Origin of the sequence: Aureimonas sp. AU22 (assembly GCF_001463745.1) — a bacterium.
In the GTDB taxonomy this organism is placed as follows: domain Bacteria; phylum Pseudomonadota; class Alphaproteobacteria; order Rhizobiales; family Rhizobiaceae; genus Aureimonas.
Genome location: NZ_BBWJ01000030.1, coordinates 1 through 55,708 on the forward strand (window position 1 = coordinate 1; position 55,708 = coordinate 55,708).

Genomic DNA, 55,708 nt, shown 5'->3' on the forward strand with positions numbered 1-55,708 from the left:
GGAGCGCTGCGCGATGTCGAGGGCGTTGATGTCGACCAGCGCGCCGACCACGAAGCGGTCCATCTGGTAGTCGTAGCCGATGTGTGCGCCGCCGATGAAGCTCGACTCGAACTCCGACGAGAAGCTGTTGCCGAAGGCGTTGCTGAGGAAGGTCGCGCCAGCGCCGCCGAAGTTCGGGACGATCGAGAGGTCGTCGCCGTTGTCCGGGTTGAACGCGCCGCCAGCCTGGACGCCAAGGTAGAGACCGGTCCAGTTGGACACAGGCGCCATCACCGCCATCGGCGCCGCGGGCTCTTCGTAGACGACATCGGCGGCGAGGGCCGGAGCGACGAAGGCAGCAGTCGCGGCAAGGGTGAGAAGGAGACGCTTCATGACGGGCGAGATCCTGGATGGGTCCACCCTCACTGGGCGAACTAGTTTTGGTTCCGACATCAAATCGGAACTACACCTGCTTCCGCAAGGGATCGCAACACGCCTATGCAACAGGTGTGGCTTCCATGACACGCAAGCTTTGCTCGTGATCCGCAGGCTTGTTGCAGCGTTGGCCTGCCAACAGCCAGCCGGAAGGCCTGACGGCTACTGCGCTTTGATGACAGTCATGACGAGCTTGTCGTCGACGCGTACCGGGCCGTCTTCCTTGGCTCCGAGCGTGTACTCGAACTCGCCACGCTTCGTGCCGCCGTCTTCGGAGTGCACCATGAGCATCAGCATGTCGCCCGACGAGATGTCCTCTGTGAGGATCGCAGCCACGTCGTTCGTGGTGCCTTCACGAATGGGAGCATGGCCGACGACGGGACCGGGCTTCATGGCGGCGTCGGTACGATGGATGACAAGCCAGCCATTCTTGGCGGCCATGACGGCCTCGGCGCTGACGATGCCGTTCGAGACATCCTGGTCGGCTGCTCGCACGCCCTGCGTCATGGACTGAGCTGAGGCCACAGAGGCTGTCAGGCAAAGCGCTCCGGCGGCAAGCATCGTGATCTTGTGCATGTCATCTCCCGTTATCATGCGTTGAGATAACTAAAGATACGACCGGGAAGCGGATGGGCTTCCTCTGTCACCACGTTGTGAACAGGACGCTCCAACTGGCGGCGGCTTACCGCGCCGGCTCCGACGGGGGGCAACGAAGCTGCACGAGGCGGACACATCGAAGCCGCCGACAATGTGCCGGCGGCTCCAAGCCGTTCGACTGATCGGCGTGTGCCTTACTTCGGCATTAGTACCGTGTCGATGACGTGGACCACGCCGTTCGACTGCATGACGTCTGCCTGGGTGACGGTCGCGCCGTTGCCCATCTCGTCGATGACGACCAGCTTGTCGCCCTGCATCTGAAGCGTCAGCGTGTCACCCGAGACGGTGGTGACGTTGTGCTTGCCACCGTCGTCCTTGATCATCTTCATCGCAGCTTCCGACGTCGCCTTGGCCGGGACCACGTGATAGGTCAGGATCTTGGTCAGCTTGTCCTTGTTCTCCGGCTTCAGAAGGGTCTCAACTGTGCCTGCCGGAAGCTTCTCGAAGGCAGCGTTCGTTGGGGCGAAGACGGTGAAGGGGCCGGGGCCCGACAGCGTCTCGGCGAGGCCCGCGGCCTTCACCGCGGCGACCAGCGTCGTCAGGTTCGAGGCTTTCGAAGCGTTCTCCGGGATCGTCATCGCCGGATCCATCGGCGCACCGCCGACCATCGGCATGTTCTGAGCCATCGCTCCGGACGCGGCGCCGAGCGATCCGATCGCAAGGGCGGTGGCAAGGGCGCCGTTGCGGATCATGGTCTTGAGCATGTCGTCTCTCCCTGAGGGTTCGATCGAGCCGCCGTCTCAGCGACTGATGCACAAAATACGAGCGCAGATCGCGTTCAGCTTCAAAGCGGATCGGAATTCGTAGCGCCTCCACCGCTAGGCACTCGCCAAACGAAGCCGAATGGAACGAGAAGAACCCTGATCGCTTGGATCGTTAGTTGATCTCGAGGAGGCAGACCGATGCGATCGAAAACCGCTGCAATGGGTATGATGCGCTATCTGCTCTTGGGCCTTGGCGTGGGCATCTTTGTTCTGCTCGGCTTCTTCTTCCTGAACTTCCTCCAGCCGGACCAGACGGAGGAGGCGCACCGCATTCGAGACGGGCAGGCGCGCGTCCAGGAGGTAACGTCAGCTCCAGCGCCTGGATCGACAGCTCAATGAGCTGAGGAAAAGAAGGGGTACCTTTCATGACCGCGCATGAGACCGTCTACCGCTCCTCCAACGGTGACGATTGGCTTCTGGAACGGGACCCGTCCGGCACTGTGATCGCCGTCGTCCATCAGGCGAACGCGTCGTCAGGTGGTGCTCGTACGCGCACACTCGTAGGCGAGTTCCTTCAGCGGGGTGGCGGCGGCCCCGAGGTTGTAGCGGTGCGGGCAGCAGTCGAAGGGTGACGAAACAGTCCGCCTGCCCAAGCCCGACGTCACTGGTCACGCTAGCCGTGGCCCCAATCACCCCTTCGCACTGCCGCGCCGCACGAGGCCTTCTGGACTGGTCGCTGAAACGCCTCGCTTTGCGCTTTGGGCTCAGCAGCGCGTCCCTGCGCGACTTCGAACGAAACCGCCCCGGCCTCTCGCTTGCCGACCTCGCTGTACTGCGGGCGACGTTCGAGGCGGCCAACGTGCTGATCGGCCACGCTGCCTGGTCGGACGATCGGTCCGGGATCGGCGTCTGGCTGATGCCCGGTTAGGAAGTCGCTGGCCGGGCGACGAGCCCCGTCAACCACGCGCCGGATTGATCGGTGCTGAGCTGATGCGGAGGCAGACCCTCCGTTTCGCACAAGCGTGCCGCACGGTCCTCCGCTTCGCTCGCCTGCGCATACACCTCCACGGTTGGCGCCGAGCCCTTGATCGGTGGGATGTAGACCAGCGCGTGCTTGTCGCCGACCGCCTGTACGACAACGACGTCGCCGCACGGGGGCACAGCGGGATCGGCGTCGTATTCTGTTCGTTGCAGCATGGTCATCGTGCCGATCCGTCAGTCCAGAACTCGGCGGTGCCCTACCGTCATGCAGTGGATCGGGGCAAGGCGTGGAGCGATAGAGTGCCGTTTTGTCTCATGCCGGACCGTCTCATGCCGATGCCCGCCCGCAGGCTCGTCATCTGTCGCATCATCCAGATCGCGATACTCGTTTTGGTTATCGGTGCGATCGCCGTCTACGCCTATCGCTGGTTCACGCCGGACACCGCGGCTGATCTCGCGCGAACCGGGCAGTGTGAGCAGTACCGACAGGCGGACCAGCGCCTTGAAGCAGGGCTGGACAGCGAGGTTAATGCCGACCCGACTGAGATCGACATGGTTATGACCGAGTGTGAGCGCCAGGGGCACTGACGGTCACTGTGTTCGGACTAGAACTGAATGGGCTCGTCTCTTCCGATGAAAGCACACGCCCGCCGATTGCCAGGGATGCCGACGAGGAGGCTGCTGAGTTCAGGCTCTAGGACTAGGTCTGCAGCGTCTAACACGGGAGCCCAGATGAGCTTCCGTTGGCTCTGCTCCTTCCAGCGCTTCTTCTGACGCTTCACACGCAACGCATAGACCTCGACAATGGTAAGACGAAAGTCGACGCGGGTGCGGCGCCAGTAGGTGTAGGCTCCAAGCGACGCTTTGAGCATCGCTCCGACCAACCCCGCTTCCTCTTCCGCTTCGACCTTGGCTGCTTCGTCGTCCCGTAGGCCCTTCATCGGCCAGCCTTTGGGGATGATCCAGCGACCCGTCGTGCGCGACGTCACCAGACAGACTTCGACCCGGCGCTCTTCATTGAGGCGGATGGGAAGGGCCGCGACCTGATGCGAATAGCGCTCCTTCCTCATGCGCTGGCGCTGATCCTCGGCTTCCTGTGACGTCATCTCAAGGACATACATCACACAGTGCCGGTGATCGTCATCCATTCGATCTGTCAGGTAGCCTCACGGGCTCGGGACTAGGCCATGTGGTGTAGGCGTTCTTTCGAGCCTCAGCGCCGCGCCCGGCTCAGGGCACGTAGGGCTGCGATCTGAGCATTCTGATTGCTGGGCTCGATGCGGTCGGTCGCCCTCTCGAGCACACTTGCCATTTCCAAGAGCCTCGCCGGCGTCAGTCGCAGGTTAGCGCAATCGGGATCCCGCGCTGCCAGACGCAGTTCCAAGGCAATCGTCAACAAATCAACCGAGGTGTGGCTGTCCATGAACCCCCGCTTCCAGATGGGAACAGGGAACGGGCCAGATCGCTAATCGCTCCGCAAAAAACCACCCCGTCCAAACACCGGCACCAGCCGCAGTGGCTAAGACTGGACCGACCGCTAGATAGATGCCGCAGGGCTCAAGGGCGTACATGGCGTCGACTGATGACCCTGATCGCAAGGATCCCCAAAATGACGACCGCGACGATCGGGACTGCATCTCCCGGCACCAGACCCGTGCGACAGGATCGGCCGACATGGTTCGTCGTGGCAGCCATCGTGCTGGCGCTCACCGCGGTCGCCCTGGCGTGGACGGTCTGGGCCAGCCAGTCCCGCACGATGTCGAGCCAGGCGCAGGGACGGCTGAACGGAGCGCTCGCCGAACTTCTTTACACTGTGACGACCGCCCAGAGCAGCATGCGGGGCTTCGTCCTCACCGGCACTGACGCGTTTCTCGACCCCTACCGTCAGGCGTCCGAGGCCCTGCCGTCTGCGCTTGATGCCGTAACTCAGACCCTCGCCTTGGCCCGGGTTGATGGTGAGGAGGTCGAGGTCGTCTCGGACCTCGCCCAACAGCAGATGACCTTCGTCGAGTCCGTGGTCGAGGCGCGCACGCAGGAAGGGTTCGAGGCCGCGTCCGCCCTCGTCGCGAACGGTGTCGGCCGGGAGATCATGGCCGAGCTGCGGTCCGCGACGCGTGAGTTGACCGCCGGGTCCAACGCGGTGATCGAGAACAACATGCGGGTGGGCCGTCTGCTGGGATGGAGCCAGCTTGCCCTCCTGCTTCCGGCCCTCGGCGCGGCGGGCTACCTCGCGTTGCTAGCATGGCGTCGGCAGGAGCAGGTGCAGGCCGGTGCCGACCTCCTGACCGACGTGATGGAGGTTGCTCCCGTCGGCGTCGCCTTCTTCGATGCCGACCGCCACCTGCGCCGGGCCAACGCCGAGTTCGCCACCGTCGTGTCCGCCACGGGCACGACGACCGCGAAGGACTGGCTGCTGCCGGTCCTTGACCGCGTGCTGGCGACGGGAAGCAGCTTGAACGAGAGGGCGTTCACCTTCGGCGAAGCGGGCGAGCGTCGGGCGGTTGTATCAGCGTTCCCGACTAGGGGAAGCGGCAAGGCGAAGGGCGGAGTCGGCGTCTTCGTGCTGGAGACCACGGAGCAGCAGCGCACGATGACCGCGCTTGGTGAGGTGAGCGCGCAATTGGCGGCGATCGGCGACAACATCCCCCAGCTTGCCTGGATGGCCGAGCCGACGGGCCGCATCGTCTGGCACAATCGCCGTTGGTTCGACTACACCGGGACCGACGCCGACAGCATGGCACGTGACGGCTGGTCCAACGTCATCGAACCCGAGCACGCTGAGCGCGTCGATGAAGGCTACCGGACTGCGGTGGCTGCCGGCGAGCCCTGGGAGGACACGTTCCCGCTGCGCGCCGCCGACGGCACGTTCCGCTGGTTCCTGACCCAGGCCGTGCCGATCCAGGACGCTGACGGAAACGTTGTCCGGTGGTTCGGCACCAACACCGACGTCACCAAGCAACGTGCGCTCGAAGAGGAGTTCTTGGCGGCGAAAGAGGTTGCCGAGAACGCCAACCGAGCGAAGTCGCAGTTCATCGCCAACATGAGCCACGAGCTGCGCACGCCGCTATCTGCGGTGATCGGCTATGCCGAGATGCTGGAGGAGGAAGTCGAGGACTTGGGCCAGACACATCTCCTGCCCGACCTGAAGAAGATCGAGGGCAACGCTCGCCACCTTCTCAGCTTGATCAACGACGTCCTCGACCTGTCGAAGATCGAGGCGGAGCGGATGGATCTGTTCGCCGAGACCTTCGACCTGGCAACCGTCCTAGATGAGGTCGGATCCACCGTCGGCTCACTCATTGCCAAGAAGAACAACACCCTCGCGATCGAGCACGACGGCCGGCTTGGCGAGATGCACAGCGATCAGGTCAAAATCCGCCAGTGCTTGCTGAACCTCTTGTCGAACGCATCGAAGTTCACGCAAGACGGCACGATCACGCTGGCGGCCGAACGCACGAGCGTCGCGTCGCGGGACTGGATCACGCTGTCGGTCACCGATAGCGGCATCGGCATGACGCCCGAGCAGGTCGAGCGACTGTTCGAGCGCTTTGCTCAGGCGGACGAGACGACGACCCGCAAGTTCGGCGGCACGGGTCTTGGACTCGCCATCACCCGCGCCTTCTGCCGCCTGCTCAGCGGCGACATCGGCGTTACGAGCGAGGAGGGCGTCGGGACCACCTTCACCATCCGCATTCCGGCTGTCGTCGAGGAGACGATCGAGGAAGGAGAGATCCCGACGGGCGGCGACGTCTCGGTTGCCGGTCCGGCCGGAACGGTTTTGGCAATCGACGACGACCCGCATGCGCGCGACCTCGTCACACGCTTCCTGACCAAGGAAGGGTTCACGGTCCGCACGGCATCCGACGGGATCGCCGGCCTAGAGATGGCGCGGGCACTGGTTCCGGACGTGATCCTTCTCGACGTCACCATGCCCAAGAAGGACGGCTGGTCGGTGCTGGCCGAGCTGAAAGCCGATCCGGTCCTGTCCTCGGTTCCCGTCGTCATGGTGTCGAGCCTAGACGAGAAGCGCATCGGCTACGCGCTCGGCGCCTCGGACTACCTCGTGAAGCCGGTCGAATGGGAGCGCCTGAAGGAGGTCATGGACCGCTACCGCGACGCGCCGGGTGGCCTTGTCCTCGCGATCGACGACGACGAGGATACGCTAGCCCGCTACGCGGTAATGCTGCAGAGGCAGGGATTCGAGTTCGCCTCCGCGACGAACGGTCGTCTCGGTCTCCAGCGCGTCGACGAGCGCCGCCCCGACCTGATCCTGCTCGACCTCAACATGCCCGTGATGGACGGGTTCGACTTCCTCGCCGAACTCCGCGCAGACCCAGACCGCACCGACATTCCGGTCGTCGTCCTGTCGTCGAAGGACCTGAGTTCTGACGAGCGCCATGCGCTGAACACTGCAGCTGACCAAGTCTTGTCCAAGACCGAAGTCTCGCTACGCCAATTGGCCAATCGCATTCGGGACATCCTGCCACCGAACTCCTTGCCATCTGCAACGGGCATTCCACCGAAGGATATCTCGGCCTCACGCTGTATCGGTTAGGGACGGGTCATGATTAAGGGTGATCTGAGCCGCGCTAGAGCGATCCAACGGGTTATGTCTCGGCCCGAAGAGCACTTGCCAATTAACCAAGATCTACCGCCAACTGAAAGTAGCTATTCGTACTCGGGCTCAGGCGTCGATCCGCTCTCCGAAACGCGTCAGGGTGCGCAGGATCGCGTTCGGGTCATAGGGCTTAGAGAAGAACACGCTGTGTTCGGGCATCTCCTCGCGCGTTACCTTCACCCGTCCCGACACGACGATGAACTGCACAGGCGGCCAGCGCTCGCGCACGGCCGCCGCGAGCTTCAGCCCGTCCAAAGAGCCAGGCATTTCGACATCGGTGAAGACGATGCGGATCTCGGAATACCGCTCCAGCATGCGGATCGCGGTGTCGGCGTTGCGCGCCTCGTAGACCTTGTAACCCGCCTCGATCGCGAGGTCGACCGCTTCGGCAAGGATGAAAGGGTCGTCCTCGACGACGAGGACGGCGTATCGCGACGGATCGAAGGATTGGGCCATACGAGAAACAGCAAACCTACGAAGAGCGGGAGGGCGCAGCCCCGGTGAGTTCGAACCGAACGCCGTCAGGCGCGTAGTCGAGCCAGCCGGTCCCATCGAAGTAGGAACCGACAATCCGCTCGATCAGCTTGGAGCCAAACCCCTGGCGCGTCGGCTGCGTAACGGCCGGACCGCCGCTTTCGATCCATCGGAACGTGAACGCGCCGTCGATCAGCGACCAACGGATGCGGATCCGTCCGGAATCGGTGGACAGGGCCCCGTACTTCACGGCGTTGGTTGCCAGCTCGTGGATGGCGAGGCTGAGGCCGAGGGCCTGCTGCGAGGTCAGGCGGTAGGAGGGGCCGTCGATGGTGATCCGGTTGCCGCCGACGCGGTGGGGCTCGATCGCCGCGGCGACGACATCGCGAACGTCGGCCTCTTCCCACGAAGTCAGCGTCAGGATGTCCTGGGCGCGGGCGAGCGCGCCGAGACGCGAGGCGATGGCAAGGCGGCCGGCCTCCATGGTCTCGGCTTGGCGCAGCGTCTGCGTTGTGATCGCCTGCACCATGGCGAGCGAGTTCTTCATGCGGTGGGCCATCTCCTGCGTCAGAACGCGCTGGGCGTCCTCCATGCGCTGGCGCGCCAACGCCACACGCACCCGGTCGCCGACCTGCTGGACGAACTGCAACTCGCCGTCCGTCCAGCGATGAAGCTCGCGCGTGTTGGCGAACACGATCGCGTAAAGGTGGCCGTCGAAGCTGACGGGAAGGTTCAGGAGGGACCGGGTCTGGATCGCGTTGAACCCCGCCTCCCGGCCGCTCGTTCGCGGATCCGCATGAACGTCGTCGATTGCAACGATCTCGTCGCGCCGTAGATTCGCGATATAGGAGCCGAAGGACGTGAGACTGTGTTGGCCGATGAGGCTCCGTATGCCGGGCTCGCACCAGTCGGATCGGACGTCGATCCTGTCGTCACGAGAATCAACGAGGCCGGACCCGACCCGATCGACCTCCAGCCCGTCAGCTAGGCAACGCGCTGCCGCGGTGACGATCGTGTCGAGATCGGAGCGATCACGCAGCTCGTCACCCAATGTCAGCAGTGTCGCTTGTCGTCGGTCCCGTTTGATGCGGTCCGTGACCTCGACGAAAATCAGAGTGAAACGGTCACCGCCGATCGGCTGGGCCATGCCCTCGTACCAGCGATCGAGCGTGCCGACCCGGCGGGTGAAGCGAGCGGGTTCGCCGGTCTCGACGACGCGGGCGAACTCGTCGATCCATTCGTCCTCGACGCCTGGAACGACGTCCCGGAGGGTGCGCCCCGTCGCGGTCCCGCGGGGCATGCCGACGAGGTCGTGCCAGGCATCGTTGACCGCCTCGTAGCGCCAGTCGATCGCTCGGCCTGCGGCGTCGCGGATCAGTTCGCCGATGACGAAGCCCTCACGCAGCGTCTCGAAGACCGTACGCCACTTGGCTTCGCTCCGGTCAAATGCGTCCTGTTGCAGCGTTAGGCTGCGGGCGTCGGCGTGGGCCTTCGTCTTCTCGGTGCAGGCACATAAAAAACCCTCGACGCGGTCCTCCTCGGAGCGGATCGGCGTGACGGAGAAGTTGAAGTGCGTCTCCTTGAGAACGCCCTTCCGGTCGACCATCAGCAGGATGTCGTCCATGTAGGTCGGAGTGCCGGTATAGGCCGCCTCAACGATCGGCAGCATGTCATCGGCGACCTCGCGCCACACCTCTCGGAAAGGACGCCCGAGCGCGTCAGGATGCATATTGCCAAGGATCGGCCGCAGCTCATCGTTGTAGAGCAGGGTCTGCGCCTGACCCCAGACTGTGAGCATCGGCTGACGGGCGTCCAGCATCAGTCGGACGATCGTTCGGAGTGGCGCAGGCCACAGCTCCGGTGCACCGAGCGGCGATCCCCTCCAATCATGCTCGCGGATCCGCCGAGCCTGTTCACTATCTCCGGCCGGGAAACGGTGCATGCCTATCTCATCGGGTTCACGGTCTCGCGATGATCGACAAGCCCTTGCTTCAGCTAGACGAGGAGGAGGCAGAGGGCAATCACAAGGCCTCACGAGATGGAGTTTCGAAGCGTTGCTGATGTCCTGCGCCGCGTCGCGGACCGGCTGCGTCAACTTTTCCTCGGCGGATGCTCCTTAGGGTCCCTTGGCCGAGATGAGTCCATGGTCATTTTCCTAGGTGGAGTGCGCCAACAGGCGCTCGATCCCATGGTCCAGACCTTTTCGCTTGATCGTCAGGTCTTCATGGGTAGCCAGGTCAGATTGAGTGCGTCTCGGGAACATTCGGCATCACTTGGTCGAGCGACGCGAAAGGCGACCGCGATGCGCTCTAAGCGGAGCCGATCGGACGCTCCGAGCACCGAAGTGATCTGCCGACGGGACGGCGCAAGCGTTCTACGTCGAGATGACGAGGTGACTCGTGAACTGAGTTGCCTGGGTGTCCGCTTTCGGCAACCACGATCCAATGTTGGAAGGTTGTAATGGGTCGAAAGCGGGCTGTCCGCTCCCGGGCGTCCGCTTCCTTGGCGCCGAACGGCTCGGCTGGATGGAAACCGGTCAGATAGCTTTCGGTCGCGCCGTTCGATAAGCGGACACTTCCTATAGCTTGCGGAAGACCGCGGCGTAGACGGCAATCATCATGCCGATGTCCCCGGCCGTGCCGAACGCGCGAGCCCAAGAACTACGAGCGAGGCGACCGCGAGTCCCGCGCCGACGAGGAAGGTCGCGGCGGATCCGAACGCCTCCCACAGTCCCCCGGCCGCCACGCTAGCGAGGAGCAGGGCGACGCCGGTCACGAGGTTGAGGACCCCGAAGGCCGTACCGCGCAGCTCCTTCGGCGAGGCGTCGGCGACGAGCGCCGCGATCACCCCTTGCGTGAAGCCCATGTGGAGTCCCCACAGCACCACCCCGACCGCCGCGACGGCAAGGTTCGAGGCAAGGGCCAGCGCGATGTCGGCGAGCGCCAGAAGGACCATGCCCGCCCCAAGCAGCCGCGTCCGGTCCATGCGATCGGATAGGACGCCCGCGGGGTAGGACGACACCGAGTAGGCCAGTCCCATCAGCACCAGGACGAGCGGGATTGAGAAGGCGGGTACGCCAAGCTCCTGCGCTCGCAGGAGCAGGAAGGCCTCGCTGAAGCGCGCGAGCGTGAACACAGCAGCGACCGCGACCACCATCCAGTACGGGTGCCCAAGCTGCGCCAGCTCGCGTCGGCGCAGTGGGATCCGGGCGGGGCGGCGTCCTGCCGGATGCGCTGGCTCCTGAACGCCTGCCATTAAGATGGCGACCGACAGGAAGGCCGGGATGACCGCAACCCAGAACACGGCCTGGAAGTCGTTGGCGAACAGCCACATCAGGGCGACGGCGAGAAGCGGGCCGGAGAAGGCCCCGATCGTGTCGAGCGACTGGCGCAGGCCGTAGCTTGCACCGCGTACCTCGGGCGGGGCGAGGTCGGCCACGAGGGCGTCGCGCGGCGCACCGCGGATGCCCTTGCCGACGCGGTCGACGAAGCGGGCGCCGACCAGCGCTTCGAGGCCGCCCGCCATCGGGAACACAGGCTTGGTAAAGGCGCCCAGACCGTAGCCGACAACGGCGAGCAGCTTGCGCTTGCCAAGTCGGTCGCTGAGTGCCCCGGAGAACACTTTGACGATGGACGCTGTAGCCTCGGCGATACCCTCGATGATGCCGACGGCGAGCGTCGAGGTGCCGAGCACAGTCACCATGTAGATTGGCAGAAGGGAGTGGATCATCTCCGATGAGACGTCCATGAACATGCTGACGAAACCGAGCGCCCAGATGCCGCGCGGGATCGATGGGCGGGCGGCGGGCGTAACTGGCGTCGACGTTGTCATAGCGCTCGGAAGGGTCGTGGATCCGTCCGTCTGCTAGCTGCCTCCAGTCCGGACGTCGACCCCAATCCGCACGCGTATCATCGCTTTCGCGAGGTCCGCTTTTGGTCAAACGTCCGATGCCGATCGGCGGCAGGCATGGGTCGTTAGCGGATGGACCGCTTCCGAGCGTCCGCTAACCTCGCGCTGAGTTGCATGACGGGGTGGAAAGACGACAGTCCGCTTGCGAGATCGATCGCGCGGGAAGCAGACAGTGGCGACCTGCCGGCATCCCGCGCGTCGTCATAGGTGCAGTGGCCTTCCACGCTGAGCGACCCAGCAAGGGGCGTCTCGCCCGCTGCCAGCCAGTCAGGTCGAGAAGCGGCCAGGGCCCAGCTCGGTCCTGCGCGGGGTATGGAACTCCGCGTCCGACTTCAGAAGCCCTCCAGCACGACCTTGCCTCGCGCCCTGCCGCTCTCAAGCAGGGCATGGGCCTGACGTAGGTTCGCAGCATTGATGGGCGTCAGCGTGCTCGTTGCGGTGGTGCGGATGCGGCCCCCATCCACAAGCTGCGCGACCCGGCCGAGGATCCGACCCTGTTCGCCCATGTCGGCGGTCTGGAAGATCGAACGGGTGAACATCAGCTCCCAATGGATCGAGACGGCCTTGCGCTTGAACGGTGTGACGTCGAGGGCGTCGGGATCGTCGATGAGACCGAAGCGTCCCTGCGGAGCGATGAGTTCAACGATCTCGGAGAGGTGTCGGGTCGTCTCGGTGGTCGAGAAGACGAAGGCGGGGGCGCCGATCCCGAGGGCCGCGACCTGCTCGGCCAAAGGTTGGGAATGGTTGATCACGTGATGGGCGCCGAGCTCGCGCACCCAAGCTTCGGTCTCAGGCCGCGATGCGGTCGCGATGACGGTGAGATCAGTGAGGGCGCGGGCAAGCTGGATGGCGATCGAGCCGACGCCACCGGCGCCGCCGACGATCAGGATGGCGTTCGCGGCACCCAGGACCGGCCGGGCAACGTCGATCCGATCGAACAGCATCTCCCAGGCGGTCAGGGCCGTCAGCGGCAGCGCGGCGGCCTCTGCATCCGAGAGCGATGCCGGCTTCGACCCGACGATGCGCTCGTCGACGAGATGGAACTCGCTGTTGCTCCCTGGGCGGGCGATCGAGCCGGCGTAGAACACGTCGTCGCCGGGCTTGAAGCCAACAGCCTCGTCACCGACTTCGACGACCTGCCCGACCGCGTCCCAGCCCAGCACCTTCCAGCAGTCGTCGGCCGGCCGCGCGCTGTTGCGGACCTTGGTATCGACCGGGTTCACCGAGACGGCTCTGACCGCGACGAGGAGATCTCGGCCGGTCGGAACGGGCCGAGGGAGCTCGATGTCCTCCAGCGCGTCCGCTCGATCGATCGTTCCGGGCGTCTTGTAGCCGATGGCCTTCATAGCGAGTGCTCCTGCATCCGGTTTGTTCGTTGCTGCAGGCGGAACTTGGCGGTAGCTTATCGTAAGCTCAATACGCACAAATGCAGCCCATAGTGTCGAAAAGGATACCGTGATGGCGAAGGCGCGGTTCTCGCGGTTCGATTGCAGTCCCGGCTGTTCGGTGGAAGCGGCGGTTGGTCTGATCGACGGCAAGTGGAAGTCGGTCGTCCTCTTCCACCTCTTGTCGGGAACGCTCCGGTTCGGAGAGCTCCGGCGGCAGATTCCAACCGTGACGCCGCGCATGCTCACCAACCAGCTCCGGGAACTGGAGGAGGACGGATTGGTGGAGCGAAAGGTCTATGCACAGGTGCCGCCGAAGGTGGAGTACAGCCTCTCGCCGCTCGGGCGGACGATGGAGCCGATCCTCCTCGCCCTGAAAGGATGGGGCGACGCCAATCTCGGCCTCTATGGCAAGCCGAAGCACGGCTCGCCCGCGGAAGGGGGGCGAAGGAAAATGACGAGGCGGGACGCCACGCCGCCTGAGCGGAAGGACCGCTTGCGGGTACTCGCTGACAGGCTGCAAATGTCCGCGGAGGATCGATAGCTGCCAGTCAGCTTCCAGTCCTGATGCGCTTAATTGAAATACTCGCGGTTGGATTTGGTGCGTAAGCGTACGGACATCATGCGACCCTTGCACACGTCGACATCTGATCGATGGTAGATGCTGATCTTCGCCCGGCAGGCGAGGGAAGGGATCGGTAGGAGGGGCGAAGAATGCGGCCCATCTCCCATGCCAGACTGATCTCTTCTGATGGACGAGCTCGGTCACGGCTTATCAGGCGTCTGCCTTGGTAGATGCCTTTGTCGACCGTTTGCCCTTCGGCTTCGCCGTGGGCGCAGGTGCTGGCGAAGGTTCGGACGCCGCAGCTTCGTCCGCCGCAGCCTCTGCAGGAACCGCACGCTTCCGTCCCAAGCCCAACTGCTTGGCCACTTCCGCGCGGCGCTTCGAATAGTTCGGTGCGACCATCGGATAGTCCGCCTTCAGCCCATACCGCTCACGATAGGTCTCAGGCGTCAGGCCATGAGTCGCGAGGTGACGTCGAAGCGCTTTGTAGGGCTTCCCGTCGATCATGCTGATGATGACCTCGGGATCCGCCAAGCTCTTTCGCGCACTGACGGCACCCTGGTACTCCTCCGGCGCCTCTGACTGAGTAGTCGACGCTTTGACCGGCGGATCGATCATGCCGACGAGAGCCGCGTGACTGTTCTTCAGGAAGGTGTGAACGTCCTCCGGGGCCACCCGCGTGTTCGGGTTTGAGAGCCAGGCAGTCGTGATCTCGACGGCCAATCCGACCGCATTGGATTTTTCATCCACAATACGTCTCCACAATCAGAAGGCGAATGGCTGCAGGGGGTAAGCGAATCAAAATGCTGCAGCGATACATCAAGTGATAGTCGATAAATCAGCGCTTTCGCCAGTGCAGATATTTGGACCCACCACGTACTGTCCTCATGCGGTCGCAACAGACAGTGTGGCCCCACCGTTCGACAGATCGACTTCGATCCGGTCGCGGCCCTTCCGCTTGGCCTCATAAACGAGGCGATCTACGCGACGAAGACCATCCTCAAGTGCTTCCGAGTGCGATCGCATCGACACGCCGAGAGAGGCCGTGTGTTTGCCTGTGATGCCCGTCGACGACCCGTCGAACCAACGCGCGGTCGTTTGGAGGATCTTCGCGGTCGACCGTACCTGCTGGGCAGGCACACTTGAGAGTTGAGCACGAACCCTTCGCCGTCGGTCCCCGCTGCAAATCCGGCCGAACTGACGATCTCGCGCTCTAGCTCAGCAAACGCCTGCAGGACGTTATCCCTCGCTCCATGGCTTTAAATAACACTCGCATGCTCGAGGCGGTCGAGATCGCAGACGACCATGCCATCGCCCTGAAGCGTCCGTGGTTGCGAAGCGGCCTGCTTGAAGCCACGACGGGTGAGAAAGCTGGTCACGGGACAACGAGTGCGTCGTTTCGGTGGCCGGTAACGACTTCGGTCATCGCCGTCGATAAGGCAGGCGAGGCTTTTGTCCATCATGAAACGCCTCTCACAGTGGCACGCACCTCGTTCCAGTCGAATCGTAGCAGTCGCGCAGTTGCGGATGGTTGCGGTGGCTCGTGTAAGACGTCCGGTCTAGATCGTCGGCGGACGGGGGAATGCTGAAGTACCTATGTTACTGCGGTGTTGAGACTTGCTGTATGAGGAGCTTATTCGGCGCTTTTCGTGCGTCACAATGAGACAGTTTGTGACACTTTGCGGCAGAACGCGGCAGAACGCGGCAGAACGCGGCAGAACGTGGCAGAACGCGGCAAGGTGCGACAGGCGCGGGAACGGATACTGGATCTCCGGTGCAGCCGTTCCCCTCGGGGATACAGTGCTGACTGCGAGGAACCGACTTGGGATCCTTCGTCTAACGTCAGTACGTCCTCGACACGGACACGGACACGGACACGGACACGGACACCAACACCAACACCAACACCGACGTCGCTATCGGAACGGTCGCCAACAGGGCTCGTAAGCGGCCGTCCCGCATTGGGATGCTACGTTGCTGTGGGATCCTAAACCTCGGTTCCCTCGGCAAGGGTCAGCGCATCCTCGACATCGACGCCGAGATAGCGCACCGTGCTTTCGATCTTGGTATGACCGAGCAGGATTTGAACAGCACGCAGATTGCCGGTCGCACGGTAGATGATCGAAGCCTTCGTCCGCCGCAGCGAATGCGTGCCATAGTCCTCCTTCCGCAGACCGATTGCCGTCACCCACTCATCGACGAGGCGAGCATACTGTCGTGTGCTGAGGTGGGTGGAGTGATCGATGCGGCTCGGGAATGCGTAATCCTCGACCGTTCCGCCACGTCGCTCAAGCCATGCCAGAAGGCTTGTGCGTGCTGCTTCCATGAGTTCGAACTGCACTGGCCGTTTCGTCTTACGCTGCACCACGATGGCGCGGGCTCGAATGCGTCCGCCCGACACGAGGTCGCCGATCTTCACCTTCACGACGTCACAGCCACGTAGCTTGCTGTCGATGGCGAGATCAAACAGCGCCCTGTCGCGCAACCGTCCCTGATGATCGAGCCAGAAGCGGATCGCCCAGACCTGTGGCGGCTTCAACGCTCGCTTGACGCCGACCATCCGGCCTGCGTTCCAGGCCCTCTTTACGCTCGTTGCCGGATCAAATGTCGAATGTCCCATTGTCGTTCTCCCATGGCCCGTTTGGCCGAAGGGAGTGTGAGACTGCGCGAACGGCTTGTGGGATGAAACCGAGAGATGGGGCCGAGAGCAGACCGGCAGCTTTACGGCACGAACGGCGGGAAAGCTGCCGTGCGATCTCCAGCGCGAAGGAGACGCGACCCAAGCGCGAGAAGGTGATTGCTCAAGATCTAGGGCACTTGGCCCGCGTTACCGTCGCATGGATGGAAGATCCGACCTGCCGGGCGTTCCATGACCAGACGCCCGCCTCTCCACGATGCGATCGGCGTAGCGATTTCTCGAACGGCCGCGGCTGGGGTTGCAACGTCGAGCAGGACGAAGTCCGCCGGGGCGCCGATCCGCAGACCATAGTCGCGCGCCATTAGCCGGGCAGCATCAGCGGAGACCATCGCAAAAACGGCTTCCATTTCCTCGTCGCGGGCGAGTTGCGCGACGTTGGCGTAAAGATTCGCCATGCGGATCAGAGAGGCATCGCCGAACGGCGTGAACGGGTTCAGAACGTTGTTCGTGGCGATCGTCGCGGTGACGCCGGCTTGGCGCAGAAGGTGGGCAGGTGCCACGCCTCGCGGTACGAGGCGTCTGGCGTCGCGGCCGGTGAGGAAGAGATCCGTCGCGGGCAGGACGGTCACCGCTATGCCGGTCGCAGCCAGTCGCCGTGCCACGGCGGCCACCGCCTCCGGCTCCATCGCCGAAAGCTTCGTTGCATGGCCGACCGAGACGCGCCCGCCGAAACCGCGCCGCTCCGTTTCCGCCATGATATGGGGAAGCGCGGACCCTTCGGGATCGAGATCGAAATCGACGTGGAAGTCGACCAGCGTTCCGAAGCGTTCCGCAAGGTCGAATATACGCCGGACATGCTCCGCGGGATCCGGATCGGTGTAGGGGCAGCCGCCGACGAGATCGGCGCCGGCGGACAGCGCCTGTGACAGCAGCAATTCCGTCTCCGGCTCCTGTGTCAGCCCTTCCTGCGCAAAGGCGCAGATCTCGATGTCAATCGCGAAAGCGTAATCGTGCTTGATGCGCCGGATGGCAGCCAGCGAACGAAGGCCGGCGCGCGGATCGACCTCGACGAACGTGCGCAAGAGCATCGTCCCATGCAGGATCGCCTGCTCGACCAGACCGGCGGCGCGGGCGTAGACATCCTCCTCGGTGAAGGCCGCCTTCGCTCGCGCCGTTTCGCGGACGGCCTCCGCCAGCGTGCCCTCGCAGATCGCGCAGCGGTCGAGGATGCAAGCCTTGTCGAGATGGATATGACAGTCGACGAAACCCGGAAACGCCAGCCGTCCCGCCGCGTCGTATTCGGGCGCGGCGGCATCTAGGTTTGGCGTGATTGCCGCGATCCGCCCGTTCTCGACGCCGATATCGACGAAGTCGCCGCTCGTCGCGACGCGGGCGTTGCGCAATACGAAATCCATTCGGCTCAAGTCTCCATGGTCAGGCCCAGCGCGCAGCCGTCGCTGCGCGGATCGTGCGCGCCGGTCACGTCGCCCGCCTCGTCCACCGCGATCACGCCGGCTTGCCCTGCCAAAGGACTGAGATCGACCAGCGCAGACACTTCGTGACCACGGCGAGCGAGGTCCGCAAAGGTCGTCTCACCGGCGGACGCTTCGAGCTTTAGAGCGTCGCGCGCATCGGAGAACGTGCGCCCGAGCAGGAAGCGCGGCGCAGCGAGCGCGGCCTGTGGATCGAGGCCGCGATCGATCAGCCGCGCGAGCAGGAGCGCGAGCGTCTGTGGCTGGCCATCCGCGCCCTGCGTGCCGTAGACGAGGGCGGGTGCGCCGGCGCGCAGCGCGATGCCGGGGTTGAGTGTGTAGAACGGCCGTTTGCCCGGTTGCAGGCGGTTGGGTCCGGTCAAACTACGATCGAACGCAGCACCGCGGTTCTGCCAGAGGATACCGGTGTCGCCCGCGACGACGCCGCTTCCCCAGTCGTAGTACAGGCTTTGAAGAAGCGCGACCGAGTGGCCCTTGCCGTCCACGACGCCGATGAAGGCGGTATCCCCGGTGCGGACGACATGCGGCCAGGGCAGCGCCCGATCGGGATCGACGGCGGCCGCCTTCGCGCCGAGATGCTCGGGGTCGAGCATGTGTTCCACCGGCACCGCTGAGAAATCGGGATCGGCGATTGCCCCACGGTCGAGAAAGGCTTGCTTCACCGCCTCGACGAGCACGTGCAGAAAGTCCGCACTGCGATCGTCGACGCCAGCCAGCGATGGCAGCCGGTCGAGAATGCCCATGATGGCGAGCGTCGTCGCGCCTTGTGTCGGGGGCGGAGGCGCCAGCAGTTCGAGCCCGCGATACGGCATCCGAAGCGGCGACGTCTCGCGCGTCCGCGTCGCAGCCAGATCGGCGGCTCGCAGCGGTGAGCCGGCGTCCTCGAGGGCCTTGGCGATGCGCGTCGCGAGCTCACCCTCGTAGAACTCCCGCGCGCCCCTCAAGGCCACGGCGCGAAGGCTTGCGGCGACGCCCGGCTGAAGGAATGGCTGGGCATGTCTCTCGGTGGCGAACAGAGCGTCGAAGTGCGGCCAGCCGCTCCGCTCGGAAGCGCGGAAATCCATCCAGAAACGCTGCGAGTCGGAGGTTGGGAACCCCCCTTCGGCCAGTTCGATCGCGTCCGCCAGCAGCACGTCGAGCCCTTCGGACCCGTTCCAAGCGCGCCGTGACCATTCGAGCGCCGCGTTCCAGGAGTCGACGAGGCCGGCGCTTGTGAGCGCCGACAGGGGGCCGCGCGTCGGGATCGGATCGACGTCCGGAAGGCGTTCGGCAGACTGACCGATCCCGAGCAGGCATGCCGCACGCCCCGTCCGGTCGGCCAGCATCCATACGCCGTCGCCGCCGAGCCCGCAAAAATGCGGATAGGTGACAGCGAGCGCAGCACTCGCCGCGACGGCTGCCTCGACGGCGTTGCCACCCTTCGCCAGGACACGCGAGCCGGCTTCGCTGGCCAACCGATGGGGGGTCGTCACCATCGCCCGGAACGGTGCGGATTCGTGCGCGGGGGCTGTGGAAAGATTCCGGGGCGCGTTCACGACCTACCCATCAACGTTCACTCCAGCCCGCTCCGTTTCCCATGACCGAAAGTCTGGAGGAGCCGAGCTCGTACTTCTACCCAATCTCGACGTTCCCGGCATTTTCATGAGGGGCCGATAGCTGACAGGCCGCTTTCGGTACAAGTAGCCTAAAATGCAGTCATTCAATATGGCTAGTTTGCCGACACTGACGTGGACCTATCGCTGTTCTTAGGCTTGGTACAGATACAGCGACCGACGATGCAGATCTTGGGTCCAGTGTTGCGCGCGGTGACGTTCGATACTCCAAAGCCATATTGAAACGTAACTGGAAAGTGCTTTACCCCGCTACTCGTCTCAACCTCCTATGAACATTCCCGCCGTCGCGCGCACGAAAATGCCGGCAGAAGCTCCAACTGCTGCAACAACCCAGAGCTTAGCCACGCGGCTACCAGCCGTGGTTAGGATGGCAATGCCCGGCAGATCCAACGGATGGACGAGCCAGTCCGCCGCACGATTGACAAACGCTGCGTCGATCGTGCCGGCCGCCTCCTGCGTGGCCATGGCGCCTAACGCTGCGACGCCGCCGCCGAGATACTTACTCAACGTAGGTGCGATGAGACGCGGATCGATCCCGAGCCAATGCAGGGTCGACGAGAGCAGCCAGTCAAGGCCATCGAGCCCACCGAAGGCCCGCACGCCGGCGATGATGCTCAGCGAGAGGGCCATGATCGGGATTGATCCCGTGGCGATCCGAAACGCCTCGCTTCCCGCCCGGTTGATGATCGCAAGGACGCCGCGTGCATCCTCCACGGCGGCCGTCGGGACGAGCGTGTCGTCGTTTGGCCCGTCGCGGGAGAGATGGCGTGCGAAGATATGGTAGGTCAAGGTCGCCGCCACGAGACCGCCGAGCAGCGAGATCGCCATGAAGCGTCCGACGTCGAGCCCCAGCGCCGCCATGGGAAAGACGACGTTGGCCTGCCCCATCGCGAGGACCATGGCGAAGGTTGTGGCAAGATGGCGGTCCGAGGTGCCCTGCCGGTCCATGGTGGCGAGCGTGGCGACCGGCGCGGCGAAGCTCACGAAGCTGACCTGCAGAAGAGCGATGATGCTGAGCCCCGTCAGGCCGAACGGGCGAAGGACCGGGGCGAGAAGCCGCGTCAGCGCGTCGAGCAGGCTCGCCGCCTCCGCCAGCCGCATGATCGACAGCATGACGACCATGACCGGCAACAGCGTGAAGAGGCAAAGCTCCACCGCCGAGCGCCCGGCGGCCATGATGGTGCCGATGATGTCCATGGCCGGTGCCGGTCGTCGCCGCGGCTCAGGCGTCCCGGTCGACGGCGAAGGGCGACCAAGCCTGGCGCTGGGCCATGATCTCCAGCCGGTTGATGGCGATGTGCGCCGGAAGGGTGGCGACATAGACGATCTGGTCCGCGATGTCCTCTGCCGTCAGCGGGGTCGTGTTGCGATAGATGGCGTCGGACGCCGCCTGATTGCCGCGGGTGCGGACCAGCGTGAACTCGGTCTCCGCCGCGCCCGGCGCGATGTCGGTCACGCGCACGCCCGTCTTCAGGAGGTCGCAGCGCAGGTTGAGGCTGAACTGCTTCACGAAAGCCTTGGTGGCGCCGTAGACGTGGCTGCCGGGATAGGGCCACTCGCCTGCCACCGAGCCGATGTTGATGATGCTGGCGCCCTTGCCCGTCTCGATCAGGAGCGGGAGGACGGCATGGGTCGTGTTGACGAGGCCGGTCACGTTGGTATCGATCATCGTGTGCCAGTCCGCCAGGGCCACCTCGGGCGCCGGTTCCGGCGCCAGCGCGAGGCCTGCGTTGTTGACGAGCGCGGTGACGCCCCGGAACGACGCCGGCAGCGCATCCACGACCGCCTGGACGACCGCCGCGTCGCGCACGTCGAGCGCGGCGACGTGGACGGGCACCTCAGCCTTCAGCTTGGCGGCCAGTTCCTCCAGCCGCTCCACGCGGCGACCGGTGAGGACAAGCGACCAACCCTCGCGGGCGAAGCGGCGGGCGGCGGCGCGGCCGAAGCCGGAGGTCGCACCGGTGATGAAGGCGACGTTGGTCATGACGGGGTCCTTGGGGTCGAAAGGGGTCGGCCGCGCGTGGGCACGGCGCGGTGGCAGGCAAAGAGGGGGCAGGCTGCGTCGGGGGAGAGTCAGTCCACCCGCTCAAGGAACTTGCGCACGCGATCTGAATCCGGGTTGCCGAAGAATTTCTCGGGCGGCGCCTTCTCGATGATGAGGCCCTTGTCGAGGAAGACGACCTGGTCGGACACGGCTCTGGCGAAGTCCATCTCGTGGGTGACGACGATCATCGTGTAGCCCTCCGCCGAGAGATCGCGCATCACCTGCAGCACTTCGCCCACGCGCTCGGGGTCGAGCGCCGAGGTCGGCTCGTCGAAGAGGATGACCTCCGGGCTCATGGCGAGCGCCCGTGCGATGGCCACGCGCTGCTTCTGCCCGCCCGACAGGGTGAAGGGATAGACCTCCGCCTTCTCCAGGAGGCCGACCTTCTCCAGAAGCCGCATCGCCTCCTCGCGAGCCTGAGCCTTCGGGACGCCCTTCACCTGCACGGGCGAGATCATGACGTTCTCGACGACGTTGAGATGGGGCCAGAGGTTGAAGCTCTGGAAGACCATGCCGGCGCGCGCGCGGATGGCCGCCATCTCGCGGTTGGTCATCTTGCGCTTCTTGAATTCGTTGAAGCCGATGCGCTCGCCCGCGATGCGGATCGTGCCGCTGTCGGGCTCCTCCAGCCAGTTGATGCAGCGGAGCATGGTGGACTTTCCCGACCCCGAGGAGCCCAGGACGCTGACGACCTCGCCCCGGGCGACGGTGAGGTCGATGTCGCGCAGGACCTCGAAGCCCGAAAAGCTCTTGCAGAGTTTGTGGATCTCGACGGCCGGCCGCTCAGACATTCTCGAAGCCTCGCTTGGTGCCGAGCGCGCCGGCCTTCTTGACGGCGAGCTCGAGGCAGACGGTGATGGCCCAGTAGAGGGCGATGACGACGACGAAGGCCTCGGTCGGGATGAAGTACTGGGCCTGGAGCGCGTTCGCGGCCGCCGTCAGCTCCTGCACTGTGATGATGGCGAGGAAGGACGTGTCCTTCAGCGCATAGATCAGCTGGTTGCCGATCATCGGCCGTGTGCGCAGAAGGAGCTGCGGCAGGACGATGCGCAGGAACGTCTTGTGCGGCGGTAAGCCGTAGGCCTTGGCCGCTTCCACCGTTCCCGGCGGCAGCACCAGGCGGGCGCCGCGCAGGATCTCCGCGAAATAAGCGCCGTGATAGATCGTCATGGCGAGAAGGCCGGCGGTCACGGCCGACATGCGCAGTCCGAGCTGCGGCAGGCCGTAGTACAGGAGATAGGCCAGCACGAGGAAAGGCAGGGCGCGCATCCCGTTGACATAGCCGCGCAGCGCGGCCGCCAGAGCGCCACCCCCTTCCATGCCGTAGACGATGAGGCAGCCGATCAGGAAGGCACCGACGCTGGAGAGCGCGAAGATCCACAGCGTCATCCAAAGGCCCGACAGGATGATGTCGCGGCTTTCCCAGAGGATCGTCCATTCGGTCATCGAGCGTTCCTCACATCGCCAGCCGGTTGGCCTTCCGCTCGGCCAGGGACTGCAGTTTGATGAGGATGCCGATCATGATCATGTAGAGGAGCCCGGCGGCGAGGATGGGCGGCAGCGGCTGGTAGGTCACGGCGCTGATGCGGTTGGTGACGCGCGTGAGGTCCACAAGGCCGATGATGGCGATGGCCGGGCTGCTTTTGACGAGGAACGACATCTCGTTGACGAGGCCGGGAAGGCTCGTCGTGATCATCTGCGGCAGCATGATGTGCCGGAAGAAGGTCACGGGCGTCATCCCGCAGGCATAGGCCGCCTCGCGCTGCTCGCGCGAGAAGTTCAGAAAGGCGGTGCGCCAGATCTCAGCGTTGAAAGCGGTCGTGTTCAGCGTCAGCGCGAGGATCGCGGTCGTCGTCCGGTCCAGGGGCATGCCGAAGCGGGGCGCGGCCAGGAACAGGAAGAGCGCCAGCGTGACGAGCGGCGTGGCGCGCGCGAGGCTGGTATAGACGGCAAGCACTTGATCGAGCACCGGGACCCGGGCGGTGCGCAGGAGCGCCACGCCGAGGCCGAGGACGAGGCCGAGGGCGATGGCGGCGCCCGAGATCCAGAGCGTAACCCAGGCGCCTTCCAGAAGCAGTAGCCAAGCTTTTTGCGTCATGTGGCCCGCGATCGAAGATGGTCGTGTCCGGTGTCGGCCGCCGCGCCTGGACAGCGGGCGGCCGGCGACGTCAGTTCAGCTCGGCGAGCGTGTGGAACTGCTCCACATCCTTGATCGGGTCGGTTGGAAGATTGGGAAAAGCTTCGCCGAACCACTTGGCCTGGAGCGCGGCGAGCCGGCCATTGTCGCGCACCTCCTTCATGAAGGCGGTTGCGAACTCGAGGAGTTCAGGGCTTTCCTTCGGCATCGGCCAGGCTGCGAAGCCGGCACCCGAGACGGCGATGCCCTTCTCGAAGGCGTCGCCCTTGGTCTTGACGAGGTCGTTAATCGAGATCAGCGCGTTGATGACGTAGTCGAGGCGCTCGTTGGCGAGGTCGGCATAGGCTTCCGGATAGGACTGGTACTCGACCACCTCGCCGATTTCGCAGTTCTTGTCCGCCATCATCTTCTTGAGCTCGGGCAGCCGCGCGAGGAGTGCACTGCCGGCCTGGAGCCCGACGGTCTTCCCGCACAGGCTGGCGATGTCTCCGATCCGGTCGTCGCCCTTGCGCTTGACGTAGTAGTGCTGAGCGGAGGCGAAGGGCGGGGCGAAATTGAAGACGCGAAGCCGGTCGTCCGTGACGAGCGCACCGGTGAAGGCCATGTCGTACTGGCCGGACGAGACCGAGGCCAGGAGGCCGGTCCAGGGCAGGATCTCCTGCTTGACCTCGAAACCCTGTTTCTTGGCGAACGCCTGCAGGTCCTCGAGGAGTTCCTTGTGGAAGCCCTCCGGCTGGCCGTCGACGATGAAGTTGAACGGAGCGTAGTCGTCCTCTGTCGCGACCGTCATAACGCCCTTGGCCTTGATGTCGGCCATGTCGGCCTGGGCGGCGGACAGGGACGACACGAGTGCGCCGGCCAAGGCGAGGCCGTGCAGGAGATTGATCGGCTTCACGGCCTTGGCCATCGTCGTCATGCGCATCGGAGGCTCCTGTTGTTCGAAACGCTCTCGGCGAAAAGCGCGGCCTGTGGGCCTGATTGCTGCCGGAATGGGCGGATCATAGGAATGCCTATTCCGGCAGCGATAGGACCAGTTTTGCAGCGCGCTCGTGTCAGCGTGCGCTGCACGATCCGAGCCCCCGCCGTCACAGGCCTCTCGCAATTTCAGTGGGTTGCCTGGTCCCATCGGTAGGCGAAACTGGTCCTATCGCGCCACAAAAATCCGCTCCTAGGATCGCGAACGGCCGGTGACGGACCCTTGGGAACGGGGATCGCCGCGCCCCAGATCACGTCCCTAAGGGGACCTCAGGACCTGACCCATGCGCACTGCATATTCTGCAGACAGCCTGGGCGCCTCCACGTCAGGGGCGCCGTCGCGCCGCTGCCCGACCCTTCGGCGGACCCGTGATGTGGACCGCCTTTCGCGCCGCCGCCGCGTGCCGAACGGGACGGCCCGTGTCGGGCTGTCTGGCGTGGATTTTGCATGGGATTCCGTCGCATGTGCTGCGGAGACCCAGATGATCGACCACTTCCTTCCCGTCCGTTTCGAGCTGGGGCGCGGGTTGCAGGAACAGCTGCGCGAGGCGCTGGTCTCGGCCATCCTCGGCGGCGGCTTTCCGGCCGGCGAGCCCTTGCCCTCGTGCCGCAAGCTGGCGGACCAGCTGCGAGTCTCCCGCAACACCGTGAACCTCGTCTACGAAAGCCTTCTCGACAGCGGCTACATCGTCAGCCAGCCGCGCCGCGGCTTCTTCCTGCATCCCGCCTATGCCGAGGGACGGGCTTCCATGCCAATGGGCCAGGCCCCCGAGGATGGCGAGAACGCCGGGGTGGAGGCAGGCGACGCCGGTGCGCCCGACTGGGAGCGGCGCTTCAAGCTCCGGCCGGGCATGACGTCCGGCGTCTTCCGGCCGCAGGACTGGGCGCGCTTCCCCTATCCCTTCGTCTACGGCCAGCCGATGCGCGATCTGTTTCCGCTGGAGCGCTGGCGCGAGGCCTCGCGCAAGGCGCTGCGCCGCGAGACCGCGCCCTGCTGGCTGCACGACCGGTTCGACCGGGACGACGACATGCTGGTGGAGCAACTGCGCACCCGCGTCCTCCCCAAGCGCGGCATCTGGGCCAAGCCCAACGAGATCTTGGTCACGTTGGGCTCGCAGAACGCGCTCTATCTCATCGCCGCACTTCTGATGAACCGCCAGACGCGCGTGGCAATGGAGACGCCGGGCTTTCGCGACGCGCTCTCGATCTTTGAGCTGCACGGCGCCGACGTGCAGCTCCATCCGATCGACGAAGAAGGCATCGTGCTCGCGCCGCGGATGGCCGAGTGCGACTATGTCTACCTCACGCCCAGCCATCAGGTGCCCACGGGCATCGTCATGAGCGTCGTGCGTCGCGACCGGCTGATGGACGGCATCCGGCGCAACGACCAGATACTGATCGAGGACGACTACGACGCCGAACTCAACCTCGACCGCGACGCGCTCCCCGCCATCAAGGCGGGCGATGCGGGCGGGCGCGTCATCTATCTCAGCAGCCTGTCCAAGCCCTTCTCGCCGGGCCTGCGCCTCGGCTATCTCGTGGCCGACGCGGACCTCGTCGACGAGCTGCGCTCACTGCGCCGGTTGATGTACCGCCATCCGCCGCTCAACAACCAGCGCATGATGGCCGAGTTTCTGGCGCAGGGCTATTACGACGCGCATCTGCGATCGTTCCGCGCCGAACACGCCCGCCGGCGCGACCTCCTGCATGGGGCGCTCTCGCGCGACCTCGACGCCTGCCGCCAGATCGGCTCGCCAACCGCCAGCGCCTTCTGGCTCGCGGCGCCGGGCGCCACCGACACGCGCAAGCTCGCCTGGGCGGCCGCGCGCCAGGGCGTCGTCTTCGAATACGGCGAGCAGTTCTTCTTCGAGGGCTCGGCCCCCACGAATTTCATGCGCCTCGGCTTCAACGCCATCGAGGCCGAGCGCATCGGCAAGGGGGTCGAGCTGCTGGCCCGGTGTCTCGACCGGATCTGATCCTCCGACCGGGCGCGCCGTCCGAGCCCGTCCGCACCCGATCGCCGCCGGACCGACCGTCCGGCGAAGGACGCCCCGCGTCCGCTCCGTCCAACGCCTGAGAGGAGACCACCCACCTTGGCCCACGAATTCACCGTTCAATCCGGCGCCCCCGCGGTGCTCCGCAACCAGTCGCTGGACACCGACGCCGTGCGCCAGACACGGATTGATCTGGCCGCCTGCTTCCGCATGGCCGCCCGGCTTGGGCTGCAGGAGGGCATCTGCAACCACTTCTCCGCCCTCGTGCCCGGCCATGACGACCTCTTCCTCGTTAATCCCTATGGTTGGGCCTTCGCGGAGATCAGCGCGTCCAAGCTCCTGATCTGCGATTTCGAGGGCCGCGTGATTGCGGGGGAGGGCCAGCCGGAGGCGACGGCCTTCTACATCCATGCCCCGTTGCACCGGGCGCTGCCGCGCGCGACGGCCGCCTTCCACACGCACATGCCCTATGCGACCGCGCTCGCCATGACCGAAGGGCCGCCGCTCGTCTGGGCCGGGCAGACGGCCCTCAAGTTTTACGGCCGCACCGCCGTCGACGAGGACTACAACGGCCTCGCGCTCGACGAGAGCGAGGGCCGGCGCATCGCCGGAACGATCGGCGCGGCCGACATCGTCTTCATGAAGAACCATGGCGTCATGGTGCTTGGCCCCACGATCGCCGAGGCTTTCGACGACCTCTATTACCTAGAGCGCGCCGCCGAGGCGCAGGTAAAGGCTCTGTCCACCGGCCGCCCGCTGAAGCCCATCGAACCCGCTGTCGCCGAGCGGGCCTACCGCCAGATGCGCGAGGGCGACCCGGAAAGCGCGCGGCTGCATCTCGAAAGTGCCAAGCGCCAACTCGCGCGCTCCGAACCCGATTTCATGCACTGATCCCCGATACGATCCCTTCCCCCGACCGAAAGAGGCCTGCCATGAACGCCGTTCCCCAGCCCAACGACATGCGCCCTGTCATCGAAGCCGACCGCCGGCATGTCTGGCACCACATGCTTCAGCACAAACCGCTGGAGACCAACGATCCGCGCATCATCGTGGCGGGCAAGGGGCTGAAGGTCTGGGACGCGGCGGGGCGCGAATATATCGACGCGCTGTCGGGCGGCGTCTGGACGGTGAATGTCGGCTACGGCCGCGCGTCGATCGCCGATGCCGTGCGCGACCAGCTCGTGCGCATGAACTACTTCGCCCAGTCGGCCGGCTCGGTTCCGGCCGCACGCTTCGCCGAGAAGCTCTTGGAGAAGATGCCGGGCCTGTCGCGCGTTTACTTCAACAACTCGGGCTCGGAGGCCAACGAGAAGGTCTTCAAGATGGTGCGCCAGATCGCGCAGCGCCATCATGGCGGCAACAAGTGGAAGATCCTCTACCGTGAGCGCGATTATCACGGCACCACAATCGGCACGCTCGCCGCGGGCGGACAGCCCGAGCGCGCGGCCATGTACGGGCCCTATCCCGACGGCTTCGTCATGGTTCCCCACTGCATGGAGTACCGCAAGCAGTGGGAAGCTGAGAACTACGGCGAGCGCGCCGCCGATGCCATCGAGGAGGTGATCTTGCGCGAGGGGCCGGAGACCGTCGGCCTCCTGTGCCTCGAGCCGATCACAGCGGGCGGCGGGGTCATCGTGCCGCCGAAGGGCTACTGGGAGCGGGTGGAGGAAATCTGCCGGAAATACGACATCCTCCTACATATCGACGAGGTCGTCTGCGGCCTCGGGCGCACCGGCACCTGGTTCGGCTACCAGAACTTCGGCATCCAGCCCGATTTCGTCACGATGGCCAAGGGTGTCGCGTCCGGCTACGCCGCGATCTCCTGCACCGTGACGACGGAAGCCGTGTTCGAGATGTTCAAGGACAGCGCCGATCCGATGGCGCACTTCCGCGACATCTCGACCTTCGGCGGCTGCGCTGGCGGGCCGGCGGCGGCACTCGAAAACATGCGCATCATCGAGGACGAGCATCTTCTCGACAACTGCCTCATCATGGGCGCGCGCCTGCGGGCAAACCTCGAAGCGTTGAAGGATAAGCACGCCGTAATCGGCGACGTGCGCGGCATGGGCCTCTTCCAGGGCGCAGAACTGGTGAAAGACCGTGCCACCAAGGAGCCGGTGGACGAAAAAAGCGTAGCTCGGGTGATCGCCGAAACCACGGCGCGCGGCGTCATGATCGGCGCGTCCAACCGCTCAGTACCTGGGCTCAATAATGTCCTTTGCCTAGCCCCTGCGCTCGTCGCTAGTGCGACCGAAATTGACACCATCACCGCAGCCATCGACGGAGCACTTACTGTCGTCTTCGCCTAGTTGTTGATTGGCTGGCCGATGCGGTCGCGTGCGTCTGGCCAGCCACCCATCCGCAATGAAATCACGATGAATGTAGCCGGATGCAACAGTCAGCATCGCTCAATTCGAATTCGCTTTGGGGCCGTTAGCGGTCGTCCCGGCGAAGGACTGGGAGTGGCAGCTTTCGTCCCAATACCAGTCGATCTGACAGCCGCTCGGAGCTCATGTCATGAACGGCAGGTTTCAGGATCGCGCGGGATCAGCTTGAACGGCTGAAATGGGCGCAAAGCTGCCACTTTGAGAATAAGGTAGACCAAACGTTAACCACTAACACAACTCAGCGTGCCCGGAGCTGGTTCAGCCGTCGATGCGTGTTATGTTGCTGGATGCAGGTCCATGTCCTGCCGGCGCACCACGCCGTTCACTGGCGATCGCCAAGGGGTTAGCGGCCCCGAGGCGATCTGACCGCAACGAAGCTTGTAAGGAGCATTCGCCATGGCTGACGCCATTTACGCCGCGCCTCTGCGCGCAATCAATCCCGCATCGGAAACGAAGCTGACCCCGGGCTGGTCCCACGCCGATGCCGATCCGGCCGTCGGCGCGCCGCCCGCTGTCGGTCGCGGTTTCATGACCGCCGGCTCGCCGGACGCACCGAGCCCGTCCGTGGCACAGATCGGCTAGCGCCAGCGCGCGACCGCAGGCCACTTCGTCCGACCGACACCCCACCGACTGATCCCGCGAACGCAGGTCGCCTTGCGCTGCGCCGTCACCCCCTGCGGGTGCTCGCGCCCGCTCGTCCGCTCGCGCCGCGATCAGGCCGTGGTGTCCGTCCCGCTTCGTCCGATTGATCGCGCAGGCCCACCGTGCCTGACGCGCGGAGACATCCCTTGTCCGTACGTATCACCCCCACCGGAGCATCCCCGCTCCAGCGCGTTCCCATGTCCATCGAAGCCCTGGTCGACCGCGAGGTCGAAGCCGTCCGCGCTTCGGTTGCCGCGACGATCTATCCCCCCGATCCGGTGCTCGGCGCCGTCTCGAGAGCAAGCTCGATGGCGCAAGCCTTTGTGCGTCGCCATGGCATGCTCGCGGCGACGGTCCTCGGCCACACGATCGACCGCCTGTCGGCCGGTCGCCTGGAGGTGCTGCACGAGGTCACCGTACCGCTGACGCGCGTGGCGGCCGATCTCGTGTCGGCGAACGCTCGCGAACGTCTCGCCACGATCGACCTGCCGTCCGAAGCGACGTGGACGGGGACGTATCGCCTCGACCTCGTCATCATCAGCGAGGAGCTCGGCATCGCCTGGATCGTCGAAGTCAAACGAGCGAACGCGGCAACGAAAGGCCACCGCCTCAAGGGCATGCTGCGCCAACTCGATATCGCCCGCCTGTCGGCGTTGCCGATCCTTCGCGGCTCCTATCGCATCTCGCGTGTCGAGAGCCTTCTCGTCTCGCTCTACGGCGACTCTTCGTGCCCTGACATTCTCGATCGAAGGTCGCTCGACGCGTTCTTCGGCCTGCCGATCGAAGCCGAGCTCGATCGGTTGGATGCGGTCTATCGGGCGATGGTGGAGCGCGAGCTCGGATCGCGCGTGCGCAGCGATCTCGCGTTGACCGATATTGTCAAAGCGTCCGCCCACCGGGATGTCGGCCGATCGGCTGAGGGTACATCGGCCGGCTTCGGCGAAGATCACGCGGGAGGGGGCGAGACGGAGGTCCTGCCCAGCACGCGGCCGGCCGACCTGTTCCGGGTCCGCCCGATCCTGTCCGAGCCGTTCGAAGAGGCATTCCCCGGACCGTCGATCGGCAACTGGGGAGGGCGCCTGTCATGAGCCGTACTTCGGACGCCGATCCCGCGACGGGAAGCAGCTCGCCTCAGAGCCTTACGCATGACGCGATCGATGCCAGACCCAACACACCCGCCGCACCGTGTTGTTCGATCGGACCGTTCGTCCTGATCGGGGCCGCCATCCGAGCGGCTCGTCGCGGCGCTGACCCGTGCGAGCTGGGGTTGCACCTTCTCGCCCTGCGCCGGTACGACGCGCGCCGTCCGGATGCGGCCGTGCGCCTGACGGCAGACTGGCTTGCGAGGCACCTCACGGGTCTGTTGCCGCTGGTGTCCGGGCAGAGGGGAGGCGACCTCTAATGACGCGCACGACCTCAATGAACGCAGCAACGGTGCACAGCATGGGACAGCCGGATGATCCGGCTGTACCGACGGTCGCTGGCGGCGACGGTCATGTTGGCGATGCCGTTACGGTCGACGCGACGACCCGGTCCGCCATCCCCGACGCCATCCCTGAGGTGGTGCGCTATCGCCGCGACGATCATCGGCGCCTTGCGGTGTCGATGGGGGCCGAGCTCTCCGCCAGCGAGGCAGCCGTTCTCGCCCAGCTCGAAGCGCAGATGGACAATGGCGCGTTGGCCGATCTCGCCGGTCCCGAACGCTGTCTCGTCACCGTGCACCTTGCCGACCCCAAAGGTTGGCGAGATGCGGTCGGGGCGGCGCTGTCCGCGTTCCTACAGACCTATGCGCTGCCCGCCGATCCCGCCACATTCCTGCCGAGCCATTCGTTCTGGAGCGTGCTGCGCCAGACCGAGGTCGACCGCATCCTGTCGCAGACGGGTGACCGCTGGCATGCGGTGACTGGCGCCTTTACGGCGAACCGGGCGGTGGCTGCGATCCTCGACGGCGGCCACGATCCCCTCGATGACCTCGCCGATCTGCGCCTTCGCATCGACGGCTTCGATGCGGACGCGGTGGCGACAGGGCTCTACCACCACTTTGCGGTGCAGGCGGGACCCTTCCAGCCCATGCCGGACGAAGGGGAGGAGAGCAGCGATGGCCGTGACGAGAATGCTGGCCCACGCTCTGCAGGCCGCATCCCGATCGATGACCCGCTGTACCAGCAAGCAAAGGGTATTGCGGAGCGCCTGGCCAGGATCGGGCTGTCGGCCCTGACGCCGGACCTTCTCGATCTCGCCTGCACCAAGGCAGGCCGCATCGAGGTCGCCGAAGCTATCTTGGCACGCGGCCTGTGGTCGGCGTCGCGGCGTGGAACGCCGGCGGGCGGAAGGGAGGGCACTGTTCAGAACCTCGCGCTGGACGAGTTGCCGGCATACGAGGCGGTACGGGGTTGGGCGCAGGCGCTCGCCGACGACATCCGTTCCTTTGCCGCGGGCACGTTGGCTTGGCAGGACGTCGACCCCGGGGCACTTCTCACCGGGCCGCCGGGGACGGGCAAAACGCTCCTGGCGGCGGCAATCGCCAAGAGCGCCGGTGCACGCTTTATCGCGACATCGTTCGCCGACTGGCAGGCCACGGGCGACGGGCATCTCGGCTCGACGCTTCAGGGCATCCGGCGCGCGTTCGAGGAGGCGCGCAGCCAGTCGCCGACGGTTCTGTTCATCGACGAGATCGACTCCGTTCCACAGCGTGACAGCAGCCGGCGTCACGACGGCTACTGGCGGGCGATCGTAAACTCTCTCCTGGAGGAGCTGGACGGGACCGGCGGCCGTGAGGGCCTGATTGTCCTGGCTGCCTGTAACGACGCCGATCACTTGGACCCGGCTCTGGTCCGATCCGGCCGCCTTGATCGCGTTGTCCTCATCGATCTTCCGACGGCTCAGGACCTTTGCGAGATCGTGCGCCATTACCTGCCGATGGTTGGCGAAGCGGAAGTCATGCAGATCGGGCACGCGCTGGCGGGCAGGACGACCGGCGCGGACATCGCTCGCATGGCGCGCGAGGCGCGGCAGCTGGCAAGGCGCGACCGGCGTCCGGTCACCTCTCGTGATGTCCTGCAGGTTGCCATGCCGCCGGACAATCGCTCTCCAGCCCTGCGGCGGCGCATTGCCGTGCACGAGGCGGGCCACGCGGTGGCGCTCTTGTCGATGGGGCTTTGTCCCTCCATCGTATCCATCCTGCCGGGGCCCGAAGGGTCCGGGGGACAGGTCAGGATCGGCTCGATCGGCTCAGGGGAGGGGCTTCTTCGAGATGTCGAGGCCGCGGTCATCGTCGCTTTGGCTGGCCGGGCTGCGGAGGAGATCATCCTCGGCGAGGCTTCTGCAGGAGCCGGTGGTGGGGACCTGTCCGATCTTGCGCAGGCAACACAGCGCCTGGCTCATCTGGAAAGCCAGATGGGTCTGGGCCGCTCGCTCGTTCATCAACAGCAAGTCGATGCGCGGGACATCGATCGGCGTCTCCAGCGCCTCTATGGGGAAGCGCAGATGATCGTGCTGCGGTATCAGGCGGCCGTTCGAGAGATCGCCGACGAGCTTCATACGAAGCGGATATTGAGTGGTGGGGCACTCAGAGTCCTGTTTTATGAAGGGGCTTGAGTGCCACGCTCAGAGCCGTCCGTATCTTATTCAATGCATGACGAGGGCATTGCCAAAGCCAGATCGTCAGTTCGTGTAAACTTCCGACGCACTGATATCGTAAACGGGCCGTTCGTTCGACAGAGCAAAATTTACGAGCGGCATCGGAATCCCAAGGAATGCAGGGCGTATATGCTCACGCATCGGTTCCAGACGCTTTTCGTTATCCAACATTGATCGAAGGCCCCAATACGCAAAATACGCGTGATGCGATCCTTGAGCAGGTATAATACCCCGCCGGCGGCATCGGGCCACAGCAATGGCAGCTTGGGTGACAGTTCGAAAGGATGCGCGGCTCGGGAAGAGCTTCAGAATGTCAATTTCATAACGTGACGCGACTTCTATCGCCAGTAATAAAAATAAGAACGGTTCGTATAGGGCTGCATTTCGAAAACCAATGGCCGCGATCGCTTCGAGGGTAGGTAGCATCTGGTGGGGTCGTTCGCTGATTACGTGAGCGACGCCGGCACTGTAGCGGTTGTTTTCCAGGCAATATTCGACAGACTGACCCTTCAATGGCGACTCGTTTGCCTCTTGGCGCATCAACTTGTGTCCATCGTGGACTGTCTTCGCGAGCGCGCGCATTTGAGCGAGTACGATCAAAATTACCAATTCTCGCTGCACATTGGGATCCGGCTCTCTTTCAAGCAGCGAGACCGTTTCCTCCGTCAACAGATCTCGCATATTGCTTGGTCTGAGCGGTTGCGGGACGCGAATCTCCTTTTCAGCGTCGGCAGGATCGCTGAAAAGTCGTTGGAATTTCGTTCGTCCCTCTTGCGCGAGTCGCTTCAAATGTTCCCCGATCTGACCATCTCGATCGGCATCAGGACCGGTCTTCGCGTAAAGTTGTAATGCGGGTTCGATATGCCGTGCGAGCGCGTCGCGAATAGCCGGGCCGTCGCGCTTCGGCTTGCCTCCGGCCCGTTGAACGAGGATTGTCATCGTTCGATCGAGCTGCATCGCAAACGCGCTGTGTAAATCTTCTTCAACCGAATCCGCACGGGGAGACCGATAGGGTGGAAGCGGGTCAGTCGTTGAAGCCGCGGATAAGCCACCGAGGCTGACAAGATACTGGCCGCGCTCGACGAGGACCTCACGCGATGCTGCGCCATGCCCTGTGGAGAGGGCACCTTTTGCAAAGAGATCATCGCTTGGCTCAAAGGTGGCTTCGCGGGACGCGGCCGAAGTCCAGAAGGCCTCGATAACTGCGGTCTGATTGGCGAAGGCCTGCAGAACTTCGGCCCGAAACCTCATCATATCCGCGATGGGCGGTACGTCAGGCGACGCTTTGCGATACAAGAATTGCAGTGGACGCAAGGTGGTCTCCAAGTCGGGAGTGGCTAGAGCGGTCGCTCGTGCGACAAGCCGTAGCTCCTGGATGCAGTCACCGTCGCCGATTCGGGTTTAGGAAAAAAGGGGGACTCCGCGAATGGCAGGGTCAGCCTGTCAAGGAAGCGTCATCAAGGGTGCTGCTACCGAAAAACGATGTTCCCCGCGGCCATTAGGCCGCGAGGAACTGCTTCAGTCGGTCGATGATGTTTGAAATTTGCGACGCTAGTGGATGATCACGTCGCCAGCGCTTCACAGCTTCACCTCGAACGAGCTGATCGCGTTCTATCAGCCATTCAATGAACGTACTGCGATCGGCGTGGACAGATGCTTGAAGGAGAGCTAGCAGCAGTTCCTGTTCCGAGCGTGCGGCGATAAAACGTTCGTGTGCAGATGCCCGCTCCTTGCGGAATGCTTGACGATGTAGGTTAGGTCGAGACGGTGTTCTCTCCGGGAAACGGCAGGCGATCGAATTGCCTCCGGAGCGCGTCCTGCCATGTCACGAGTTCGCTCCAGATACCCCTTGCCAGAGCGCGGGAGGTGCCAGCCTCCATAAGGCGCGCGGTTGCCTCATGCAGTGACAGCTGCGCCAGACGGTATGGCGACTGTCCGGTCCGCTCGACGGCCGCCAAGGCTCGCGGCAGGAGTCTTGGATGCTTGATCAGAAGGCGATCTCCTTCGATCGCCTTTCCCAAGCGCTGGTGCTCTTTGGAAAGATCTTCGACACGATCTCCCGTCTCAGCAAGAACAGGAACAATCACGGCATCTGGCAAGACGAGCGTCGCGCGCTTGATCGAGCGCGTCGCGAGCAGCATGGCATCGTGCTCAAGGAGGAACGGGGTGAACACTGCGACCTTGTAGCCGCTTTCGGATGCAGCACCCGCGATATCAAGTTTCAACAGAGTTTCGAGAACGCGCGCATCGACGCTCCCAGCGACATCGACGGCGATGATAGGCGAGCGTCGATCCAGGATCTGGTCGATCAGCGGGGATAGGGCCTCGACGTCGGCAAGGTCGTCGTGTCGTACCGCTTCAATGTCCGGCAGCTGGATGGTCGTGACGCGATCCGGGAACAGCGCGCGCAACCGCGTCTGGTCGTCGATCTCGTAGATCAGGAAGTCGCTGACCAATGCCGAAAGATAATCAAGGAATGCGATCAGCGTCGAGCTTTTTCGCACGCCCCCCTTCTCGCTAATAAATAGGAAAATCCACATCGCGGGTTCCATTTAAACATCTCCATCTCGGTTGAGTTTGCGCATGAGGGCAAGGCGTTCCCCCTGCGCTTCAGAGCCAAGCCCAATGCGATCGGAAGATCGGTCATTTAAGTCCAGAACTTTGCTGGGATGGGGTTTGGGAACGGCCGTCGAGCTTCGATCGTCCCTTCTTACAGCGGCCAAATCCATCGCCGCAGGGGAGTTCTCTGCAAGCAGTGAACGGTTAGAGACGCGCTTCCAGAGTTTACGAAGTGTCGCATCTGATATCGGATGGCGTCCATGTCGCAACAGCTCTTCCGACAACGCAGTATTTATGCGTGACCATGGCTCGCTATCTCGCCGAGCTTCATCGAGAAGCGGTTTCAAGCGAGCAACGAGATCCGTCATCCGTCGTGGTCCTAAAGAACCTTCCAGATGGATCTCGACGGCGGTTGCCAGTCGCTTGGCATACGGGGTTAGGTCGCGCATGCGGAAGGTCTACGAAGGCCGTATGGGCGGATCGGTGAGATAAGTCGCGATCACCCGATGAAGGGTCGCTGAGCTGCACGTCGACTTATTTCACCGATCCGAGCGCAGCTTGCCGACATCCTTTCGGCATGACGAACCGGTCACCAACCTTTGCTCCCAAAAGAGACGTAGCGCATGCGCAGCCGGGCGATGAGGAGCTGCGCCTTCTGGCACGGATGTGGACCGAGTTCTGCTCGATCGAGTCGCGAACAAAGAAGGCCGCGCTAGCTAACAGTGAAGGAAACAAGGAAGAAGAAGCTTGATGCGTGCCGTCGCCTACATCCGTGTCTCGACCCGTCGTCAAGCCAATGAGGGGGTCAGTCTTGATGTCCAACGTGACCGCATCAGCGACTTCGTCGCTGGCAATGGCTGGACGCTCTACGAGACGTATATCGATCGCGGGGCTTCGGCACGTGATGGCGGCAGGCCAGAGTTCCAGAGAATGCTGTCCGATGCAGCTGCCCGGCCATCTCCCTTTGATGTCATTGTTGTCTACGACCGAAGCAGATTCTATCGCAACGCTGCCCAAGCCGAAACGACAATCCGCGATCTGCGACGCAACGCAGTCCAGGTTTACTCTGTCACCCAGCCGAACGGCAGCGATGAAGCGAGCGACATGATCCGGCAGATCATTGCCGTGGTTGACGAGAACGCTAGCCGAGAAAATGCAAAGCGCGTCCGCGCGACAATGTGTGAAAATGCCACTCAGGGCTTCTGGAACGGTGCCGTTCCGCCTTACGGTTTCACGACGACGATCGTTGAACGGCGCGGCAAGAAGGAGAAGAAGAAGCTCGTCATTGACGAGGTTGAGAGCGACGTCGTCGAACGCATCTTCCGACTGGCTGAAGAAGGTCATGAACGTTCGGGACCGATGGGTGTCAAAGCCATCGTGAATCATTTGAACGAGCGGGGGTACCGTACCAGACGCGATAAGCGATGGCACATCGGACCTTTGCACGCGATGCTGACGAACACCGCCTATCGTGGCGAGTATCGCTACAACACCACGGACTCTAACACGGGGCTACCACGGCCTGAGCACGAGCATATCAAAGTCGCTTGCCCGGCGATTATCGAGGCAAGGCAGTTCGAAGCCGTGCAGGCCCTGTTGCGAAGCCGGAACCCGAAAATCGCCGCACCGCAAGTCGTTGCAGGTCCCATTCTCCTCACGGGTCTTCTGTCGTGTGCAAAGTGTGAGTCAGCCCTCACCATGCGAACCGGTAAATCCGGTCAGTATCGCTACTACGCCTGCGCCAACCGGCAGGCCCGTGGCGCAACCGCCTGTGCGGGGTGCTCGCATCGGATGGAAAAAATCGACCACGCTGTCACGGAGGCGTTGGTCACTCATGCCTTCCAACCGGATCGCCTCGCCAACATTCTTGAGTCCATAGAGACCGAACGCCTTACCAGGGAGGCTGACTCCACTGAGCTTCTTCGCTTTGAAACCGAACTCGCCGATGCGAGGATGAGAGTTGATCGACTAATGGGGTTGGCTGAACGTGGTATAGCCGATCTGGATGATCCAGAATTTGCCGAGCGTATGCGGAGCGCGCAGCGCGACCGGAATATCGCTCTTGCTGGTGTGGACCGTATCCGACGGCGAATTGGCTCTCAGGTTGAGATTACACCGGAGCGCGTCGTTGCCTTCGCCAACTTCATGCGAGATCGCATTCGCAACGGCGACGTGCCGTTTCGTAAAAGCTATCTACGATCCGTCGTTGACCGCGTGATCGTGGATGATGAGAGGCTGATCATAACTGGTTGGAAAAACGTTCTGCGTGAGCAGGTTATGATCGATGATAGGAAGGACACCAAAGTGCCCATTGGTATTCAGGAATGGCGCACCCGACAGGATTCGAACCTGTGACCTCTGCCTTCGGAGGGCAGCACTCTATCCAGCTGAGCTACGGGTGCGTGCCGCAAGAAGCGGCGGACGTCGTGACAGGCACGTCGCCCTGCCGTTCTCGTACAGGATCGCGGGGCGGGAGGCAAGGCGAGGGAGGGACCGCCGGTCCGCGAGGTCGCGAACAGATCGGAGATCGCGGACGTCGCCGGACTTCGCACGCAGCCGACCCGGTCGTCGCCTCTCTCAGGCGCAGTCGTCGCGTCCCGAACCGTCGGCCGGCTCGATCTGGACGCGGGTATGGCCGGCGTCGATGAAGCCGAGACGCTGCGCGGCGCCCTTGGACAGGTCGATCATGCGCCCTTTCACGAAGGGGCCGCGGTCGTTGATCCGAACCACGACGGAGCGCTGGTTGCGAAGATTGGTGACCTTGACCTTGCTGCCGAGCGGCAGGGTCTTGTGGGCCGCCGTCATGGCCATCGGGTTCATGCGTTCACCGGACGCGGTGCGTGAGGTGAGGGCATACCATGAAGCGCCGCCGCAGGTGGTCTTGCCGCCAGCCGCCTCCGCGGGAAGGGAGGTCAGCATTGCGGCACCTGCCAGGGCTGCCGCCGTCAGGGTCTTTGCGATCAATCGTTCGGTCCTTGCACCGTTTCATACGGACGTGAACCGAGATCTCTGATTTCGTTATGGAAATCCCCTCGTGGCCCCCGCCGCTCGACGGTGGAGGGGTGTCGGCCGGAAGAGGCCAAAACGTGGCGGTTCCATCACGATAGGTAACTTGGTATTTCAGTAAGCCGGCTTATCGTGATGTAACCTCTGAGCTAGACCGGTTTTAAGGCAGCGAGCCCTTCACGAAATGTCGGAAAAATTATCCTATATCCCGCTTGTTTGAGGCGGTAATTCGCGACGCGCTTGTTCTCGCCATAGAACGAACGTGCCATCGGGGTCAGGTCCGCGCTCGCAAAATCGATCTCTTCAGGCACCTCGAAACCGCCCAGCAGCGCTGCGTGGGCGACCACGTCCTGGGGTGGTGCGGGCTCGTCGTCCGTCACGTTGAAGACGCCCCCGATCTCGCGGGTCGCAAGGTGCGCGGTCGCGCCCGCGATGTCGTCGACATGAATGCGATTGAAGACCTGACCGGGTTTCACCAGTCGCCGAGCCGTGCCCGCGCGCAACTTGTCGAAGGGACTGCGCCCCGGCCCGTAGATGCCGGAGAGCCGCAGGATGGCGAGAGGCACACCGCGCGCGCGCGCGAAGTCCGCCCAGGCGCGCTCGGCATCCAGTCGCTCGCGCGAGCGCCGGGAGACCGGAGCGGGGATCGTGTCCTCGTTCACCCATGCACCGCCGTGGTCGCCGTAGACGCCGACGGTCGACAGATACCCGATCCATCGCAGGGCCGGGGCGCCGTGCCGCAGAAGATCGTCGCAGTGGCGCAGAACCGGATCGCCGTCCTCGCCCGGCGCGATCGAGACGAGAAGATGCGTCGTCTCGCGGATCGGGGCCGCAAGGCCTTCGGCCGGTTGCGTGCCGTCGAAGAGCACCGGATTCCAGCCATGGGCGGCAAGGCGCTCCGCCTTCTCGCGGGAACGGGTTGTCGCGCCGGCAATCTCGCCCGGCGGGCGAGTGCGCAAGAATGCGGTGGCCGAATAGCCGCATCCGAAGACGAAGAAGCGCCGGGCGGCGATGCCGGGCGAGCCCGGCGGCATCTCATCGGCCGGCATCATCCCGATCCCTCTCCGCCAGGCGGATGCGCCCGATCTCCAGTTCGTCGATCCTCAAGCGGCGCACGCGGGCACGACCGACGGCGAGTGCCCCGATCGACAGCGCTCCGATGGCCATGGCACCCAGCGCCAGGGCCCCGATCGCCAGAGCGCCGACGGCGGATGCGCCCCTCGCCGATACGCCTTGCGCCGAAGCGCCGACGGCGCGGACGCCCCGGATGTCCCCTTCCGGCAGCGCCCTCGGCAAGCGACGCTGAGACTGCGCCCCCTCCGATCCGCCCGGTCCCTCACTCGTCGATCGCATGCCATTCGCTCCTGACGTCGTCGTTCCCCTCGTTATGGAGGGCAAGGGCACGCGTCGCCAGGGCTTCTTCTCGCGCCAACGCCGCGAAGGCCCAGACCGCCATCGCCCGCACGACGGGGGACGCGTCCTCGAGGCGGCGTCGCACGGCCTCCAGAAGCGCGGGGTCGCACGAATTGCCTGCCGCGATGAGGCAGTTGGAGACGAACTTGTCGCGACCGATCCGCTTCACCGGAGAGCCGGAGAAGAGGGCGCGGAAGGCGGCGTCGTCGAGTTCTAGGAGATCGGCGAGCCTTGGCGCGCGCAGAGCGTCGCGCGCCTGTAGCTTGGCCTCGCGCGCGTTCGTTGCGAACTTGTTCCAGGGGCAGACCGCGAGGCAATCGTCGCAGCCGTAGATCCGGTTGCCCATGAGGGGTCGCAGATCCCTCGGCACCGGGGCGCGGGTCTCGATGGTGAGATAGGAGATGCAGCGCCGGGCATCGATCCGGTAGGGCTCCGGGAAGGCACCGGTCGGGCAAGCGTCCTGGCAGGCGCGACAGGAGCCGCAGCGATCCGCGGCCGGCTCGTCGACTTCGAGGGGGATCGTCGTCACCACCGAGCCGAGAAACAGCCAGGAGCCGAAGTGACGGCTGACGAGATTGGTGTGCTTGCCCTGCCAGCCGAGGCCGGCGGCTTCGCCCAGCGGCTTCTCCATCAAGGGTGCGGTGTCGACGAAGACCTTGGCGTCGTGCGGCCGGCCGTCCGCACGGGTGCCGGCGCGGGCGACGAGCCGGCCGGCCAGTTCCTTGAGCTTGCCCTTGATGACGTCGTGATAGTCTCGGTGCCGGGCATAGACCGAGATCGCACCGCGATCCCGGCGCTCGAGGATCCCCAGCGGATCCTCGTCCGGACCATAGTTCAAGCCGAGGACAACGACGGCACGCGCGTCCGGCCAGAGCGCCGTGACCGAGCGGCGCCGCTCGGACGTTTCGGGCAGCCAGTCCATGGTGCCGTGGTAGCCGGCCGCGACGAAGGCGTCGAGGCGCTCGCCTGCCAGCGCGTTCTCGGCGGCCGGCGCGACGCCGATCGCGTCGAAGCCGAGACGGTGCGCATCGGCCATCAGGAAACGGCGCAGCGCGGCGGGGGAAAAGGCATCGGCCATGGCCGAACTTTAGCAGAGCCCGCCGCTGCGATCGACCGTGACGCGGGAGGGGACCGCGTGCGGCGCCCGGCGGATCAGAAGTCGAGCTCGGCGTAGTGCGCCGCCGGCGGCACGCCGCGCACCCGTTCGGCAAGGAACGGACGGAACGACGGACGCGACTTGATGCGCATGTACCATTCCTTGGCGGCCGGCTCCTCGTCCCAGGCGACCTCGCCGAGATAGTCGAGAATGGAGACGGCGGCAGCCGCCGCGAAGTCGGCATAGGAGAGGCGCGAGCCGGACAGCCAGTTTCGGCTTTCGGCGAGCCACCCGATATAGCGCATGTGGTTCTTCAGGTTGGCCCGCGCGGCCCGGATGGCCGAGGCATCGGGAGCCCCGCCGCCCTCGTTGGAGCGCATCTCGCGCTTGAACACCCGCTCGCGCACGAGATAGCGCGTCACTTCCGCGTCCATCTTGCCGAGGAACCATTCCACCAGGCGCCGGATCTCGGCCCGCTCGGCCGGCTTTTCGGCCAGAAGCCGCTTCTCGCGCTGGAAGGCGCCGCGCGTCTCGTCGAGATATTCGGCCACCACCGTTCCGCCGACGATCGCCACGCTCCGGTCCTCCATGAGGATCGGCAGCGTGGCCGCCGGGTTCAGCGCCAGGAATTCGGGGCGCCGTTCCCACGGACGCTCCTCCACCAGTTCGGCCCGCTCGCCGTATTCCCCGAGAACCAGCCGCACGAAACGGGAGGCGGCGGACATGGGATGGTGGTGCAGGATGAGCATGGAGGACGAAAACTTGTACTCTCGAAGATGGACCGGACGTCCGCTGCCACAAAGGTTGAGGCGACCTTAGGGGCAGATGGTTGGCGGATCGTGAACGCGAGGGTGTCGCGCCGCAATCCCTGGATCCGGCACATAAGCCGATCGGGGCGAACAGCAAGCAGCAGGACGGACGGGGCGGGGACGATGCACCCGTCCGGCGAAAGCTTCGCCGTTCAGAGTGCGGTGCGGCAAAGGCCTTGACCCCGGGCTTGTCGGCGCGGCATTCCCCCTCGACGTGTCAACATGCGGGATTCCCGATGGACAGCCTCCAGCTCTTCGACGCCTTCCTGCTCGGCCTGATCGAAGGCTTGACGGAATTCATCCCGGTCTCCTCGACGGGGCACCTCATCCTCGCCGGACAGCTCCTCGGCTTCCATTCCACCGGCAACACGTTCGAGGTCCTGATCCAGCTCGGCGCGGTTCTCGCCGTCTTGTCGGTCTATTTCGGCAAGCTGTGGCATCTCGTGGTGACCCTGCCGTCGGATGCGAAGAGCCGGCGCTTCGTCGGCGGCATCCTTCTCGCCTTCCTGCCCGCCGCCGTGATCGGGGCGCTGGCGCACGACTTCATCAAGACCGTCCTGTTTGAGACGCCGATGGTGATCTGCGTGGCGCTTCTGATCGGTGGGCTGATCCTTCTGGCGATCGACCGCATGCCGCTGCGCGCGCGCTACCACGACATCCAGGACTATCCGCTCTCGCTCTGCTTCAAGATCGGACTGATCCAGTGCCTGGCGATGATCCCCGGCACCTCGCGTTCGGGCGCGACGATCGCCGGCGCGCTGCTGCTCGGCACCGACAAGCGCTCGGCGGCCGAATTCTCCTTCTTTCTCGCCATGCCGACGATGGCCGGCGCCTTCGCCTACGACCTCTACAAGAACTGGTCGCTCCTCTCGACGGACGATGCGGCGATGATCGGCGTCGGCTTCCTGATGGCCTTCCTGTCGGCGCTGGTGGTGGTGCGCTCGCTGCTCGGCTTCGTCTCGAGATACGGCTTCGCCCCGTTCGCCTGGTGGCGCATCACCGTCGGCGCGATCGGCATCGGCGTTCTTCTGGCCTATCGCTGACCCCCACGAACTCCCATGAAAAAAGGGCGCCCGAAGCGCCCTTTTTTCATGGTCCCGCTGGATCAGGCCTTGGCGACCCCGTCGTCGCCGGGAAGGCTCTCGTCCTCGGCCGGCCGGTCGTCGTGCGGCTGAGGCTTGGTGAACTGTCCCTGCGGGCGGAAGCGCACAAGGTAGGTCGGCAGCACGGCTTCCAGCGTACGCGGGGCGATGCCGAAGGCCTCGAAGGTGCGCCCCTCGGTCCTTGCCGCCTCCGAGACCACGTTGTCGATCTGCAGCTGGACGACCTGGTCGGTCGTCAGCGGCGCGCCGGGCAGCGCCTTCATCCAGCCCGCCATCCATGAGGCGACACCGACGGGGATCGAGACGAAGCGGCCGCGCCGTTCGATCACCCGGAGCATTTCCTCCATCATCTCGCGGAAGCTCATCGCCTCCGGCCCGCCGAGCTCATACACGCGCCCGCCCGCCACCTCGCCGTCGACGGCGGCTGCCACCGCGCGCGCCACGTCGTTGACGAAGACCGGCTGAAACCGCGTGGCTCCGCCGCCGATGAGCGGCAGGAAGGGCGACAGCCGCGCCATGTTGGCGAAGCGGTTGAAGAACTGGTCCTCGGCGCCGAACACGATGGAAGGGCGCAGGATCACGGCGTCCGGGACGGCGTGGAGGACGCGCGCCTCGCCGTCCGCCTTCGTGCGGGCATAGCGCGAGGGCGAGTTGGCGTCGGCGCCGATCGCCGACACGTGGACGAGACCGACGCCCGCCTTTGCGGCGGCTGCGGCGACATGGCCCGCTCCCTCGGCCTGCAGAGACGAAAACGTCTGCCGGCCGCCCTCGTTCAGGATGCCGACGAGGTTGACCGCATGGTCCGACCCTTCCAGGGCCCGTTCCACCGACCAGGGATGGCGCAGGTTGGCCTGGATCGCCTGGATCTGGCCGAGGCGCCCGGCGATCTGCAGGTGGTAGGCGAGATCGGGCCGCCGGCAGGCGACGCGAATGCGGTGGCCCCGCTGGGCCAGGGCATGCACGACGTAGCGGCCGAGGAAGCCCGAGCCTCCGAACACCGTGACCTGCTTCCTGGTATCGACCTTCATCTGGCAAAATCCCCGTCCGGACCTGGCGCGGGCTCGCGCGCATCCGCATCATCTGTCGTGCTTCGCTTTAACTGCAATCGCGCGGAGCGAAAAGCCCGCCACACCGCCGCATGGGCGCTCGGAGACCCCGGTGGCGCATTTTCTCGCCAAGCCGATTGACAGGGGCGCATCGGAATTCTAATCACCTCGCCAGTGCCCAGGTGGCGGAATTGGTAGACGCGCACGGTTCAGGTCCGTGTGCCGCGAGGCGTGAAGGTTCGAGTCCTTTCCTGGGCACCAATTCCCCTGATTGTTCAGGGAAGCCCGAGACTTAAGCGATGCAACGGAGCGGGTGTGCGGCCTGTACAGCGGGTCTGTGCAACATGCCCGTTGCGCTGGTCCGTCCGGTGAAACATCCTCGTACCACCAAGCAGCAAGTCATCAAGCGCAGACCGGCCGACGCGATGGGACGCGCGGGGAGTAAGGTGGGTGGTGCCGTGGCGCCTGCTGGCGAAATCGTCCGTGAGGTCGTGGAAGTGGTCGAAGACGATTCCGGCAAGCCCGACATATCGATGCGGATCGAGACCGCGAACATTGCTGCGATCCAAGTGACCTTTGGCCGGTTCGCGCTCACGATCTGGGACGACGACGCGATCCAGCAGAAGAACATGGAATAGGCAGGTCGGACGCCAAGACGTGTCCGCTGGTGATATGATCGAGGGTTTCGTAAAGGACAGGAGCGCCGGTGTTCGAGCTCTCCATCCCTGAAGGCGCAATCTGAGGTTTCCACGGTGTCGGAGACCGCCGCTCCCCCGATTGGGATACCTTTCAGGCAACCGGCGTACGGCGTTCATGGAAGACTTTGCGGCGATGGGTACGAGCTTCGTCCCCCCGCTCCCAAATTCCCGACGCTCTCGCCCAGCTGCTCGAGCCGCTTTCGTTCGGTCGGGCGCCGATGACGCTCTATGAGCCAGTTTGAGCCGGGAGCCGCGCCGTCCTGATGACGCGCTTGAGTTCGTGGGCCGCTTGGCTTTCGGGATCGCCCAGCGCCCTCACCGCGGTCATGTGGTCGTCTCCCGCAAGCACCCGGAACTCCTGCCGGACGTTGCGCATGGCCAGCTCGTCGGCCAGCCGTCCTGCCTGTTCGTGAAAGGGGCGAGTTTCGCGCTCCCCGACCAGGATCGTCACGTGCGTCCCCGCACCGATGTTCGCACGGAGCGGTGACCAGCGGCCGACCTCCTCGTCGGTGAGGCCGATGAGATCATGGAGAAACGACGCCTGGAGAGGGGCCAGATCGTAGATCCCGCTGAGAAGGAGCGCGGACCTCACGGATCGATCGGGAAAACCCGCGTCGAGAAGCCAGCAGCACAGATGTGCGCCCGCCGAATGGCCGCTGACGGAAAGCGCCCTCGGATCACCTCCGTAGCCCTCGATGTTGGCGGCGACCCATCGCACGGCGCGCCGCACCTGATCGACGATGTGCTCCAGGCGCACGCGAGGCATCAGGGAATAGTCGATCACCACGGCGATCGCACCCTCGGACAGGACGGTCTCGGCGACGAAGGAGAAGTCCTCCTTGGCAAACATCCGCCAATAGCCGCCGTGGACGAAGACGTGGACCGGCGCGGGGACGCCGTGCGCCGGCGGCAGGAGAAGGTCGAGCGTCTCGTCCGGTCCGGGGCCATAGGCGACATCCCGGACGCAGCGATGGCGAGCGCGGGTCGCCGCGCTCCGCTCCGCATAGTCCCGGACGATGGCGTCGAAATCCGGGACGTGGTCCCGCGTGCGAAACGGATCCTTGGTCACGGCGATCAGAACGACACGGCGATGTACTTGGGCTCGAGATAGTCGAGGACGCCGTGATGTCCGCCTTCGCGACCCAGTCCGCTCTGCTTGACGCCGCCGAAGGGGGCGGCCGGATCGGAGACGAGGCCGCGGTTGATCGCGACCATGCCGGACTCGATCCGCCGCGCCACACCCAGACCCCGCTGGAGATCGCGGGTGAAGATGTAGCTCGCCAGACCATACTCGGTGTCATTGGCGGCCCCGACCGCTTCGTCCTCCGTCTCGAAGCGGCGGAGAGCGGCAACGGGACCGAAGATCTCCTCGTGCATCAGCATGGCGTCCGCCGACACGTCGCCGAGGACGGTCGGCGGGTAGAAGTAGCCCAGGCCAGCTAGCGCCGCGCCGCCATGCAGAACCCTTGCACCACGGCTGGTCGCGTCGGCGACGAGGCGTTCGATCTTCTCGACCGCCTTCCGCGTGATCATCGGGCCGCACTGCGTGGCGGGATCGCTGCCGGGACCGACCCGCATGGCCGCCATACGGGCCACGAGACCCGCGGCGAAGCGGTCGTAGATGCCGCTCTGGACATAGAATCTGTTGGCTGCCGTGCAGGCTTCGCCGGCGTTGCGCATCTTGGCGATCATCGCGCCGTCGAGCGCCGCCTCGAGGTCGGCATCGTCGAACACGATGAAGGGGGCGTTGCCGCCGAGTTCCATCGCGCAGCTCACCACGCTGCGGGCGGCCTGCGCCAGAAGTGTCCGGCCGACGCCGGTGGAGCCCGTGAAGGACAGCTTGCGCACCCGCGGGTCGTCCAGCATCGCGGCCGTGACGGCGCCGGGATCGGACGTCGTGACGACGTTGACGACCCCGTCGGGGACGCCGGCGTCGCGGTAGAGATCCGCGAGCGCGTACGCGGTCAGCGGCGTTTCGCTCGCCGGTTTCAGAACGACCGTGCAGCCCGCGGCGAGCGCCGGGGCGATCTTGCGGGTCGCCATGGCGGCCGGAAAGTTCCACGGCGTCACGAGAACCGCGATGCCGATCGGCGCGTAGTCGACGAGGAGGCGGTTGGCGCCGGACGGCGCGGTGCCGAGATCGCCGGTGATGCGCACGGCTTCCTCCGCGTTCCAGCGGAAGAACTCGGCCGCGTAGGCGACCTCGCCCCTGGCGTCGGTCAGCGCCTTGCCGTTTTCGAGCGAGATGAGGGCGGCGAGCATGTCCGCCCGTTCCACCATCAGCTCGAAGCAGCGACGCAGGATCTCGGAGCGCTCGCGCGGCGGCTTGGCGCGCCACGCGGGCGCTGCCCGATCGGCGGCCTCGACCGCGGCAAGGGCTTCCGCGACGCCGGCGTCGGCGACCTCAGCGAGAGCGCGTTCGGTGGACGGATCGACCACGGCGATGCGGGCGACAGTCCGCCGCCATTCGCCGTCGATGAACAGCCCCTTTGCGAACGCGGTGCAGTCGAGGTCGGCGGGAGGATCGGCGACGGGCCGGGAGGGGATGGCGTTCATGATCGGATCCTTGGATGCTAAGTTCAGTCGACGGCCCGTCGATCGCCTTCGAAGGCGGCGGCCACGAGCCGCTTCATCGCTGCGAGATCGACAGGGCGCGGATTGTTCTTGATGAGGCGCTCGATGCCGAGTGCCTGCTCGGCCGTCCAGTCCCGGCGATCGGCGGCAAGTCCGAGGGCGCTCAGGGACGGCGGGATTCCGATGGCCGACAGGAGCGAGGCGATCCGGTCGATGACGCGGTCGGCCAGCGCGTCTTGCGTCGATCCCGGTGCTTCCAGGCCCATGGCGGCTGCGATCCGGGCGAGTTCCGGCAGGCAGCTCGAGCGGTTGAACGTCATCACGAAGGGAAGAAGCGTCGCGACCCCGAGGCCGTGAGCCGTGTGGGTGAGGGCGCCGATCGGATACTGGATCGCGTGGGCGGCGGCCGTGCCGGCCGTTCCGAAGGCGCAGCCGGCCGCGAGGGCGCCCATCATCACATCGGCCCGGGCGTCCGCGTCGCCGCCGTCCCGGCAGGCGCGCTCCAGGCTTCGCGTGAGGAGCTCGATCGCCAGTAGAGCGAAGTGGTCGGTGAGCGCGCTCTTGCCGACGAAGACGTGTTCCTGGGCCAGATCCGGTGTCGGATCGCGGCGCTTGGCCATGAAGGCCTCGACCGCATGGGTCAGGGCGTCGGCGCCTGCGATCGCGGTCAGGAGAGGCGGGCAGCTCGCGGTCAGTTCGGGGTCGCAGATCGCGGCCTGCGGGACGAGATAGGGACTGGAAATGCCGACCTTGAGGAGGCGGTCGGGGTCCGACAGGACGGCGACCGGCGTGACCTCCGATCCGGTTCCGGCGGTCGTGGGGACCGCCACGAGCGGCAGGACCGGTCCGGGCACCTTGCGCTCGCCGTAGTAGTCGGCCGGCGTGCCGCCATGCGCGAGGAGAAGCGCCGTGCACTTGGCGAGGTCGAGGCAGCTTCCACCGCCGATCCCGATCACGACATCGGGCGCGAAGTCGCGCGCGGCGTCCGCGCTCGCCGAGGCGCTGTCCCGCGGCACGTCGGGAAGCACGCTGTCGTCGACCCGGACCGCGAGCCCATGGGCTTCCAGGTCCGCCACCATCGTCCGGAAATCGGCCGAGCCGCTCAGGCGCGCGTCGGTGCATACGAGCGCCCGCGAGCCGAGCCGGCCGGCGACCGTGCCGAGGGCGGCGCGCTGACCGTTGCCGAAGAGAATCTCGCGCGGGAGCCTGAGGGCGGCAAAGAGCGACATGGATGCGGTGTCCTTTTCGGTTACGCGGGATGACCCGCGAGCGAGGTGAGTTGGTTCCAGACGGCGTCGGCAACGTCGATGCCGCGCGCGAGGGCTTGGCGGCGGCGGGCGCGCGATCCATCGCCGGGAACGCTGATGGGAACGGAAGGCGACGCCGAAGGGCTCGATCGCAGGGCGTCGAGGTAGGCCGCCACGGCCCGGCCCGATCCGCCCAAGGGATCGATGAGAAGGAAGACGTCTCCCTTGTTGCAGGGGTGCTCGGCGTCGAGCGTGCCGCGCACATCCGGCGCGAAGTCGGAGCCGGCAAGGCTCGCGACCAGGAGTTCGAAGGCCAGACCGAGGCCGTAGCCTTTCGCGCCTCCGAAGGGGGCAAGGGATCCCCGCATCGCCTCGTCGGGGTCGGCTGTCGGCTCGCCATCCGCGTTGCGTGCCCAGTCCTCGGGGATGGCTCGACCCCTTAGGGCAAAGTCGTGAACCTTGCCCATCGACACCATGCTGGTCGCAAGGTCGAGGACGAAGGGCTCACCCCCGGCCACCGGTACGCCGATCGCGACCGGGTTTGTCCCGAGCATCGCCCGCCGCCCGCCGAAGGGGTGGACGAGAGCCTCGCTGGTGGACAGGACGATCCCGACGAGGCCGAGGGCCGCAATGCGCTCCGCATACCAGGCGAGCATCCCGAGATGGTTGCTGTTGCGCACGGCTGCGAGGGCGATCCCATCGCGCCGAGCCACGGGGGCGAGAGCCTCGATCGCCGCCGCTCCGACGACGGGACCGAGGCCCCTGCAGCCGTCGACGCTCAAGAAGCCGGGACGCCGCCAGACGTGCGCGCCGGTGGCGTGGGGATCGGCAAGACCCGAACGAATTCGCCGAACCATCCTGGGCAGGCGCTGAAGTCCGTGGGAGGCCAGGCCGCGCAACTCGGCTTCGAGCAGGGTGTCGGCCTGGAGCCGTGCCGTTGCGGATGAGGCGCCGCAGCCTTCGAGGATGGCGTGGACGAGAGGCTTGACGTCGGCGAAGGGAACCAGCAATCGTGCCTCATCGGATCGTATAGGATATCTGATTGAATATCTCCGAGCATCGTGCTAGCAATCGGTGATTGTCAAGAGGTGAACATGCGCAGCACGACCATTCCGGCAGCTCGATCGACCGACGGGTTCACCGTGCAGCGGCCCGCGAGCCTTGCGAACGACGTCTACGAGGCGATCTACGCCCAGCTCATGTCGCTGAAGATCAACCCCGGCGCTCGGATCACCGTCGACACGCTGGCCCGGGAATTCAGCGTTTCCCAGACGCCGGTCCGCGAGGCCCTCGGACGTCTCGAAGGCGAGGGGCTCGTCATCAAGACCCATCTCGTCGGCTACAGCGCCGCGCCGCAGATCACCCGGCGGCGGTTCGAGGAACTTTACGAGCTGCGCCTGCGGCTCGAGCCCTACGCGGCGGGGCGCGCTGCGGCCAAGATGACGTCCGAGGCGCTCGACGCGCTGACCGAGGCGGCCGGCGTCATGGCGCGGCGCAACGGCGGCGCGGACGAGCGGGTCCGCTACTCGCAATTCGCCCGGCAGGACGCCGAGTTCCACGACCTGATCGTCGCACTGGCGGGCAACGAACTGATCCGCGAATCCCTCGCCCACCTCCACACGCACTTCCACATCTTCCGGCTGATGTTCCACGCGCGTGTCACGGAAGAGGCGCTGGAGGAGCACGAGCGGATCTTGGAGGCCTTCGCCGCCAGGGATTCCGGTGCGGCCGAGCAAGCCATGGCGGACCATATCGAGCGCTCCCGCGATCGGCTGCTGCCGGCCTTCGAGGGCGAGGCATGAGCTGCGCGGCACCGCTGGAGCGGACTGCCCCCGATGTTGGGGCGCCCGTCCTTTCGGTGCGCGGCATCGGAAAGGTCTATGGCGCCAACACCGTTCTGGCGGGCGTCGATCTCGATATCCGGGCCGGCGAAATCCATGCGGTCATCGGCGAGAACGGCGCCGGCAAATCGACCTTCATGAAGATCCTGTCCGGCCACGTCGCGCCGACGCACGGGGACATGACGCTCATGGGCCGTCCCGTCGCCTTTCGCGATCCCGTGGAGGCGGAGGCGGCCGGCGTCGTCCTCGTCCACCAGGAGATTCTTCTGGCCGACGACCTGACGGTTGCCGAAAACCTGTTCCTCGGCCGCGAGCTGACGCGCTGGGGAATGGTGGACGATCGCGCCATGAACGAGACGGCGCGTGCCGGGCTGATGGCCCTTGGCCGATCGATCCCGGCGGACGCGATCGTCAAGACGCTGTCGCTCGCCGATCGCCAGCTCGTCCAGATCGCGCGCGCGCTCCTGGAGCCGCGCAAGCTCGTCATATTCGACGAGCCGACGGCGGTGCTCACCACCGAGGAAGTCGAAACCCTGCTGACCCTCATCCGCGCGCTTCGCGATCGCGGCACGGCGGTTCTCTATATCTCGCACAGGCTCGACGAGGTGGACGTCCTGGCCGACCGCGTCACAGTGCTGCGCGACGGTCAGATGGTCGGAACGTTCGACGGGGCGACCTTGAGCCAGGCCGACATGGCCCGCCTGATGGTCGGGCGCGAGCTTTCGACCCTCTACCCCGCGAAGGGCGACGTTCCGGTCGGCCAGCCGAGGCTGGAAGTCGAGCATGCCCACGTACCGGGCTTCATAGACGACATCTCCTTCAGCGTGCGAGCCGGAGAGATCCTGGGCTTCGGCGGCATGATCGGCGCGGGGCGCACGGAACTGTTCGAAGGCGTGCTCGGCCTGCGCCCCGGGCATGTCGAAGCGCTCCGGGTCGACGGACGTCCCGTGCGCATCGCACGGCCCCTCGACGCGATCGAAGCCGGGATCGGGTACCTGACGGAAGACCGCAAGGGAAAGGGGCTGCTTCTCGACGAGGGCATGGCACCGAACCTCACCCTGACGGCGCTCGCGCGCGTCCATCCCGGCGCCCTGCTCGATCCGCGCCGCGAGGAGGCGGCGCTCGACGAGACGATCGCGCGATACGACATCCGCGTGCGCAGCCGTGGCACCAAGGCCGGCCAGCTCTCGGGCGGCAACCAGCAGAAGCTGCTTCTCGCCAAGATCATGATGAGCGACCCGTCCGTGATTGTCATCGACGAGCCGACGCGCGGCATCGATATCGGCAACAAGAGCCAGATCTACGCCTTCGTGCATGCGCTCGCCGAGGCCGGGAAGGCCTGCATCGTCATCTCGTCCGAGATGCAGGAACTCATCGGCGTCTGCGATCGGATCCTCGTCATTCGCAACGGGCGGATCGCGGGCGAGCTGACGGGAGCGGCCATGACGGAAGACGCCGTCGTGATGCTGGCGACGGGTGCGTCCGCCCACCACGACACCGAGGGGGAACTTCAGGCATGACCGATGCAATGCTGGGCGGGATGCCGCGGGAACGCCTGACCTCGGTGAACTGGGTCGATCTCGGACCGTTTCTCGCGCTGGCGGCGCTGCTCGTCGTCGGCTTCCTGATCAACCCCGACTTCCTCGCCCTCAACAATCTCACCAACGTCGCGACCCGCAGCGCCTTCGTCGCCATCATCGCGGTCGGCGCGACCTTCGTGATCGCATCGGGCGGGCTCGACCTGTCCGTCGGCTCGATGGCGGCCTTCGTCGCCGGCGTCATGATCCTCTTCATGAACGGGGTCGCGCCGCATCTTGGGACCTACGCCATTCCGGCAGGCATGCTGGTCGTCGTGGCAGCTAGCGCCCTGTGCGGCCTCGCCAACGGCGCCATCACGACGGTTGGGCGCATCGAGCCCTTCATCGTGACGCTCGGCACGATGGGTATCTTCCGGGCGCTGATCACCTACCTGTCTGACGGCGGCACGATCCCGATCGACCGGAGCCTGCGCGATGCCTACCGCCCGGTCTACTTCGGCGACGTCCTCGGCGTCCCCGTGCCGATCCTGATCTCGCTGGCGGTGGCGACGGCCGGCGCCTTTCTTCTCTACCGGACGAAGTTCGGCCGGCGCTGCGTCGCGGTCGGGGCCAACGCGGACGTCGCGCGCTATTCCGGGATATCCGTCGCCCGCATCCGCACGCTTGCCTTCGTGATCCAGGGCGTCTGCGTCGGCATCGCGGCCATCTGCTACGTGCCGCGCCTGGGCGCCGCGACGCCGACCACGGGCGTCCTCTGGGAACTCCAGGTCATCACCGCCGTGGTGATCGGCGGCACGGCCCTTCGCGGCGGCCGCGGACACATCTGGGGCACGATCGCCGGCGCGGTCATCCTCGAATTCATCGCCAATCTGATGGTGCTGTCGGACTTCGTATCCGAGTACCTCGTGGCGGCCGTTCAAGGCGCGATCATCATCGTCGCGATGCTGGTTCAGCGCCTGTCGAAGTAACCGTCCGCCCCACGGGAGAGGGGCGGCGGGCAACGATCCAAGGGAGGAAACGATATGAGAACGGCCTTATTGACGACGATCGCGGTCGGGGCACTGATCGCGGCCGGTTCCGCGCTCGCCCAGGAGCGCAAGACCATCGCGGTCTCCATTCCGGCCGCCGATCATGGCTGGACGGCGGGCGTCGTCTATCACGCCCAGAAGGCGGCCGAGGAGGTGAAGGCGGCCTTTCCCGACATCGATGTCGTCGTGAAGACATCGCCGACCGCGCCGGCTCAGGTCAGCGCCGTGGAGGATCTCAGCGCGGGCGGCAAGCTCGACGCCTTGGTCATCCTGCCGCACAGTTCCGAGGAACTGACGACCCCGGTCCAGGCGGTCAAGGAAGACGGCGTCTTCGTCACCGTCGTCGATCGCGGCCTGACCGACCCGTCGATCCAGGACCTCTATGTCGCGGGCGACAACATCGCCGTCGGACAGACCACCGCGGAGTTTCTCGTCGACAAGCTCGGCGGCAAGGGCGACGTCGTCGTGCTGCGCGGCATTCCGACCGTGATCGACGACGAGCGCATCAAGGGCTTCGAGGACGGGCTCAAGGGCTCGGACATCAAGATCCTCGACATCCAGTACGCCAACTGGAACCGCGACGACGCCTTCGGCCTGATGCAGGACTACCTCGCCAAGTATCCCAAGATCGATGCCGTCTGGGCCAACGACGACGACATGCTGTTGGGCGTTCTCGAAGCCATTGGCCAGTCCAGCCGCAAGGACATCAAGTACGCGCTCGGCGGCAACGGCATGAAGGAGATCATCGAGAAGGTGATGGCCGGCGACGCGATGACGCCGATCGAGACCCCGTACCCGCCCTCGATGATCAAGACCGCGATCTACATGACCGCCGCCAACCTGAGCGGCCAGGTGCCGATCCGCGGCAGCGTCAAGCTCGATGCGCCGTTGATCACCAAGGACAACGCCGCGGAATACTACTTCCCCGACTCCCCGTTCTGATCGCGAAAGACATGCCGAAGCCCAAGGGCTTCGGCTCACGAAACCCAAACGTCCTCAAGGAAAAGACATGCCCGGTAAGAAAATCCTGATGCTCGTCGGCGAATTCAGCGAGGAATACGAGATCTTCGTCTTCGAGCAGGCGATGCACGCGATCGGACACACCGTCCACGTCGTCTGCCCCGACAAGCGGGCGGGCGACATCATCAAGACCTCGCTGCACGACTTCGAGGGACATCAGACCTATACCGAGAAGCTCGGCCACGACTACGTCCTCAACAAGACCTTCGCGGACGTGCGCCCCGAGGACTACGATGCGGTCTATTCCGCCGGTGGGCGTGGTCCCGAATACATCCGCATCGACAAGCGCGTTCAGGCGATCGTCCGGCACTTCCACGAGGCCGGCAAGCCGATCTTCACGATCTGCCACGGCGTCCAGGTGCTGATCGCCGTCGATGGAGTCGTGCGGGGCAAGCGCGTGTCGGCCCTCAAGTATTGCGAGCCCGAGGTCACCCTGGCCGGTGGCGAGTTCGTCGATCTCGGCCCGACGGAAGCGATCGCGGACGGCAATATGGTCTCGGCAAGCGGCTGGACGGCGCTCGCCGCCTTCATGCGCGAATGCCTGAAGGTGCTGGGAACCGAAATCAGGCACAGCTGAGGCGTCGGGGATCGGGACGGCGAGGGCGGTGGACGCCGATCCTTCCTCCCGATCCATCCCCAATTCCATCACCGATCGCTTCGGGGACATGCCGATGTCGGTTCCCTATCGGCGTTGCTGACGAGGCCGAGGTGCAGGACGCCGCGAGCGACGTCTGCCCGGCCGCCCTCGTGCGCCGGCATCTCGAGAAGACGAAAGGCGAAGCAACGGGTTTGCTCGGGGCGGCCTTGGGCCGCTCCCTCTCGTGCGGGCATCCTGCGGCGTCGACGATACCAATGAACCGGCACCGCGCGCCTCGACGTCAGGCTGCTGCATGATTGTGTTTCAAGGGTTGCAGATGGATGTCGGCGATCGCCGACGATCCCACCTCGAACGCGACCTGGTAGTCCGGGTCGGCCACCATGTCGGCGAACGCCGACCGGCGGGGATACTGAACGAGAACGACCGCATCCCAGGCTTCGTGCGATCCGGTCGTCAGGACGGGAAGGCCATCGCCGCCGAACAGGATCCGCGCGCCGAACCGAGCGAGGATGGGCTTTGCCATCTCGAGATACTGCAGGTACCTCTGCCGGCCGCCGTCGGGCTGGAAACGGATGAGGTTCAGCATGACGACGGGTGTGTCGTCCGCTTGCGCCAGGAAGGCGTCGTAGGCCGTGGGCGAGAATGCAACCATCTGTCTTTCCCTCAAGTAAAATGATTTCCTCGTCGGGCTGCCCCATCGGCAACCCGACGACGCGTCGGGACTGGCGAGCGATGTCCCACCGTCGCTGCAGTGATCGGCTGAGCGCGCGGCACAGCCGGACGTTCGAGAATGCGTGCGGGTCTTCTTGGCCAAGGGCCTGCCGAAGCATGCCGTCAACCGATCTCGGCGGCCCCAACCAGCC

Annotated in this window: 53 protein-coding genes, 2 tRNA genes and 1 pseudogene (1 of these 56 cut by a window edge); 21 read left to right on the top strand and 35 right to left on the bottom strand. The window is 65.2% G+C overall.

Annotated elements, in window-relative coordinates:
• The 3 genes and pseudogenes from AUL34_RS10170 to AUL34_RS10180 all read right to left on the bottom strand — a co-directional run.
• Positions 1 to 372, bottom strand: a pseudogene (locus AUL34_RS10170) (porin family protein); the annotation flags it as partial.
• A gap of 204 nt (positions 373 to 576) precedes the next feature.
• Positions 577 to 990 carry a hypothetical protein gene (locus tag AUL34_RS10175; RefSeq protein WP_061933608.1) on the bottom strand — a complete coding sequence of 138 codons (414 nt, stop codon included), beginning with the start codon at positions 988 to 990 and terminating at the stop codon, positions 577 to 579.
• A 215-nt stretch (positions 991 to 1,205) separates the two neighbouring features.
• Positions 1,206 to 1,775 carry a fasciclin domain-containing protein gene (locus AUL34_RS10180; protein WP_061933609.1) on the bottom strand — a complete coding sequence of 190 codons (570 nt, stop codon included), beginning with the start codon at positions 1,773 to 1,775 and terminating at the stop codon, positions 1,206 to 1,208.
• A 198-nt stretch (positions 1,776 to 1,973) separates the two neighbouring features.
• Here AUL34_RS10180 and AUL34_RS10185 point away from each other — a divergent pair, with 198 nt between their 5' ends.
• From AUL34_RS10185 to AUL34_RS21875, 3 genes are read left to right on the top strand one after another with little or no spacing between them, the layout of a single operon-like run.
• Entirely contained in the window at positions 1,974 to 2,174 is a 201-nt protein-coding gene (locus AUL34_RS10185; RefSeq protein ID WP_156420868.1) for a hypothetical protein, read from the top strand.
• Positions 2,175 to 2,200: 26 nt separating this feature from the next.
• Positions 2,201 to 2,407, top strand: a complete 207-nt coding sequence (locus AUL34_RS22225) for a hypothetical protein (RefSeq protein ID WP_156420869.1) — start codon at positions 2,201 to 2,203, stop codon at positions 2,405 to 2,407.
• 47 nt (positions 2,408 to 2,454) lie between these two features.
• Entirely contained in the window at positions 2,455 to 2,703 is a 249-nt protein-coding gene (locus AUL34_RS21875; protein ID WP_156420870.1) for an XRE family transcriptional regulator, read from the top strand.
• Here AUL34_RS21875 and AUL34_RS10190 read toward each other — a convergent pair.
• A complete protein-coding gene (locus tag AUL34_RS10190; protein ID WP_061933611.1) occupies positions 2,700 to 2,978 on the bottom strand; it encodes a hypothetical protein in 279 nt (92 codons plus the stop codon). The genes AUL34_RS21875 and AUL34_RS10190 overlap by 4 nt on opposite strands.
• A gap of 108 nt (positions 2,979 to 3,086) precedes the next feature.
• Between AUL34_RS10190 and AUL34_RS10195 the strand changes: the two genes are divergently transcribed.
• On the top strand, positions 3,087 to 3,344 hold the full coding sequence (locus AUL34_RS10195) for a hypothetical protein (RefSeq protein WP_156420871.1): 258 nt from the start codon (positions 3,087 to 3,089) through the stop codon (positions 3,342 to 3,344).
• A gap of 17 nt (positions 3,345 to 3,361) precedes the next feature.
• Here the strand turns inward: AUL34_RS10195 and AUL34_RS10200 are convergent, their stop codons facing one another.
• Positions 3,362 to 3,904, bottom strand: coding sequence for an NUDIX hydrolase (locus AUL34_RS10200; protein WP_244492515.1), 543 nt, complete (start codon positions 3,902 to 3,904; stop codon positions 3,362 to 3,364).
• 65 nt (positions 3,905 to 3,969) lie between these two features.
• On the bottom strand, positions 3,970 to 4,179 hold the full coding sequence (locus AUL34_RS10205; protein WP_061933613.1) for a hypothetical protein: 210 nt from the start codon (positions 4,177 to 4,179) through the stop codon (positions 3,970 to 3,972).
• Between the two features lie 186 nt (positions 4,180 to 4,365).
• On the opposite strand from AUL34_RS10205, the gene AUL34_RS10210 reads away from it, so the two are divergent.
• The gene (locus tag AUL34_RS10210) at positions 4,366 to 7,311 is read left to right on the top strand and encodes a response regulator (protein WP_061933614.1); all 2,946 of its coding nucleotides are present in this window, start codon (positions 4,366 to 4,368) and stop codon (positions 7,309 to 7,311) included.
• Positions 7,312 to 7,440: 129 nt separating this feature from the next.
• On the opposite strand, the gene AUL34_RS10215 is transcribed toward AUL34_RS10210, so the two are convergent.
• The 4 genes from AUL34_RS10215 to AUL34_RS10230 all read right to left on the bottom strand — a co-directional run bounded on the left by AUL34_RS10215 (position 7,441) and on the right by AUL34_RS10230 (position 13,103).
• A complete protein-coding gene (locus AUL34_RS10215; RefSeq protein WP_061933615.1) occupies positions 7,441 to 7,830 on the bottom strand; it encodes a response regulator in 390 nt (129 codons plus the stop codon).
• Positions 7,831 to 7,846: 16 nt separating this feature from the next.
• Positions 7,847 to 9,667 carry an HWE histidine kinase domain-containing protein gene (locus AUL34_RS10220; protein WP_061933616.1) on the bottom strand — a complete coding sequence of 607 codons (1,821 nt, stop codon included), beginning with the start codon at positions 9,665 to 9,667 and terminating at the stop codon, positions 7,847 to 7,849.
• A 797-nt stretch (positions 9,668 to 10,464) separates the two neighbouring features.
• A complete protein-coding gene (locus tag AUL34_RS10225) occupies positions 10,465 to 11,679 on the bottom strand; it encodes an MFS transporter (protein WP_061933617.1) in 1,215 nt (404 codons plus the stop codon).
• 410 nt (positions 11,680 to 12,089) lie between these two features.
• A complete protein-coding gene (locus AUL34_RS10230; RefSeq protein ID WP_061933618.1) occupies positions 12,090 to 13,103 on the bottom strand; it encodes a zinc-binding alcohol dehydrogenase family protein in 1,014 nt (337 codons plus the stop codon).
• A 112-nt stretch (positions 13,104 to 13,215) separates the two neighbouring features.
• Between AUL34_RS10230 and AUL34_RS10235 the strand changes: the two genes are divergently transcribed.
• A complete protein-coding gene (locus AUL34_RS10235) occupies positions 13,216 to 13,686 on the top strand; it encodes a helix-turn-helix domain-containing protein (RefSeq protein WP_082653293.1) in 471 nt (156 codons plus the stop codon).
• Positions 13,687 to 13,917: 231 nt separating this feature from the next.
• Here the strand turns inward: AUL34_RS10235 and AUL34_RS10240 are convergent, their stop codons facing one another.
• The 10 genes from AUL34_RS10240 to AUL34_RS10285 form a co-directional block, all read right to left on the bottom strand.
• Positions 13,918 to 14,457 carry a MucR family transcriptional regulator gene (locus tag AUL34_RS10240; RefSeq protein WP_244492516.1) on the bottom strand — a complete coding sequence of 180 codons (540 nt, stop codon included), beginning with the start codon at positions 14,455 to 14,457 and terminating at the stop codon, positions 13,918 to 13,920.
• A 1,237-nt stretch (positions 14,458 to 15,694) separates the two neighbouring features.
• Positions 15,695 to 16,327 (bottom strand): tyrosine-type recombinase/integrase, encoded by a 633-nt coding sequence (locus AUL34_RS10245; protein WP_061933619.1) that lies wholly within the window; start codon positions 16,325 to 16,327, stop codon positions 15,695 to 15,697.
• Positions 16,328 to 16,515: 188 nt separating this feature from the next.
• On the bottom strand, positions 16,516 to 17,760 hold the full coding sequence (locus AUL34_RS10250) for an amidohydrolase family protein (protein WP_061933620.1): 1,245 nt from the start codon (positions 17,758 to 17,760) through the stop codon (positions 16,516 to 16,518).
• Positions 17,761 to 17,765: 5 nt separating this feature from the next.
• A complete protein-coding gene (locus AUL34_RS10255; protein ID WP_061933621.1) occupies positions 17,766 to 19,313 on the bottom strand; it encodes a gamma-glutamyltransferase family protein in 1,548 nt (515 codons plus the stop codon).
• Between the two features lie 396 nt (positions 19,314 to 19,709).
• A complete protein-coding gene (locus AUL34_RS10260; RefSeq protein WP_061933622.1) occupies positions 19,710 to 20,648 on the bottom strand; it encodes a nucleoside recognition domain-containing protein in 939 nt (312 codons plus the stop codon).
• 25 nt (positions 20,649 to 20,673) lie between these two features.
• Positions 20,674 to 21,435, bottom strand: a complete 762-nt coding sequence (locus AUL34_RS10265) for an SDR family NAD(P)-dependent oxidoreductase (RefSeq protein WP_061933623.1) — start codon at positions 21,433 to 21,435, stop codon at positions 20,674 to 20,676.
• 89 nt (positions 21,436 to 21,524) lie between these two features.
• Positions 21,525 to 22,286 carry an amino acid ABC transporter ATP-binding protein gene (locus tag AUL34_RS10270; RefSeq protein ID WP_061933624.1) on the bottom strand — a complete coding sequence of 254 codons (762 nt, stop codon included), beginning with the start codon at positions 22,284 to 22,286 and terminating at the stop codon, positions 21,525 to 21,527.
• Positions 22,279 to 22,941: an amino acid ABC transporter permease gene (locus AUL34_RS10275; protein WP_061933625.1), complete on the bottom strand. Its 663-nt coding sequence runs from the start codon at positions 22,939 to 22,941 to the stop codon at positions 22,279 to 22,281. Before AUL34_RS10275 ends, AUL34_RS10270 begins: the two co-directional genes overlap by 8 nt.
• A gap of 10 nt (positions 22,942 to 22,951) precedes the next feature.
• Positions 22,952 to 23,593 carry an amino acid ABC transporter permease gene (locus tag AUL34_RS10280; protein WP_061933626.1) on the bottom strand — a complete coding sequence of 214 codons (642 nt, stop codon included), beginning with the start codon at positions 23,591 to 23,593 and terminating at the stop codon, positions 22,952 to 22,954.
• Positions 23,594 to 23,663: 70 nt separating this feature from the next.
• Entirely contained in the window at positions 23,664 to 24,554 is an 891-nt protein-coding gene (locus AUL34_RS10285; protein WP_202814945.1) for a transporter substrate-binding domain-containing protein, read from the bottom strand.
• A 535-nt stretch (positions 24,555 to 25,089) separates the two neighbouring features.
• Between AUL34_RS10285 and AUL34_RS10290 the strand changes: the two genes are divergently transcribed.
• The 6 genes from AUL34_RS10290 (at position 25,090) to AUL34_RS10320 (ending at position 33,227) form a co-directional block, all read left to right on the top strand.
• Entirely contained in the window at positions 25,090 to 26,583 is a 1,494-nt protein-coding gene (locus tag AUL34_RS10290) for a PLP-dependent aminotransferase family protein (protein WP_061933627.1), read from the top strand.
• Positions 26,584 to 26,700: 117 nt separating this feature from the next.
• Positions 26,701 to 27,492: an aldolase gene (locus tag AUL34_RS10295; protein WP_061933628.1), complete on the top strand. Its 792-nt coding sequence runs from the start codon at positions 26,701 to 26,703 to the stop codon at positions 27,490 to 27,492.
• Between the two features lie 41 nt (positions 27,493 to 27,533).
• Entirely contained in the window at positions 27,534 to 28,910 is a 1,377-nt protein-coding gene (locus AUL34_RS10300) for an aspartate aminotransferase family protein (RefSeq protein WP_061933629.1), read from the top strand.
• A 474-nt stretch (positions 28,911 to 29,384) separates the two neighbouring features.
• Positions 29,385 to 29,570 carry a hypothetical protein gene (locus AUL34_RS10305; RefSeq protein ID WP_061933630.1) on the top strand — a complete coding sequence of 62 codons (186 nt, stop codon included), beginning with the start codon at positions 29,385 to 29,387 and terminating at the stop codon, positions 29,568 to 29,570.
• Positions 29,571 to 29,827: 257 nt separating this feature from the next.
• Positions 29,828 to 30,718 carry a hypothetical protein gene (locus tag AUL34_RS10310; RefSeq protein WP_061933631.1) on the top strand — a complete coding sequence of 297 codons (891 nt, stop codon included), beginning with the start codon at positions 29,828 to 29,830 and terminating at the stop codon, positions 30,716 to 30,718.
• 313 nt (positions 30,719 to 31,031) lie between these two features.
• Positions 31,032 to 33,227 carry an AAA family ATPase gene (locus tag AUL34_RS10320; RefSeq protein WP_061933633.1) on the top strand — a complete coding sequence of 732 codons (2,196 nt, stop codon included), beginning with the start codon at positions 31,032 to 31,034 and terminating at the stop codon, positions 33,225 to 33,227.
• A 66-nt stretch (positions 33,228 to 33,293) separates the two neighbouring features.
• On the opposite strand, the gene AUL34_RS22230 is transcribed toward AUL34_RS10320, so the two are convergent.
• Positions 33,294 to 34,583, bottom strand: a complete 1,290-nt coding sequence (locus AUL34_RS22230) for a hypothetical protein (protein ID WP_156420873.1) — start codon at positions 34,581 to 34,583, stop codon at positions 33,294 to 33,296.
• 440 nt (positions 34,584 to 35,023) lie between these two features.
• A complete protein-coding gene (locus AUL34_RS10330; RefSeq protein ID WP_156420874.1) occupies positions 35,024 to 35,821 on the bottom strand; it encodes a hypothetical protein in 798 nt (265 codons plus the stop codon).
• A 757-nt stretch (positions 35,822 to 36,578) separates the two neighbouring features.
• Here AUL34_RS10330 and AUL34_RS21880 point away from each other — a divergent pair.
• Complete coding sequence (locus AUL34_RS21880; RefSeq protein WP_082653294.1) at positions 36,579 to 38,183, top strand: recombinase family protein; 1,605 nt, start codon at positions 36,579 to 36,581, stop codon at positions 38,181 to 38,183.
• On the opposite strand, the gene AUL34_RS10335 is transcribed toward AUL34_RS21880, so the two are convergent.
• The 6 genes from AUL34_RS10335 to AUL34_RS10360 all read right to left on the bottom strand — a co-directional run bounded on the left by AUL34_RS10335 (position 38,154) and on the right by AUL34_RS10360 (position 42,092).
• Positions 38,154 to 38,230 (bottom strand) — tRNA-Arg (locus AUL34_RS10335). The genes AUL34_RS21880 and AUL34_RS10335 overlap by 30 nt on opposite strands.
• Positions 38,231 to 38,405: 175 nt before the next feature.
• Entirely contained in the window at positions 38,406 to 38,747 is a 342-nt protein-coding gene (locus tag AUL34_RS10340; protein WP_061933671.1) for a septal ring lytic transglycosylase RlpA family protein, read from the bottom strand.
• A 236-nt stretch (positions 38,748 to 38,983) separates the two neighbouring features.
• Positions 38,984 to 39,886 (bottom strand): SDR family oxidoreductase, encoded by a 903-nt coding sequence (locus tag AUL34_RS10345; protein ID WP_244492517.1) that lies wholly within the window; start codon positions 39,884 to 39,886, stop codon positions 38,984 to 38,986.
• Positions 39,870 to 40,187, bottom strand: a complete 318-nt coding sequence (locus AUL34_RS10350; protein WP_244492518.1) for a hypothetical protein — start codon at positions 40,185 to 40,187, stop codon at positions 39,870 to 39,872. Before AUL34_RS10350 ends, AUL34_RS10345 begins: the two co-directional genes overlap by 17 nt.
• Positions 40,171 to 41,325: a tRNA epoxyqueuosine(34) reductase QueG gene (queG, locus tag AUL34_RS10355; protein ID WP_061933636.1), complete on the bottom strand. Its 1,155-nt coding sequence runs from the start codon at positions 41,323 to 41,325 to the stop codon at positions 40,171 to 40,173. Before queG ends, AUL34_RS10350 begins: the two co-directional genes overlap by 17 nt.
• Positions 41,326 to 41,399: 74 nt before the next feature.
• A complete protein-coding gene (locus AUL34_RS10360) occupies positions 41,400 to 42,092 on the bottom strand; it encodes a glutathione S-transferase family protein (protein WP_061933637.1) in 693 nt (230 codons plus the stop codon).
• Between the two features lie 296 nt (positions 42,093 to 42,388).
• Here AUL34_RS10360 and AUL34_RS10365 point away from each other — a divergent pair, with 296 nt between their 5' ends.
• On the top strand, positions 42,389 to 43,195 hold the full coding sequence (locus AUL34_RS10365) for an undecaprenyl-diphosphate phosphatase (RefSeq protein WP_061933638.1): 807 nt from the start codon (positions 42,389 to 42,391) through the stop codon (positions 43,193 to 43,195).
• A 62-nt stretch (positions 43,196 to 43,257) separates the two neighbouring features.
• Here AUL34_RS10365 and AUL34_RS10370 read toward each other — a convergent pair whose 3' ends face one another.
• Positions 43,258 to 44,283 carry a complex I NDUFA9 subunit family protein gene (locus AUL34_RS10370; protein ID WP_061933639.1) on the bottom strand — a complete coding sequence of 342 codons (1,026 nt, stop codon included), beginning with the start codon at positions 44,281 to 44,283 and terminating at the stop codon, positions 43,258 to 43,260.
• Positions 44,284 to 44,477: 194 nt separating this feature from the next.
• On the opposite strand from AUL34_RS10370, the gene AUL34_RS10375 reads away from it, so the two are divergent.
• A tRNA-Leu gene (locus AUL34_RS10375) sits at positions 44,478 to 44,562 on the top strand.
• Positions 44,563 to 44,645: 83 nt separating this feature from the next.
• Complete coding sequence (locus AUL34_RS22235; protein ID WP_156420875.1) at positions 44,646 to 44,939, top strand: hypothetical protein; 294 nt, start codon at positions 44,646 to 44,648, stop codon at positions 44,937 to 44,939.
• A 286-nt stretch (positions 44,940 to 45,225) separates the two neighbouring features.
• Here AUL34_RS22235 and AUL34_RS10385 read toward each other — a convergent pair whose 3' ends face one another.
• From AUL34_RS10385 to AUL34_RS10400, 4 genes are read right to left on the bottom strand one after another with little or no spacing between them, the layout of a single operon-like run.
• The gene (locus AUL34_RS10385) at positions 45,226 to 46,068 is read right to left on the bottom strand and encodes an alpha/beta hydrolase (RefSeq protein ID WP_061933641.1); all 843 of its coding nucleotides are present in this window, start codon (positions 46,066 to 46,068) and stop codon (positions 45,226 to 45,228) included.
• A 5-nt stretch (positions 46,069 to 46,073) separates the two neighbouring features.
• Complete coding sequence (locus tag AUL34_RS10390; protein WP_061933642.1) at positions 46,074 to 47,555, bottom strand: NAD-dependent succinate-semialdehyde dehydrogenase; 1,482 nt, start codon at positions 47,553 to 47,555, stop codon at positions 46,074 to 46,076.
• Positions 47,556 to 47,578: 23 nt separating this feature from the next.
• Entirely contained in the window at positions 47,579 to 48,802 is a 1,224-nt protein-coding gene (locus AUL34_RS10395) for an iron-containing alcohol dehydrogenase (RefSeq protein ID WP_061933643.1), read from the bottom strand.
• A gap of 20 nt (positions 48,803 to 48,822) precedes the next feature.
• Positions 48,823 to 49,830: an Ldh family oxidoreductase gene (locus AUL34_RS10400; RefSeq protein ID WP_061933644.1), complete on the bottom strand. Its 1,008-nt coding sequence runs from the start codon at positions 49,828 to 49,830 to the stop codon at positions 48,823 to 48,825.
• A gap of 84 nt (positions 49,831 to 49,914) precedes the next feature.
• Here AUL34_RS10400 and AUL34_RS10405 point away from each other — a divergent pair, with 84 nt between their 5' ends.
• The 5 genes from AUL34_RS10405 (at position 49,915) to AUL34_RS10425 (ending at position 54,824) form a co-directional block, all read left to right on the top strand.
• Positions 49,915 to 50,622, top strand: coding sequence for a GntR family transcriptional regulator (locus tag AUL34_RS10405; RefSeq protein ID WP_156420876.1), 708 nt, complete (start codon positions 49,915 to 49,917; stop codon positions 50,620 to 50,622).
• Positions 50,619 to 52,181: a sugar ABC transporter ATP-binding protein gene (locus tag AUL34_RS10410; protein WP_061933645.1), complete on the top strand. Its 1,563-nt coding sequence runs from the start codon at positions 50,619 to 50,621 to the stop codon at positions 52,179 to 52,181. The genes AUL34_RS10405 and AUL34_RS10410 overlap by 4 nt, the downstream gene beginning before the upstream one ends.
• Positions 52,178 to 53,167, top strand: coding sequence for an ABC transporter permease (locus AUL34_RS10415; RefSeq protein ID WP_061933646.1), 990 nt, complete (start codon positions 52,178 to 52,180; stop codon positions 53,165 to 53,167). The genes AUL34_RS10410 and AUL34_RS10415 overlap by 4 nt, the downstream gene beginning before the upstream one ends.
• 54 nt (positions 53,168 to 53,221) lie before the next feature.
• Entirely contained in the window at positions 53,222 to 54,169 is a 948-nt protein-coding gene (locus tag AUL34_RS10420; RefSeq protein ID WP_061933647.1) for a substrate-binding domain-containing protein, read from the top strand.
• A 67-nt stretch (positions 54,170 to 54,236) separates the two neighbouring features.
• Positions 54,237 to 54,824, top strand: a complete 588-nt coding sequence (locus AUL34_RS10425; RefSeq protein WP_061933648.1) for a DJ-1/PfpI family protein — start codon at positions 54,237 to 54,239, stop codon at positions 54,822 to 54,824.
• A gap of 301 nt (positions 54,825 to 55,125) precedes the next feature.
• Here the strand turns inward: AUL34_RS10425 and AUL34_RS10430 are convergent, their stop codons facing one another.
• Together AUL34_RS10430 and AUL34_RS10435 are read right to left on the bottom strand one after the other, a co-directional pair.
• A complete protein-coding gene (locus AUL34_RS10430; RefSeq protein ID WP_061933649.1) occupies positions 55,126 to 55,497 on the bottom strand; it encodes a DUF1330 domain-containing protein in 372 nt (123 codons plus the stop codon).
• Positions 55,498 to 55,679: 182 nt separating this feature from the next.
• A protein-coding gene (locus AUL34_RS10435) for an NAD(P)H-binding protein (protein WP_061933650.1) crosses the window boundary here: on the bottom strand, positions 55,680 to 55,708 show its end. 604 nt of this gene lie beyond the right edge of the window; the window shows 29 of its 633 coding nt (coding positions 605–633); the start codon falls outside the window, past its right edge — the gene reads right to left on this strand; its stop codon occupies positions 55,680 to 55,682.

Excerpts from the sequence above, each read along its gene's own strand:
- AUL34_RS10420 (WP_061933647.1), top strand. The coding sequence starts at position 53,222 with ATGAGAACGGCCTTATTGACGACGATCGCGGTCGGGGCACTGATCGCG.
- AUL34_RS10250 (WP_061933620.1), bottom strand. The coding sequence starts at position 17,760 with ATGGATTTCGTATTGCGCAACGCCCGCGTCGCGACGAGCGGCGACTTC.
- AUL34_RS10345 (WP_244492517.1), bottom strand. The coding sequence starts at position 39,886 with ATGATGCCGGCCGATGAGATGCCGCCGGGCTCGCCCGGCATCGCCGCC.
- AUL34_RS10230 (WP_061933618.1), bottom strand. The coding sequence starts at position 13,103 with ATGAAGGCCATCGGCTACAAGACGCCCGGAACGATCGATCGAGCGGAC.
- AUL34_RS10395 (WP_061933643.1), bottom strand. The coding sequence starts at position 48,802 with ATGTCGCTCTTTGCCGCCCTCAGGCTCCCGCGCGAGATTCTCTTCGGC.
- AUL34_RS10320 (WP_061933633.1), top strand. The coding sequence starts at position 31,032 with ATGACGCGCACGACCTCAATGAACGCAGCAACGGTGCACAGCATGGGA.
- AUL34_RS22225 (WP_156420869.1), top strand. The coding sequence starts at position 2,201 with ATGACCGCGCATGAGACCGTCTACCGCTCCTCCAACGGTGACGATTGG.
- AUL34_RS10200 (WP_244492515.1), bottom strand. The coding sequence starts at position 3,904 with ATGGATGACGATCACCGGCACTGTGTGATGTATGTCCTTGAGATGACG.
- AUL34_RS10305 (WP_061933630.1), top strand. The coding sequence starts at position 29,385 with ATGGCTGACGCCATTTACGCCGCGCCTCTGCGCGCAATCAATCCCGCA.
- AUL34_RS10360 (WP_061933637.1), bottom strand. The coding sequence starts at position 42,092 with ATGCTCATCCTGCACCACCATCCCATGTCCGCCGCCTCCCGTTTCGTG.
- AUL34_RS10280 (WP_061933626.1), bottom strand. The coding sequence starts at position 23,593 with ATGACGCAAAAAGCTTGGCTACTGCTTCTGGAAGGCGCCTGGGTTACG.
- AUL34_RS10425 (WP_061933648.1), top strand. The coding sequence starts at position 54,237 with ATGCCCGGTAAGAAAATCCTGATGCTCGTCGGCGAATTCAGCGAGGAA.
- AUL34_RS10175 (WP_061933608.1), bottom strand. The coding sequence starts at position 990 with ATGCACAAGATCACGATGCTTGCCGCCGGAGCGCTTTGCCTGACAGCC.
- AUL34_RS10275 (WP_061933625.1), bottom strand. The coding sequence starts at position 22,941 with ATGACCGAATGGACGATCCTCTGGGAAAGCCGCGACATCATCCTGTCG.
- AUL34_RS10350 (WP_244492518.1), bottom strand. The coding sequence starts at position 40,187 with ATGCGATCGACGAGTGAGGGACCGGGCGGATCGGAGGGGGCGCAGTCT.
- AUL34_RS10430 (WP_061933649.1), bottom strand. The coding sequence starts at position 55,497 with ATGGTTGCATTCTCGCCCACGGCCTACGACGCCTTCCTGGCGCAAGCG.
- AUL34_RS10330 (WP_156420874.1), bottom strand. The coding sequence starts at position 35,821 with ATGGAACCCGCGATGTGGATTTTCCTATTTATTAGCGAGAAGGGGGGC.
- AUL34_RS10195 (WP_156420871.1), top strand. The coding sequence starts at position 3,087 with ATGCCGATGCCCGCCCGCAGGCTCGTCATCTGTCGCATCATCCAGATC.
- AUL34_RS10265 (WP_061933623.1), bottom strand. The coding sequence starts at position 21,435 with ATGACCAACGTCGCCTTCATCACCGGTGCGACCTCCGGCTTCGGCCGC.
- AUL34_RS10190 (WP_061933611.1), bottom strand. The coding sequence starts at position 2,978 with ATGACCATGCTGCAACGAACAGAATACGACGCCGATCCCGCTGTGCCC.
- AUL34_RS10410 (WP_061933645.1), top strand. The coding sequence starts at position 50,619 with ATGAGCTGCGCGGCACCGCTGGAGCGGACTGCCCCCGATGTTGGGGCG.
- AUL34_RS10365 (WP_061933638.1), top strand. The coding sequence starts at position 42,389 with ATGGACAGCCTCCAGCTCTTCGACGCCTTCCTGCTCGGCCTGATCGAA.
- AUL34_RS10390 (WP_061933642.1), bottom strand. The coding sequence starts at position 47,555 with ATGAACGCCATCCCCTCCCGGCCCGTCGCCGATCCTCCCGCCGACCTC.
- AUL34_RS10185 (WP_156420868.1), top strand. The coding sequence starts at position 1,974 with ATGCGATCGAAAACCGCTGCAATGGGTATGATGCGCTATCTGCTCTTG.
- AUL34_RS10300 (WP_061933629.1), top strand. The coding sequence starts at position 27,534 with ATGAACGCCGTTCCCCAGCCCAACGACATGCGCCCTGTCATCGAAGCC.
- AUL34_RS10210 (WP_061933614.1), top strand. The coding sequence starts at position 4,366 with ATGACGACCGCGACGATCGGGACTGCATCTCCCGGCACCAGACCCGTG.
- AUL34_RS10235 (WP_082653293.1), top strand. The coding sequence starts at position 13,216 with ATGGCGAAGGCGCGGTTCTCGCGGTTCGATTGCAGTCCCGGCTGTTCG.
- AUL34_RS10310 (WP_061933631.1), top strand. The coding sequence starts at position 29,828 with ATGTCCATCGAAGCCCTGGTCGACCGCGAGGTCGAAGCCGTCCGCGCT.
- AUL34_RS10220 (WP_061933616.1), bottom strand. The coding sequence starts at position 9,667 with ATGCTGGACGCCCGTCAGCCGATGCTCACAGTCTGGGGTCAGGCGCAG.
- AUL34_RS10215 (WP_061933615.1), bottom strand. The coding sequence starts at position 7,830 with ATGGCCCAATCCTTCGATCCGTCGCGATACGCCGTCCTCGTCGTCGAG.
- AUL34_RS10260 (WP_061933622.1), bottom strand. The coding sequence starts at position 20,648 with ATGGACATCATCGGCACCATCATGGCCGCCGGGCGCTCGGCGGTGGAG.
- AUL34_RS10285 (WP_202814945.1), bottom strand. The coding sequence starts at position 24,554 with ATGCGCATGACGACGATGGCCAAGGCCGTGAAGCCGATCAATCTCCTG.
- AUL34_RS10340 (WP_061933671.1), bottom strand. The coding sequence starts at position 38,747 with ATGCTGACCTCCCTTCCCGCGGAGGCGGCTGGCGGCAAGACCACCTGC.
- AUL34_RS10270 (WP_061933624.1), bottom strand. The coding sequence starts at position 22,286 with ATGTCTGAGCGGCCGGCCGTCGAGATCCACAAACTCTGCAAGAGCTTT.
- AUL34_RS10290 (WP_061933627.1), top strand. The coding sequence starts at position 25,090 with ATGATCGACCACTTCCTTCCCGTCCGTTTCGAGCTGGGGCGCGGGTTG.
- AUL34_RS10180 (WP_061933609.1), bottom strand. The coding sequence starts at position 1,775 with ATGCTCAAGACCATGATCCGCAACGGCGCCCTTGCCACCGCCCTTGCG.
- AUL34_RS10245 (WP_061933619.1), bottom strand. The coding sequence starts at position 16,327 with ATGGGACATTCGACATTTGATCCGGCAACGAGCGTAAAGAGGGCCTGG.
- AUL34_RS10205 (WP_061933613.1), bottom strand. The coding sequence starts at position 4,179 with ATGGACAGCCACACCTCGGTTGATTTGTTGACGATTGCCTTGGAACTG.
- AUL34_RS10255 (WP_061933621.1), bottom strand. The coding sequence starts at position 19,313 with ATGGTGACGACCCCCCATCGGTTGGCCAGCGAAGCCGGCTCGCGTGTC.
- AUL34_RS22235 (WP_156420875.1), top strand. The coding sequence starts at position 44,646 with ATGCCCGTTGCGCTGGTCCGTCCGGTGAAACATCCTCGTACCACCAAG.
- AUL34_RS10225 (WP_061933617.1), bottom strand. The coding sequence starts at position 11,679 with ATGACAACGTCGACGCCAGTTACGCCCGCCGCCCGCCCATCGATCCCG.
- AUL34_RS10415 (WP_061933646.1), top strand. The coding sequence starts at position 52,178 with ATGACCGATGCAATGCTGGGCGGGATGCCGCGGGAACGCCTGACCTCG.
- queG (WP_061933636.1), bottom strand. The coding sequence starts at position 41,325 with ATGGCCGATGCCTTTTCCCCCGCCGCGCTGCGCCGTTTCCTGATGGCC.
- AUL34_RS21880 (WP_082653294.1), top strand. The coding sequence starts at position 36,579 with ATGCGTGCCGTCGCCTACATCCGTGTCTCGACCCGTCGTCAAGCCAAT.
- AUL34_RS10370 (WP_061933639.1), bottom strand. The coding sequence starts at position 44,283 with ATGAAGGTCGATACCAGGAAGCAGGTCACGGTGTTCGGAGGCTCGGGC.
- AUL34_RS10405 (WP_156420876.1), top strand. The coding sequence starts at position 49,915 with ATGCGCAGCACGACCATTCCGGCAGCTCGATCGACCGACGGGTTCACC.